Source organism: Pseudooceanicola onchidii (genome assembly GCF_004959925.1).
GTDB lineage: Bacteria > Pseudomonadota > Alphaproteobacteria > Rhodobacterales > Rhodobacteraceae > Pseudooceanicola > Pseudooceanicola onchidii.
Map to the genome: position 1 here is coordinate 1 of NZ_SPUW01000004.1, position 55,646 is coordinate 55,646.

The 55,646-nt window shown below is 66.2% G+C and carries 56 protein-coding genes, 1 pseudogene and 1 riboswitch (1 of these 58 running past the window's edge); of the genes and pseudogenes, 30 read left to right on the forward strand and 27 right to left on the reverse strand.

Annotation, left to right across the window (positions count from 1 at the left end; translation table 11 throughout):
• The 7 genes and pseudogenes from E4S58_RS16760 to E4S58_RS16790 all read left to right on the forward strand — a co-directional run.
• A pseudogene (locus E4S58_RS16760) lies at positions 1–300 on the forward strand (plasmid partitioning protein RepA); the annotation flags it as partial.
• A 1-nt stretch (position 301) separates the two neighbouring features.
• Positions 302–1,261: a plasmid partitioning protein RepB gene (repB, locus tag E4S58_RS16765; RefSeq protein ID WP_136637624.1), complete on the forward strand. Its 960-nt coding sequence runs from the start codon at positions 302–304 to the stop codon at positions 1,259–1,261.
• Positions 1,262–1,449: 188 nt separating this feature from the next.
• Positions 1,450–2,607 carry a plasmid replication protein RepC gene (repC, locus tag E4S58_RS16770; RefSeq protein WP_136637625.1) on the forward strand — a complete coding sequence of 386 codons (1,158 nt, stop codon included), beginning with the start codon at positions 1,450–1,452 and terminating at the stop codon, positions 2,605–2,607.
• 92 nt (positions 2,608–2,699) lie between these two features.
• Positions 2,700–3,932 carry a M24 family metallopeptidase gene (locus E4S58_RS16775; RefSeq protein ID WP_136637626.1) on the forward strand — a complete coding sequence of 411 codons (1,233 nt, stop codon included), beginning with the start codon at positions 2,700–2,702 and terminating at the stop codon, positions 3,930–3,932.
• A 222-nt stretch (positions 3,933–4,154) separates the two neighbouring features.
• On the forward strand, positions 4,155–5,168 hold the full coding sequence (gene dctP, locus E4S58_RS16780) for a TRAP transporter substrate-binding protein DctP (protein WP_240789594.1): 1,014 nt from the start codon (positions 4,155–4,157) through the stop codon (positions 5,166–5,168).
• Between the two features lie 10 nt (positions 5,169–5,178).
• Positions 5,179–5,736, forward strand: a complete 558-nt coding sequence (locus E4S58_RS16785) for a TRAP transporter small permease (RefSeq protein WP_169052713.1) — start codon at positions 5,179–5,181, stop codon at positions 5,734–5,736.
• Between the two features lie 3 nt (positions 5,737–5,739).
• Positions 5,740–7,029 carry a TRAP transporter large permease gene (locus E4S58_RS16790; RefSeq protein ID WP_136637627.1) on the forward strand — a complete coding sequence of 430 codons (1,290 nt, stop codon included), beginning with the start codon at positions 5,740–5,742 and terminating at the stop codon, positions 7,027–7,029.
• A 98-nt stretch (positions 7,030–7,127) separates the two neighbouring features.
• On the opposite strand, the gene E4S58_RS16795 is transcribed toward E4S58_RS16790, so the two are convergent.
• From E4S58_RS16795 to E4S58_RS16855, 13 genes are all read right to left on the reverse strand, one after another.
• Positions 7,128–7,493: a PRC-barrel domain-containing protein gene (locus tag E4S58_RS16795; RefSeq protein WP_240789595.1), complete on the reverse strand. Its 366-nt coding sequence runs from the start codon at positions 7,491–7,493 to the stop codon at positions 7,128–7,130.
• A 146-nt stretch (positions 7,494–7,639) separates the two neighbouring features.
• Complete coding sequence (gene nrdF, locus E4S58_RS16800; RefSeq protein ID WP_136637628.1) at positions 7,640–8,617, reverse strand: class 1b ribonucleoside-diphosphate reductase subunit beta; 978 nt, start codon at positions 8,615–8,617, stop codon at positions 7,640–7,642.
• Between the two features lie 84 nt (positions 8,618–8,701).
• Positions 8,702–10,834: a class 1b ribonucleoside-diphosphate reductase subunit alpha gene (gene nrdE / locus E4S58_RS16805; protein WP_136637629.1), complete on the reverse strand. Its 2,133-nt coding sequence runs from the start codon at positions 10,832–10,834 to the stop codon at positions 8,702–8,704.
• On the reverse strand, positions 10,816–11,232 hold the full coding sequence (gene nrdI / locus E4S58_RS16810) for a class Ib ribonucleoside-diphosphate reductase assembly flavoprotein NrdI (RefSeq protein WP_136637630.1): 417 nt from the start codon (positions 11,230–11,232) through the stop codon (positions 10,816–10,818). Before nrdI ends, nrdE begins: the two co-directional genes overlap by 19 nt.
• 5 nt (positions 11,233–11,237) lie before the next feature.
• Positions 11,238–11,459 (reverse strand): glutaredoxin-like protein NrdH, encoded by a 222-nt coding sequence (gene nrdH / locus E4S58_RS16815; RefSeq protein WP_136637631.1) that lies wholly within the window; start codon positions 11,457–11,459, stop codon positions 11,238–11,240.
• Between the two features lie 91 nt (positions 11,460–11,550).
• Positions 11,551–11,746, reverse strand: a riboswitch (cobalamin riboswitch).
• A gap of 114 nt (positions 11,747–11,860) precedes the next feature.
• Positions 11,861–12,388 carry a 2,4'-dihydroxyacetophenone dioxygenase family protein gene (locus tag E4S58_RS16820; protein WP_136637632.1) on the reverse strand — a complete coding sequence of 176 codons (528 nt, stop codon included), beginning with the start codon at positions 12,386–12,388 and terminating at the stop codon, positions 11,861–11,863.
• Between the two features lie 11 nt (positions 12,389–12,399).
• A complete protein-coding gene (locus E4S58_RS16825; RefSeq protein WP_136637633.1) occupies positions 12,400–13,104 on the reverse strand; it encodes an SDR family NAD(P)-dependent oxidoreductase in 705 nt (234 codons plus the stop codon).
• The gene (locus E4S58_RS16830; protein ID WP_136637634.1) at positions 13,101–14,021 is read right to left on the reverse strand and encodes a sugar kinase; all 921 of its coding nucleotides are present in this window, start codon (positions 14,019–14,021) and stop codon (positions 13,101–13,103) included. Before E4S58_RS16830 ends, E4S58_RS16825 begins: the two co-directional genes overlap by 4 nt.
• Positions 14,022–14,032: 11 nt before the next feature.
• On the reverse strand, positions 14,033–14,683 hold the full coding sequence (locus tag E4S58_RS16835; RefSeq protein ID WP_205965413.1) for an RraA family protein: 651 nt from the start codon (positions 14,681–14,683) through the stop codon (positions 14,033–14,035).
• 17 nt (positions 14,684–14,700) lie between these two features.
• Positions 14,701–15,681, reverse strand: a complete 981-nt coding sequence (locus E4S58_RS16840) for a C-terminal binding protein (protein ID WP_136637636.1) — start codon at positions 15,679–15,681, stop codon at positions 14,701–14,703.
• An 18-nt stretch (positions 15,682–15,699) separates the two neighbouring features.
• The gene (locus tag E4S58_RS16845) at positions 15,700–16,707 is read right to left on the reverse strand and encodes a DctP family TRAP transporter solute-binding subunit (RefSeq protein ID WP_136637637.1); all 1,008 of its coding nucleotides are present in this window, start codon (positions 16,705–16,707) and stop codon (positions 15,700–15,702) included.
• Between the two features lie 28 nt (positions 16,708–16,735).
• Complete coding sequence (locus E4S58_RS16850; protein ID WP_136637638.1) at positions 16,736–18,022, reverse strand: TRAP transporter large permease; 1,287 nt, start codon at positions 18,020–18,022, stop codon at positions 16,736–16,738.
• Between the two features lie 2 nt (positions 18,023–18,024).
• Positions 18,025–18,552 carry a TRAP transporter small permease gene (locus E4S58_RS16855; RefSeq protein WP_169052714.1) on the reverse strand — a complete coding sequence of 176 codons (528 nt, stop codon included), beginning with the start codon at positions 18,550–18,552 and terminating at the stop codon, positions 18,025–18,027.
• A 121-nt stretch (positions 18,553–18,673) separates the two neighbouring features.
• Between E4S58_RS16855 and E4S58_RS16860 the strand changes: the two genes are divergently transcribed.
• Positions 18,674–19,330 (forward strand): GntR family transcriptional regulator, encoded by a 657-nt coding sequence (locus E4S58_RS16860; protein ID WP_169052715.1) that lies wholly within the window; start codon positions 18,674–18,676, stop codon positions 19,328–19,330.
• Between the two features lie 3 nt (positions 19,331–19,333).
• Here the strand turns inward: E4S58_RS16860 and E4S58_RS16865 are convergent, their stop codons facing one another.
• From E4S58_RS16865 to E4S58_RS16890, 6 genes are read right to left on the reverse strand one after another with little or no spacing between them, the layout of a single operon-like run.
• Positions 19,334–19,828 (reverse strand): phosphatase domain-containing protein, encoded by a 495-nt coding sequence (locus E4S58_RS16865; protein WP_240789596.1) that lies wholly within the window; start codon positions 19,826–19,828, stop codon positions 19,334–19,336.
• The gene (locus E4S58_RS16870; protein WP_136637641.1) at positions 19,801–20,379 is read right to left on the reverse strand and encodes a histidine phosphatase family protein; all 579 of its coding nucleotides are present in this window, start codon (positions 20,377–20,379) and stop codon (positions 19,801–19,803) included. The genes E4S58_RS16865 and E4S58_RS16870 overlap by 28 nt, the downstream gene beginning before the upstream one ends.
• On the reverse strand, positions 20,376–21,461 hold the full coding sequence (locus E4S58_RS16875) for an MBL fold metallo-hydrolase (protein ID WP_205965414.1): 1,086 nt from the start codon (positions 21,459–21,461) through the stop codon (positions 20,376–20,378). Before E4S58_RS16875 ends, E4S58_RS16870 begins: the two co-directional genes overlap by 4 nt.
• A complete protein-coding gene (locus E4S58_RS16880; RefSeq protein WP_136637642.1) occupies positions 21,454–22,536 on the reverse strand; it encodes an ABC transporter ATP-binding protein in 1,083 nt (360 codons plus the stop codon). Before E4S58_RS16880 ends, E4S58_RS16875 begins: the two co-directional genes overlap by 8 nt.
• Positions 22,524–24,230, reverse strand: coding sequence for an ABC transporter permease (locus E4S58_RS16885; protein ID WP_136637643.1), 1,707 nt, complete (start codon positions 24,228–24,230; stop codon positions 22,524–22,526). The genes E4S58_RS16880 and E4S58_RS16885 overlap by 13 nt, the downstream gene beginning before the upstream one ends.
• On the reverse strand, positions 24,227–25,198 hold the full coding sequence (locus E4S58_RS16890) for an ABC transporter substrate-binding protein (protein ID WP_136637644.1): 972 nt from the start codon (positions 25,196–25,198) through the stop codon (positions 24,227–24,229). Before E4S58_RS16890 ends, E4S58_RS16885 begins: the two co-directional genes overlap by 4 nt.
• A gap of 220 nt (positions 25,199–25,418) precedes the next feature.
• Here E4S58_RS16890 and E4S58_RS16895 point away from each other — a divergent pair, with 220 nt between their 5' ends.
• On the forward strand, positions 25,419–26,186 hold the full coding sequence (locus E4S58_RS16895; protein ID WP_136637645.1) for a DeoR/GlpR family DNA-binding transcription regulator: 768 nt from the start codon (positions 25,419–25,421) through the stop codon (positions 26,184–26,186).
• Here E4S58_RS16895 and E4S58_RS16900 read toward each other — a convergent pair whose 3' ends face one another.
• Positions 26,187–26,633, reverse strand: a complete 447-nt coding sequence (locus E4S58_RS16900; RefSeq protein WP_136637646.1) for a GAF domain-containing protein — start codon at positions 26,631–26,633, stop codon at positions 26,187–26,189.
• A 19-nt stretch (positions 26,634–26,652) separates the two neighbouring features.
• On the reverse strand, positions 26,653–28,314 hold the full coding sequence (locus E4S58_RS16905) for a gamma-glutamyltransferase family protein (protein ID WP_136637647.1): 1,662 nt from the start codon (positions 28,312–28,314) through the stop codon (positions 26,653–26,655).
• Positions 28,315–28,418: 104 nt separating this feature from the next.
• Here E4S58_RS16905 and E4S58_RS16910 point away from each other — a divergent pair, with 104 nt between their 5' ends.
• From E4S58_RS16910 to E4S58_RS16935, 6 genes are read left to right on the forward strand one after another with little or no spacing between them, the layout of a single operon-like run.
• On the forward strand, positions 28,419–29,201 hold the full coding sequence (locus tag E4S58_RS16910) for a GntR family transcriptional regulator (protein ID WP_240789597.1): 783 nt from the start codon (positions 28,419–28,421) through the stop codon (positions 29,199–29,201).
• A gap of 40 nt (positions 29,202–29,241) precedes the next feature.
• Entirely contained in the window at positions 29,242–30,180 is a 939-nt protein-coding gene (locus tag E4S58_RS16915) for a tripartite tricarboxylate transporter substrate binding protein (RefSeq protein WP_136637649.1), read from the forward strand.
• On the forward strand, positions 30,177–30,815 hold the full coding sequence (locus E4S58_RS16920; protein ID WP_136637650.1) for a hypothetical protein: 639 nt from the start codon (positions 30,177–30,179) through the stop codon (positions 30,813–30,815). The genes E4S58_RS16915 and E4S58_RS16920 overlap by 4 nt, the downstream gene beginning before the upstream one ends.
• 9 nt (positions 30,816–30,824) lie before the next feature.
• Positions 30,825–32,411 (forward strand): tripartite tricarboxylate transporter permease, encoded by a 1,587-nt coding sequence (locus tag E4S58_RS16925; protein WP_136637651.1) that lies wholly within the window; start codon positions 30,825–30,827, stop codon positions 32,409–32,411.
• Between the two features lie 30 nt (positions 32,412–32,441).
• The gene (locus tag E4S58_RS16930) at positions 32,442–34,235 is read left to right on the forward strand and encodes a gamma-glutamyltransferase family protein (protein WP_136637652.1); all 1,794 of its coding nucleotides are present in this window, start codon (positions 32,442–32,444) and stop codon (positions 34,233–34,235) included.
• Between the two features lies 1 nt (position 34,236).
• Entirely contained in the window at positions 34,237–35,064 is an 828-nt protein-coding gene (locus E4S58_RS16935; protein WP_136637653.1) for a sulfite exporter TauE/SafE family protein, read from the forward strand.
• A gap of 4 nt (positions 35,065–35,068) precedes the next feature.
• Here E4S58_RS16935 and E4S58_RS16940 read toward each other — a convergent pair whose 3' ends face one another.
• The 5 genes from E4S58_RS16940 to E4S58_RS16960 are packed head-to-tail and all read right to left on the reverse strand — an operon-like array spanning position 35,069 to position 39,084.
• Positions 35,069–35,881 (reverse strand): N-acyl homoserine lactonase family protein, encoded by an 813-nt coding sequence (locus E4S58_RS16940; RefSeq protein ID WP_136637654.1) that lies wholly within the window; start codon positions 35,879–35,881, stop codon positions 35,069–35,071.
• Positions 35,878–37,119 carry an alpha/beta fold hydrolase gene (locus E4S58_RS16945; RefSeq protein ID WP_136637655.1) on the reverse strand — a complete coding sequence of 414 codons (1,242 nt, stop codon included), beginning with the start codon at positions 37,117–37,119 and terminating at the stop codon, positions 35,878–35,880. Before E4S58_RS16945 ends, E4S58_RS16940 begins: the two co-directional genes overlap by 4 nt.
• Positions 37,116–37,997: an NAD(P)-dependent oxidoreductase gene (locus tag E4S58_RS16950; RefSeq protein ID WP_136637656.1), complete on the reverse strand. Its 882-nt coding sequence runs from the start codon at positions 37,995–37,997 to the stop codon at positions 37,116–37,118. Before E4S58_RS16950 ends, E4S58_RS16945 begins: the two co-directional genes overlap by 4 nt.
• A 1-nt stretch (position 37,998) precedes the next feature.
• The gene (locus E4S58_RS16955; RefSeq protein ID WP_136637657.1) at positions 37,999–38,379 is read right to left on the reverse strand and encodes a carboxymuconolactone decarboxylase family protein; all 381 of its coding nucleotides are present in this window, start codon (positions 38,377–38,379) and stop codon (positions 37,999–38,001) included.
• An 18-nt stretch (positions 38,380–38,397) separates the two neighbouring features.
• A complete protein-coding gene (locus E4S58_RS16960; protein ID WP_136637658.1) occupies positions 38,398–39,084 on the reverse strand; it encodes a GntR family transcriptional regulator in 687 nt (228 codons plus the stop codon).
• Positions 39,085–39,202: 118 nt separating this feature from the next.
• Here E4S58_RS16960 and E4S58_RS16965 point away from each other — a divergent pair, with 118 nt between their 5' ends.
• From E4S58_RS16965 to mnhG, 11 genes are all read left to right on the forward strand, one after another.
• On the forward strand, positions 39,203–40,435 hold the full coding sequence (locus tag E4S58_RS16965; RefSeq protein WP_136637659.1) for an ABC transporter substrate-binding protein: 1,233 nt from the start codon (positions 39,203–39,205) through the stop codon (positions 40,433–40,435).
• Between the two features lie 70 nt (positions 40,436–40,505).
• On the forward strand, positions 40,506–41,396 hold the full coding sequence (locus tag E4S58_RS16970; RefSeq protein ID WP_136637660.1) for a branched-chain amino acid ABC transporter permease: 891 nt from the start codon (positions 40,506–40,508) through the stop codon (positions 41,394–41,396).
• Positions 41,393–42,397 carry a branched-chain amino acid ABC transporter permease gene (locus E4S58_RS16975; RefSeq protein ID WP_136637661.1) on the forward strand — a complete coding sequence of 335 codons (1,005 nt, stop codon included), beginning with the start codon at positions 41,393–41,395 and terminating at the stop codon, positions 42,395–42,397. Before E4S58_RS16970 ends, E4S58_RS16975 begins: the two co-directional genes overlap by 4 nt.
• On the forward strand, positions 42,378–43,133 hold the full coding sequence (locus tag E4S58_RS16980) for an ABC transporter ATP-binding protein (RefSeq protein WP_136637662.1): 756 nt from the start codon (positions 42,378–42,380) through the stop codon (positions 43,131–43,133). Before E4S58_RS16975 ends, E4S58_RS16980 begins: the two co-directional genes overlap by 20 nt.
• Positions 43,133–43,870, forward strand: a complete 738-nt coding sequence (locus tag E4S58_RS16985; protein WP_136637663.1) for an ABC transporter ATP-binding protein — start codon at positions 43,133–43,135, stop codon at positions 43,868–43,870. Before E4S58_RS16980 ends, E4S58_RS16985 begins: the two co-directional genes overlap by 1 nt.
• A 294-nt stretch (positions 43,871–44,164) precedes the next feature.
• Entirely contained in the window at positions 44,165–47,044 is a 2,880-nt protein-coding gene (locus tag E4S58_RS16990) for a monovalent cation/H+ antiporter subunit A (protein ID WP_136637664.1), read from the forward strand.
• Position 47,045: 1 nt separating this feature from the next.
• Entirely contained in the window at positions 47,046–47,396 is a 351-nt protein-coding gene (locus E4S58_RS16995; protein WP_136637665.1) for a Na+/H+ antiporter subunit C, read from the forward strand.
• On the forward strand, positions 47,393–48,946 hold the full coding sequence (locus E4S58_RS17000) for a monovalent cation/H+ antiporter subunit D (protein WP_136637666.1): 1,554 nt from the start codon (positions 47,393–47,395) through the stop codon (positions 48,944–48,946). The genes E4S58_RS16995 and E4S58_RS17000 overlap by 4 nt, the downstream gene beginning before the upstream one ends.
• A 4-nt stretch (positions 48,947–48,950) precedes the next feature.
• Complete coding sequence (locus E4S58_RS17005) at positions 48,951–49,448, forward strand: Na+/H+ antiporter subunit E (protein ID WP_136637763.1); 498 nt, start codon at positions 48,951–48,953, stop codon at positions 49,446–49,448.
• Complete coding sequence (locus E4S58_RS17010; RefSeq protein ID WP_136637667.1) at positions 49,445–49,732, forward strand: K+/H+ antiporter subunit F; 288 nt, start codon at positions 49,445–49,447, stop codon at positions 49,730–49,732. The genes E4S58_RS17005 and E4S58_RS17010 overlap by 4 nt, the downstream gene beginning before the upstream one ends.
• Positions 49,729–50,091, forward strand: coding sequence for a monovalent cation/H(+) antiporter subunit G (gene mnhG, locus E4S58_RS17015; RefSeq protein WP_136637668.1), 363 nt, complete (start codon positions 49,729–49,731; stop codon positions 50,089–50,091). The genes E4S58_RS17010 and mnhG overlap by 4 nt, the downstream gene beginning before the upstream one ends.
• Before the next feature lie 56 nt (positions 50,092–50,147).
• On the opposite strand, the gene E4S58_RS17020 is transcribed toward mnhG, so the two are convergent.
• Positions 50,148–51,809, reverse strand: coding sequence for an alpha/beta hydrolase fold domain-containing protein (locus E4S58_RS17020; protein ID WP_136637669.1), 1,662 nt, complete (start codon positions 51,807–51,809; stop codon positions 50,148–50,150).
• Between the two features lie 161 nt (positions 51,810–51,970).
• Between E4S58_RS17020 and E4S58_RS17025 the strand changes: the two genes are divergently transcribed.
• From E4S58_RS17025 to E4S58_RS17040, 4 genes are all read left to right on the forward strand, one after another.
• Complete coding sequence (locus E4S58_RS17025; protein ID WP_240789598.1) at positions 51,971–52,849, forward strand: shikimate dehydrogenase; 879 nt, start codon at positions 51,971–51,973, stop codon at positions 52,847–52,849.
• A 30-nt stretch (positions 52,850–52,879) separates the two neighbouring features.
• Complete coding sequence (dctP, locus tag E4S58_RS17030) at positions 52,880–53,863, forward strand: TRAP transporter substrate-binding protein DctP (RefSeq protein WP_240789599.1); 984 nt, start codon at positions 52,880–52,882, stop codon at positions 53,861–53,863.
• A gap of 84 nt (positions 53,864–53,947) precedes the next feature.
• Positions 53,948–54,463, forward strand: coding sequence for a TRAP transporter small permease (locus tag E4S58_RS17035; protein ID WP_136637671.1), 516 nt, complete (start codon positions 53,948–53,950; stop codon positions 54,461–54,463).
• On the forward strand, positions 54,456–55,646 hold the 5' portion of the coding sequence (locus E4S58_RS17040; protein ID WP_136637672.1) for a TRAP transporter large permease. It continues 105 nt past the right edge of the window; only the first 1,191 of its 1,296 coding nucleotides appear in the window; the start codon lies at positions 54,456–54,458; its stop codon lies off the right edge, out of view. The genes E4S58_RS17035 and E4S58_RS17040 overlap by 8 nt, the downstream gene beginning before the upstream one ends.

The following is a 55,646-nucleotide window of genomic DNA, read 5'->3' on the forward strand; positions in this document are numbered from 1 at the left end:
CACAACGCCGGGGCGACGATGGATTACGATTTCCTGCGGTTCCTCATCAACCGGATGGAGCCGAACGACGGCCCGCAGCAACAGGTGGTCGCCTTCCTGCGCAACCTCTTCGGCAGGGAGGTCATGGTGAACGCCATGCTCAAATCCACCGCGATTTCGGACGCGGGCCTGACGCACCAGACGATCTATGAGGTCGAGCGCAGCCAGTTCAACCGCAACACCTATGACCGCGCGGTCGATTCACTCAATGGTGTGAATGATGAGATTGAATCCCTGATCCAGTCAGCATGGGGACGCTAAGATGGCACGCAAAGGTATCCTGACGCCGAACATCACGCCCAGAACCGACACCCCTGCCCCGCGACGGCAAGGCCCGGCGGCGGCCGTGGGCGCCCTGCAAAGCAGCCTGTCGAAACTGCAGGAAAATGCGGTGCAGGACATCGATCCGTCGCTGATCGACATGGCCGGCATGGAAGACCGGCTGGGGTTCTACAACGAGGAACAGAAGCGCCTGAAGGAAAGCCTGAAGGCCTATGGTCAGCAGGTCCCGGTGCTGCTGCGTCCGCATCCGACGGCACGGGGACGGTATGAAATCGTCTATGGCCGCCGCCGGCTGGCCGCCCTGCGCGATCTGGGCATGCCGGTGCGCGCCATGGTGCGGCAGCTGGACGATCACGCGCTGGTCATGGCGCAGGGTCAGGAAAACACCGAACGCACCGACCTGAGCTTTATCGAAAAGGCCAGTTTTGCCGCGCAGCTGGATGCCGCGGGCTATGACCGGCAGACAATCGCGGCGGCGCTGGCGATGGACATGCCGATGGTCAGCCGAATGCTCAAGGTCGGCACGGCGTTCGACTTGGCCTTCCTACGCCAGATCGGCCGCGCCCCTTCCGTCGGGCGGGACCGCTGGATGACGCTGGTGGAGAAATTCAAGAACGAAGGCGCGCGGAACCGGGCCACGGCCTTCATGAACCGGCCCGAATTCGCCGTTCTGGGAACCGACGACCGGTTCGACGCCGTGTTGCGCATCGCCGAAAAACAACCCGACGCCAAGGCCCCTGCCCCGAAGGTGCCCGCGCGTAAGGCTTCGATCACCACGCCGGACGGCACGCCGCTGGCCACGCTCAGCGCCAGTGACAAGGGCGTCAATCTGGCGGTCCGGACCGAAGGGTTCGACCGCTGGATCGAAGAGAATGCCGATGATCTGCTGAACGAATGGTTTGCCCGCTGGCAATCCGCGCAGGCCACGGACCAGGACTAAGACCCGCAACCAGATCCCCGCAACCAGACCAAGGAGGCACAGACAGGGACCCCCAAATAAGAAAAGCCCCCCAAGCAATATGGAAGGCCTTTCTCGTCGTTAGCACCTACGGGATATCTTTCTTCCGCGACTCCGTCAACTCTGTCGTCCGGACAGGGGGCAACTTTTTGCGTCCTGCGTGAACTTTCATGACCGCACAAACCACCCGTTTTCAGGGCCAGCCGGTATCGGCTGCGCCCGACAATGGACCTATGTCCTTCGACAAGTGGGCCCTGGTCGACGACCTGAGGCTGGCCGCCCCCGATTTGGGGCTGTCGCATCGGTCCGTCGCCGTCCTGCGCGCGATGCTGACTTTCCTGCCCGATCGGACCCTCACCGCCCTGCCCGGTCGCGCGATTGTCTTTGCCTCGAACACGACGCTGTCGGCGCGTCTGGGCGGCATGCCTGAAAGCACCCTGCGCCGACATCTGGCCGCACTGGTCGCCTGCGGTGTTGTCAGCCGGTGCGACAGCCCGAACCGCAAACGCTATGCCCGGAGGCTGGGGTCCGGTCTGGGCTGCGCCTTTGGATTCGACATGGCTCCGCTGGCGATGATCGCCCGCGATATCGGCACCCTTGCCCGCGCCGCCGAACGCCGGGCCGAGGAACATGCCGTGTTGCGCAGCGCCGCCCTTGTCGCGCGTCAGGATCTGTTCCAGGCGATGAGTGCGCAGGGCATCGACCCCGAGGGACCGAACCCGCAGTCCCCGCTGATCGGACGCGCCCGGCTGATGCTGCGGCGCAAGGACAACGTGGACGATCTGCGGCAGCTGATCGAGGATCTGGAAAACGCCCGGAAGACCCTTGCCGACACCACCGAAACGGGCGGCAGTGACACCGGAAATGAGCGGCACCAACATAAAGGGATACATAAAGATTCTGAGACACCCCGGCCTGTGGACAACGCGCAGACCCAGGAGATGCCTGATCAGCTGATGCCCTTCCGGCAGTATCACCTGTTGTTCCCCGATATGGCCCGCAACTGGCACGAGGTCACCGCCCATGCCCGTCAGCTGGTGCCGATGATGGGGATCGACATGCAGGTCTATGACGAGGCCAGCGCTGCCATGGGGCCACGGCTTGCCCCTCTGGCCATCTTCTGCCTGTTGGAACGGTTCGAGACGCTGAGAAACCCGGGCGGCTACCTGCGGCGCCTGACCCAGACGGCGCGTCTTGGACAGCTGGACTATGCGCGATTGCTGAGGACGACCGAGGTCGCACGCCCGGAATTGTCAGCTGACAATTTTTCGAATGGCGGGATGCCTCGACCGTCCGCCAACCGACCACCGGCAGAAATTGTCAGCTGACAATTTTCCCCGAACCAGTGGATCACACCACTGGTTGACAGCCCGCGCAATCAGGCGCCAAAAGCCGCCACCGGGATAAAGGACGACGTGACATGGCCCATCTGAACCGCAAGGCAGCGCAGCGCATGATGCAGGCCGAAGGGATGGATGCGCTTTTGATCCTGTCGGCCGAAGGCTTCGCCCATGCCACCGGGGCCGCGCCCGGGGTCGCCACCATGTGGCGGCGTGAAGGGGCGGTGGCCGTCCTGGTTCCGGCCGATCCGGACCAGCCCGAAACCGTCGTCATCAGCGATCTCTTCGCCGCCAACCTGCGGCGCGACAGCCATATCCGGGATATCCGCGAAAGCCCCATCTGGGTCGAGGCGATGACGATCGAGGCACCGGACCTCGATGGTGACCTGTCGGTGCTTGGCGATCTGTGGGACGGACCCCGCAGGCCGGTCGGCAACCGCAGACCCGAAACCTTCGATCCCGCGATCACCTATGGCCACCTGCGCGATGCGCTGGCCGAGAAGGGGTTGCGCGCGGGGCGGGTCGGGGTCGAATTGTCAGCCGTCGCCGCCAATGGGATCGACGCCCTGACCGCCGCCCTCGCGCCCACCACGCTGACCGACGGCACCCATGTCGCGCGGCAGCTGCGCGCGATGAAATCGCCCGAGGAGATCGCCCTGTTGCGCAGCGCGGTCGAGGTCGCGGAGGTCGGGATCAGTGCCGTGCGCGACGCCATTTCGGTCGGCGTGGCCCGCAGCGATCTTGCGGCCGTCTGGTCCGCCACCGTGGCGAAGGCCGGGGCAGGGCGGCCGATGACGGGGCAGTGGGAATACATCTCGGTCGGGGCGGATCCCTGGGGCGGGGATGCGATCGCCGCGCCGGGTGATCTGGTCAAAGTCGATGTCGGCTGCCTGATGCGCGGCTATACCTCGGACAGCGGGCGCACGTTCGTCGTGGGTCAGCCGCGCCGCCTTCAGGCCGAGATGCACGCGGCGCTCATGACCGGGTTCCGCGCAGGGTTCGACCTGCTGCACCCCGGCACGCCCCTGTCCGAGGTGCACCGCGCCACCCAGTCGGCGATCCGGGGCAGGGGGCTTGGGGGCTACAGCCGGGGGCATTTCGGGCACAGCCTGGGCACGGGACCGGGGTCCGAGGAATGGCCCTTCATCTCGGCCGATGCCGACACGCGGATCGAAAGCGGCATGGTCCTGGCCTTCGAGACGCCGATCTACGTGACCGGCGTGGGCGGCATGATCATCGAGGACCAGGTCGAGATCACCGACAACGGTCCGGTGTCGATGAACCGGCTGACACATGACCTTGTTGCCTGTTAACGACCTGAATACCCATAATTATCATTGAAAATCAGGCAATTAAGGGAATTTCGGCGCGTCAGTCCCACATCCCACGTCCGTATTTGTGCATATTCGAATGTGCGCCCAAGTGGTACACAGCAGGGGCCTTCGACGGCTTGACCGCACGAGGGCAAAGCAAAATAAGGGTGCCGACATATGCGCGGATGGCCTCATGCCTCTGGCTCAATAGGAGACAAGACCTTGAAAACACTTCTGAACAAAACTGCCCTGACCCTCGTGGCCGGCGCCCTGTTTGCAGGTCCTGCCCTGGCCGAGGAATGGCGCTTCAACAACTTCCTGCCCGAGACCCGCCCCGAGTCCGCGCAGCTGGACCAGTTCGCCGAAGACGTGAACACCGCGCTGGCCGACAAGGATTTCTCGATCCAGATGTATCACGGCGGGTCGCTTGGCCTGCCCAACACCGACCTGCTGCGTGTGGTCCCGACCGGCGCGGTCGAGATGAGCCTGATGTGGTCGAACTATCTGGGCCGTGACGCGCCGGAACTCGGCTCGGTCTTCGTGCAGGGCGCGATCAGCACCGTGGACGAGCTCAAGGCCGTGCTGCCCGTCGCGCAAGAGATCTACACCGAAGCCTACAACGACTGGGACATTACCACCGTCGGGTTCGTGGCAATCCCCACCCTGTCGGTGTCGGTCTTCTGCCGCGACAAGCCGATCAACACGCTGGAAGACCTGCGCGACGTGAAGCTGCGCGTCTGGGCCCGCGAACAGGTTGAGACCTTCACCAAGCTGGGCGTCGCGGCACAGATCGTCCCGCAGGAAGAAGTCTATGTCGCCCTTCGCACCGGCGTGGTCGACTGCGCGCTGTACCCGGCGCTTTATGCCCACACCATTTCCCTGCAGGAGGTGACGAAATACGCGTCGTTCCTCTACCCCATGGCCTCGGCGCCCTACACGATCGCCGTGCAGGACGACCGTTGGGAAAACACCGACCCCGAGATCCGCGATGCGATCACCGCGGCGGCGGATGCGCTGTGGGAACGCACCAACCAGTATGACGCCGACCTCGAGAACGAACTGGCCGCGCGTGAGAAGCTGGTCGAACAGGGCATCACCTGGGGCGAGGACTTCCCGCAGGCCGACCGCGAACAGTTCGTCGCGGCCGTGTCCGAAACCTGGGCCATGCTGGCGGAAGAAGCCGGTGGCGAGGCGCTGGACTATCGCGCCCGCATGCTGAAGGCCCTGGGCCGCTAAGACCCGGGTCATGCGGATCCGTCACACCTTTGCGCAGGGGCTGGATCACCTGGCCCTTGCGCTGGCGCTCTGCGCCTCGGCCTGCATGGTGGCCATCGTCGGGCTGGTGACAACCAGCGTGATCCTGCGCCGCTTTGCCGGGACGCCGCTGCACATCACCGAAGACGTGGTCGGCCTGCTGCTGACGGCGATGCTGTTCCTGGGCCTGCCGTTGGTCACGATCCGGGCGCAGCACGTGCGCGTGTCGATCGTGGCGACTGCGCTGGACCCGCGCTTTGGTCGCTTGGTCCATGTCGCGGCGATGCTGGTCGGGATCGTCTTCTTCGGCTGGATCTTCCTCAAGGCGCTGCCTTGGCTTGAATTCGCGTGGAAGCGCAACCTCAAGACCGAAACGGCGCGGCTGCTGCTGTATCCCTGGATGGCGGCGCTGCCCCTGTCCGTGGGCCTGACCTGGGTGATCTTTGCCGGCCGTCTGACCGGCCTGCTGGACCGTGAACACCACAGCGCCCCCGAAGAGGGCACGACCATCGCGCCCACCCCCTCCGACCCGAACGACAGGGACAGCTGATCGATGTTCTGGACCACTTTGATCGGCATCCTGGTGACCTCGGCCGCCACGGGCGTGGCGCTTGGCGCGGCGCTTGGGCTGACCGGGCTCGTGCTGTTGCAGGTCTTCTCCAACGGCGCCACCGGGCTGGCCGTGGACGCGATCTGGAACGTGTTCAATTCCTTCACGCTCAGCGCGGTGCCGCTGTTCATCCTGCTGGGCGAGATCCTGCTGCGCAGCGGGGTCAGCAACCGCGCCTACGCAGCCTTCGCGCCGGTCTTCAGCAAGGTGCCGGGCGGGCTGCTCCACACCAATATCGCGGTCTGCACGATCTTCGGCGCGGTCAGCGGATCAAGCCTGTCGACCGCCGCCGCCGTCGGGTCGGTCGCCTACCCCGAGATGACGCGCCGCGGCTATGACCGTGACGTGATCGTCGGCTCTCTTGCGGGGGGCGGCACGCTTGGCCTGCTGATCCCGCCCAGCCTGTCGTTCCTGATCTTCGGGGCGCTGACCGAAACCTCGATCGGGCGGCTCTTCATCGCGGGGATCATCCCGGGTCTGCTGATCGGCGCGGCCTTCATGGTCTACATCATGATCAAGGCGCTGCGGCACCCGCATGTCGCCCCGCGCGAAGACGTCCACGTGCCGCTGATCGCGATCCTGCGCGGCATGGGGCAGGTCTGGCCGCTGCTGCTGCTGATCGTTGCCGTTATCGGGTCGATCATCGGCGGCATCGCCACCCCGACCGAAGCCGCCGCCCTGGGCGTGGTCATCGCCACGGTGATTTCCTTCATCTGGGGCGATCTGACCCTGGCGTCGCTGTGCGCGGCGATCTTCCACGCCACGCTGCTCTTCGCCTCGATCGGGTTCGTGGTCATGGGCGCGACGATCCTGGCGCAGTCGGTCAGCATCCTGGGCGTGGCGCAGCAGGTGCTGAACGTCGTCGCCGACAGCGGGCTGAACCGCTATACGATCCTGCTGCTGGTGGTGCTGATCTACCTGGTGATGGGCTGTTTCTTCGACGGGCTGTCGCTGATGATCATGACCCTGCCGGTGGTCTTTCCGCTGCTGGTCGGGCTGGGCTATGACCCGATCTGGATCGGCGTCATGATCACCATCGTGATCGAGATCGGGCAGGTCACGCCGCCCGTCGGCCTGAACCTCTCGGTGCTGGCCAGCCTCACCAACAACGAGGTCAGCCTGGGCCGGGTGGCGCGCGCGACGGTGCCCTACTGGGTCATCCACCTGCTGGCCATCGCGGTGCTGGCGGCCTTTCCGGGCATCGCGCTGTTTTTGCCGGACCTGCTGTTCTAAGTGGACCCCACGGGACCGGCGGGGCAGGGCAGGGGGGTATCCCCCGACCGCACGCAAAAGGCCCCGGCGCATGACCGGGGCCCCTGCAATTTCAGATCTCAGATCCAGTAGGTCGGCACGCCGTAATACTGGTGGGTGCGTTCTTCCCAGTTGCGATCCGACGCCCACGTCTCGGTCCGCTTGGGCGCACCCTTGACGTCGGCTTCGGTGATGTCGGTGACATAGCCGTCCTTTTGGGTGTCATACCGCAGCTTCTGCCAGGGGATCGGGTGATGGTCTTCCCCCAGCCCCAGGAAGCCGCCAAAGCCCATCACGGCATAGGCGACGTTGCCGGACGGCTTGTCGATCATCAGGTGGTCGATATGGCCGATGTGGGCGCCGTCGACGCCGTAGACATCGGACCCTTCGACGCGGGACGACGAAATCAGGTTGGTCTTGCTTGATGCAGTCATGGTCGCAGTCATGGCCCTCTCCTCAGGGTTATCGCACTACCTGAAGGAAACGCCGCGCCCACGTCCGCTGTTCCGCTGGCGCGGCACCCTGCGGCGCAAATCTGCCGGTCCCGGACGGGCAGGGGAGGGGAGGGGGGCGAGGTCGCCCCCCCGGGGGATCAGAAATCCCAGTCGTCGTCTTCGGTCGCGACGGTCTTGCCGATCACGTAGCTCGACCCCGAGCCCGAGAAGAAGTCGTGGTTCTCGTCCGATCCGGGCGACAGCGCGGCCATGATCGCGGGGTTCACCCGGCAGGCTTCCTCGGGGAAGAGCGATTCAAACCCGAGGTTCTGCAGCGCCTTGTTGGCGTTGTAGTGCAGGAAGGCCTTCACGTCCTCGGTCAGGCCAAGCGGATCATAAAGCTGCTCGGTATACCGCGCCTCGATGTCGTAGAGGTCGAAGATCAGCGCAAAGGCGAAATCCTTCAGCTCGGTCCGCTCGGCCTCGGGCAGGCGTTCAAGCGCGCGCTGGAACTTGTAACCGATGTAATAGCCGTGGATCGCCTCGTCCCGGATGATCAGCCGGATCAGGTCGGCGGTGTTGGTCAGGCGCGCGCGCGACGACCAGTGCATCGGCAGGTAGAAGCCGGAATAGAACAGGAAGCTTTCCAGGAAGACGCTGGCGATCTTCTTGCGCAGCGGGTTCGACGTGGCATCGTACTCATCCAGGATCAGCCGCGACTTGGCTTGCAGATGCTCGTTCTCGGCCGACCAGCGGAAGGCCTCGTCGACCTGGGCGGTCTGGCACAGCGTCGAGAAGACCGAGGAATAGGACCGCGCGTGCACCGCCTCCATGAAGGCGATGTTGGTCAGCACGGCCTCTTCATGCGGCGTCACCGCGTCGGGCATAAGGGCAGGGGCGCCGACGGTGTTCTGGATCGTGTCCAGCAGGGTCAGGCCGGTGAAGACGCGGATGGTCAGGGTCTGTTCGGCCTCGGTCAGCTGCGACCAGCTTTGGATGTCGTTGGACAGCGGCACCTTTTCCGGCAGCCAGAAGTTGGCCGTCAGACGGTTCCAGATCTCAAGGTCCTTGTCGTCCTGCAGCCGGTTCCAGTTGATGGCGCGGGGGACGGGCCGGGTGAAGGGGGTATCTTTCATCGTATCGGTCCTTCGGGTGAGCGGTGCGTGTGAACACGCACCCTACGGGTTGGTGTAGGGTGCGTGCTTGCACGCACCGTCACGTCACAGCGTGCAGGACACGCAGCCTTCGACTTCGGTGCCTTCCAGCGCGGCCTGGCGCAGGCGGATGTAGTAGATCGTCTTGATCCCCTTCTTCCAGGCATAGATCTGCGCCCGGTTGATATCGCGGGTCGAGGCCTCGGCCGGGAAGAACAGCGTCAGCGACAGGCCCTGGTCGACATGTTCGGTGGCCGCCGCATAGGTGTCGATGATCGCCTCGGGCCCGATGTCATAGGCGTCGCGGTAGAATTCCAGGTTCTCGCCGGTCATGTAGGGCGCGGGATAGTAGACCCGGCCGATCTTGCCTTCCTTGCGGATCTCGATCTTCGCCGTGATCGGGTGGATCGAGGAGGTCGCATAGTTGATATAGCTGATCGACCCGGTCGGCGGCACCGCCTGAAGGTTGCGGTTGTAAAGCCCGTGTTCCATCACGTCGGCCTTCAGCGCGGCCCAGTCCTTCTTGGTCGGCAGGTCGATGCCGAACCGTTTGAACAGCGCCTTCACCTCACCCAGTTCGGGGCGCCAGCTGCGGCTGGTGTACTTGTCGAAAAACGCGCCCGAGGCATAGGTCGAGCTTTCGAACCCCTTGAAGGTCTGCCCCTTTTCCCGCGCCAGCCTGCACGAGGCCGTCAGCGCGTGGAACAGGACGGCGGCGAAATAGACGCTGGTGAACTCGACCCCCTCGGGGCTGCCATAGTGGATGCGTTCGCGTGCCAGGAAGCCATGCAGGTTCATCTGGCCCAGGCCGATCGCATGGCTTTCGTCGTTGCCCTTGCGGATCGACGGGACCGAGTCGATCGCCGACATCTCGGACACGGCATTCAGCGCGCGGATCGCTGTCGCGACCGAGGCGCCCAGATCGCCGCCGTCCATCGCCCGGGCGATGTTCATCGACCCGAGGTTGCACGAAATGTCGGTGCCCATCTGCGCATAGGACAGGTCGTCGTTGAATTCGGACGCCTCGTTCACCTGCAGGATTTCGGAACACAGGTTCGACATGGTGATGCGGCCCGCGATCGGGTTCGCCTTGTTCACCGTGTCTTCGAACATGATGTAGGGATAGCCTGATTCAAACTGGATCTCGGCCAGCGTCTGGAAGAACGCACGGGCGTTGATCTTGGTCTTGCGGATCTTGGGGTTGTCGACCATCTCGGCGTATTTCTCGGTGACCGAGATTTCCGAGAAGGCGCAGCCATAGACCTTTTCCACGTCATGCGGCGAAAAGAGGTACATGTCCTCGTTCTTCTTCGCCAGCTCGAAGGTCACGTCGGGGATCACCACGCCGAGGCTCAGTGTCTTGATGCGGATCTTCTCGTCCGCGTTCTCGCGCTTGGTGTCGAGGAACCGCAGGATGTCGGGGTGATGCGCGTTCAGATAGACCGCGCCGGCGCCCTGACGTGCGCCCAGCTGGTTGGCATAGGAAAAGCTGTCTTCCAGCAGCTTCATCACCGGGATCACGCCGGACGACTGGTTCTCGATCCCCTTGATGGGGGCGCCGTGTTCGCGGATGTTGGTCAGCATCAGGGCCACGCCGCCGCCCCGCTTGCTGAGTTGCAGGGCCGAATTGATGCCGCGCCCGATGCTCTCCATGTTGTCTTCCAGTCGCAGCAGGAAGCAGGACACGAATTCACCCCGCGCGGTCTTGCCCGCGTTCAGGAAGGTCGGCGTGGCGGGCTGGAAGCGGCCCGACAGGATCTCCTCCATCAGCTGCATCGCCAGGGTTTCATCACCCCGCGCCAGCGCCAGCGCGTTCATCACCACGCGGTCTTCATAGCGTTCAAGGTAGCGTTTCCCGTCGCGGGTCTTCAGCGTGTACGAGGTGTAGTACTTGAACGCGCCCAGGAAGGTCGGAAAGCGGAATTTCCTGGCAAAGGCCGCGTCCCAGATCTTGCGCAGGTAGTCCTTGGAATACTGCTCAAGCACCGCAGCTTCGTAATAGCCCTCGTCGACCAGATAGCCGAGCTTTTCCTCGAGCGAATGGAAGAAGACCGTGTTCTGGTTGACGTGCTGCAGGAAGTACTGCCGCGCGGCCATCCGGTCGGCTTCGAACTGGATGTTGCCGTCCTCGTCATAGAGGTTCAGCATCGCGTTCAGCGCGTGATAGTCGAGGCCCTGCGTCAGGCTGGCGTCAAGCATTCTGTCCCCCAGAATTTGGTCAGCCCGTCGCGGACGCGGGCGATATCGGTGTCGGTCCCGGCCAGTTCGAAACGATACAGCACGGGCACGTTGCATTTGCGCGCGACGACCTGGCCGGCCATCGCGAAGGTTTCCCCGAAGTTGCGGTTGCCGGCGGCGATCACGCCGCGCAGCAGGCGGCGGTTCGCCTCGACATTCAGGAATCGGATCACGGGCTTTGCCACAGCGCCCCGCCCTTGGCCATCCGCATATGTCGGGCAGATCAGCACGAAGGGCGCGGTCATCCGGGGCGGTTCGGCATCGCCGCGCAGCGGCAGCCTGACAGAGGGAAGGCCCAGCCGGTCCACGAAGCGCGCGGTATTGCCCGACCCGCTTGAGAAATAGGCAAGGCCGCCCATCCCGATCAGCTCAGGCGGCTGATCATGTCGGGGCGGAACCCGGCCCAGTGATCGTCGCCGGCCACGACGACGGGCGCCTGGCGGTAGCCCAGGCCGGTGACCAGTTCCATGGCGGCGGCATCTTCGGTCAGGTCGATGATGTCATAGTCGATGCCACGCGCGGTCAGGGCGCGGGTGGTCGCGGTGCACTGCACGCAGGCGGGCTTGGAATAGACGGTGATGCTCATGGTGGTCCCTTTGCCAATTTTTTGCCTCTGGGCGAAGGGGACACGAAGACCGGCCGGAAGGCCTGTCCGCGCGTCCGGGCCCTCCGCCGCGGTCGTCGTTCATGCCTTGGCAGGTCTCCTGACTTGCGGCTCGGACGTTGTCGATCCGCCTTCCCGGTGTGCCTGTGACACCAGTGGATCCGGACCGGAACTTGCCGCTTACAGTTGCGGGGGCAGTGCCGGATTTACACCGACTTCCCTCTTAGCGCACGAGTCACCTCGCGAGCACCAAAGCAACTGCATATTGGGGTTGGTGGCCTTGGGCTGTCAATATATCGCCACAGGTTTTCCGTGGATAAGTCGGGATTGCACGGATCGGGCCACACCTGCGGCGGGTGCGGCGTGGCCCTTGGCCCGTGGGGTCAGCGGATGAACTGGTCGACGAAATCCGCCCCCAGGCCGACCTTTTCGTAATGCGCGCGGCACATGTCGATCTTGGTGAAGACGTCTTCGAACCCCATGGTCTTGCCCCAGGGATCGACATAGAGCATCACGCCGTTGACCTGGAACATGGTGATCATCTCGTCCACGTCCTCGGGCACGACAAGGGTATGCGTCTCGCCCGGCGCCTCGAAGACATAGCCGCCCTCTTCGGCCATCCAGTCGTGTTCCAGGTAATGCCAGCGCCCCTTGATGACATAGCCATGCACCGCCTGCGGATGCCGGTGGCGCGACAGCACGCCCGATTTGCGCACGCGCAGCAGGTTCATCCAGTAACCCTGGCTGCGGTTCAGGCACAGCGGGCGGAAGGCGACGTTTTCGGCCTGGGGCACCCAGATCCGTTCGTCCTCGGGGATCGCCTTGGGGATGACGATCTCTTCCTGTGCGTCCTTGGGAAAGGGCAGCTGGTAGGGGGTGCGCGCGTCGGCGTCGGCGGTTTCAACGGGCATGGGGGTTCCTTTCACATTGCGGCATAGCCGCCATCCACGGGATAGACGCTGCCGGTGACGAAGGACGCGCGGTCCGACAGCAGCCAGGCGGCAAGTTCGCCAACCTCGGTCGGCTCGCCCCACCTGGCCAGCGGCGTGCGGGTGACGATCGGGTCGTTGCGGGCGGGATCCTCGCGCAGGGCCTGCGTCATCTCGGTCGCGATCCAGCCGGGCGCGATGGCGTTGACGCGGATGCCGTCCGCCGCCCACTTGCCCGAGAGCGCCTTGGTCAGCTGTGCCACCCCGCCCTTTGAGGCCGAATAGCCCGGCACCAGCGGCCCGCCAAAGAAGCTGAGCATCGAGGCCGTGTTGACGATCGCCCCGCCGCCCGCGGCCAGAAGGTCGTGCGCCGCAAGGCAGGTGCGCATGGTTCCGGTCAGGTTGACGTCGATGACCTTCTCGAAGACCTCGATCTCGTATTCGCGCCCGCGCATCAGGATGCCCGCGCAGTTGACCAGACCCTGCAGGCTGTCGAGCCCGTCGAAAAAGGCGCCCACCTGCGCGGTGTCGGTCACGTCCAGCACGGCGGTGGCGACCTCGGGCCGGGTGGCGCGGAAGGCGGCGACCTCGTCTTCGCTGACTCCGGTGGCGGTGACCCGCCAGCCGTCGCGCTGTAGGGTGGCCGCGATGCCCGCCCCGATGCCGCGTGTGCCGCCGATGATGACTGCGTGATTCATGCGGTGTCCTTGCTTAGAAAATCCTCGACCGCCGCGCGACGCGGCATCGGGGCGACGGCCCCGTAGCCCTGCGTCGACAGGGCGGCGGCGGCGTTGGCATAGCGTGCGGCGGCAAAGGGATCGTCCCCGTCCACAAGCCGCGCCAGGAAAGCCCCGTCAAAGGTGTCGCCCGCAGCGGTGGCATCCACCGCCGTCACCTGGCGCCCCCGGATGCGGCGGCGATCGTCGGGCGTGGCGACCAGCGTGCCCTCGGCCCCGAGGGTCAGCGCGACGATCCCGGCCCCGAGGTGCAGGTAGAAATCCGCGATGGCGTCGGGATCGTCCAGGCCGGTCAGCTGCTGCGCATCCTCGTATCCCGGCAGGGCGATGTCGCACTGGGCCATGGCCGCGTGGATCACCGCCCGCGCCCGGTCCAGCGGCCAAAGCTTGAGCCGCAGGTTGGTGTCGTAAGACACCCGGCCGCCCGCCGCCCGAACGACGGCGATCGCGTCAAAGACCGCGTCCGCCGCGCGGTCGGAAATCGCCTGGCTGATGCCCGAGACATGCAGCACCCCGGCCTGCTGCAACGCGACGCGGGGCAGGTCGTCGGGCCCCATGCGGCTGCTGGCGGACCCGGCGCGGAAATAGCTGAACTGGTGGCCATCCGCGCCGTGGGTGACAAAGTAGACCCCGGTGTGCGCGTCGGTCACCTGTCGCACGGTCGATGTGTCGATGCCTTCGTCAGCCCAAAGCGCCATGAAGCTGTCGCCGAAGGCATCGGCGCCGATATGGGTGACATAGCCGACGCTGGCGCCCTGCCGGGCAGCAGCGATGGCGCAGTTCGACGTGTCGCCGCCGTGGCCGGGCAGGTACCGCCCGTCGGGCTGCTGGTTGAACTCCAGCATCGGTTCGCCCAGGCAGAGGATCTTGGCAGACATCGCGGGCGCCCTCAGATCCGGCCGTACTTTGCCAGACCTTCCTTCAGCGATCCGCTGTCGATGATCAGCTTGGCCTGTTCGGCTTCGCGTTCGTCGATCTCGATCGCCATCTTCAGCACCTCTTCGGCATGGGCGATCGGCACGCAGACCACCCCGTCGATGTCGCCGACGATCAGGTCACCGGGGTGCACGATCACGCCACCCATGTCGACCTCGACATTCGCGGCCAGCGTCTTGGCATGGCCGACGGTGGTGCCGGGGCAGACGGTGCGGGAATAGACCGGGAAGTCATAGTCGCGGCGGATTTCGACGATGTCGCGGACACCGGCGTCCAGCACGGCAGCCTCGTGCTTGTTGGCGACGGCCCCGGCGGTCATCAGGCCGCCCCAGACGGCGACATCGATGCTCTGGTTGGTCGAGATCACGATGACCGACCCGGGATCGGATGCGTCGATCACGTCAAGCGCGTGCTGCGGCGGAAGGGCTTCGTCCGTCGGGCCTTCCAGCACGGTGACGGCAGGGCCGACGATCTTGGTCTCGTTGATCCGGGGGCGGATCTGGTGGTTGAGGAAGCCGGGCTTGCCCGCCACCTTGTCCACCGCATCGGCGACCGAGGCGATGGCGGTTCCACGGAATCCGGCGATCAGGTCTTCAAGTGTCATGGTCATGTCCTTTGAGTTCAGGGTTCGGGGGACCAGCGGTTCACCCAGTTGACGGGGGGCTGGCCTGACAGCACGCGGGCGATCTCCTCGGCCGCCTTGCGCTGCAAGAGCGCGACCGACCGTTCGGAATACCAGGCGTTGTGATCCGACAAGAGCGTGTTCGGCGCGGCCATCAGCGGGTTGCCGGGGCGGATCGGTTCGACCTCGAAGACGTCGATGCCGGCGCCGAACAGGCGGCCCTCGGTCAGGGCTGCGGCCAGGGCGGCTTCGTCCACCAGCCCCCCGCGCGAGACGTTGATGACGATGGTCGTGGGTTTGACGCGGGCCAGCCGGTCGGCGTTCAGGATGTGGCGGGTGTCGGGTGTCAGCGGCGCGTGCAGGCTGATGACATCGGCGGTGGCGCAGAGCGTGTCCATATCGGTCAGCTTGACCCCGGCGGCGCATGCGGCGTCTTCCGACATGAAGGGGTCATGGACCAGCACGCGGGCAAAGCCGAAGGCGCGGAACTTGGCCAGCGTGACCAGCCCGATCCGGCCGCAGCCGATCAGCCCCAGCACCGCGCCGTCACGATCGGGGATGGGCGCGGCCTGTCCGATGCCCCAGTGCCCGGCGCGCACTTCGGCGTCGCGGGTGACGACGCGGCGCTGCACCGACAGATAAAGCGCAAGGGCGTGATCGCTGACCTCATGCTCGGCACCATAGTCGGGGACGTTCGCGACATAGACGCCCCGGTCCCGGGCTGCATCCAGGTCGATATTGTCGGTGCCGACGCCATAGCGCACGACGACCCGAAGGTCCGGACAGGCCGCAAGTTCGGCCTGCCCGATGGTCCGTTCGCGGACCAGGATCCCCTGCGGGTTCAGATCCCGCAGGGCAGGGACCGCATCCACGCCCTCGCCAACCGCCACGATCCGTGCGCCCGCCGCGCCCAGAACGGAGGTTTCCGTGTCATAGGTCGCGTAACCGGGTTCCAGAACGGCGATGGTCGGCGTGGTCATGATACGGTCCCGCATGGATCAGAACTGGTCGCGATAGGCCTGAACGGCAGCGTCCAGCTTGTTCGGCCAGTCCTCGCCGATCTCGCCCACGACAAATTCCTTCACCGCCGGCTGCGCCTTTTCGCGGAACATCGCCTTCTGTTCGGGGCTGACGGCCACGACGGTCATGCCCTTTTCTTCAAGGATGGTGGTCGCATTGGCATCCTGTGCGGCGGTCATGCCGCGGTGGATGGTCTTGGCGATGTCCGAACACTGGGTGACGGCGACCTGTTCGGCCTTGGTCAACCCCTGGTAGAAGTCGTCGGACATCAGGTAGGCGTGCCAGCTGAAGACGTGCCCATCCAGCGACACGTACTTCTGGTTCTGGTAGAGCGAGGCGTTGACGATATTGGTCACGCCGTTTTCCTGACCGTCGACCACGCCCTGCTGCAGCGCGCCGGGCAGTTCGGGCCACGGCACCGGGGTCGCCGAGGCGCCAAGGCTTTCCACCAGCGTCACCCAGACCGGCGCGGTCATGACCCGCATCTTCAGGCCTTCCATGTCCTTGGGTTCGGCAATGGGGCGGATGTTGTTGGTAAAGTTGCGCACGCCGTTGTCGGCCGCGCCGAACATCCGGATGCCCGTCTTGTCCAGCATGTCGGCGGCCAGGTCGTCGCCAAAGTCGCCGTCCATCACCGACCAGGCCATCGCCTGATCGTCGAAGAGGTAGGGCAGGGCGAGCACCGAGAAGGGCTTGTACATGGCCGAGATCGGTCCGTCATGCACGACGGCCATCTGGATGGTGCCCAACTGCAGGCCCTCCATCACCTCGTTGTCGCCGGCCAGCTGGCCCGCGGGGAAGATCTGCACATCGATCGACCCGGCGGTCTTGCCCTCGACACAGCTTTCAAAGGCCAGCGCCGCGGCGTGTTTCGGGGAACTGAGGTCGGCCGACTGGAAGTGCGCGTATTTCAGATCCTTGGCGACGGCGGCCTGCCCGGCCACGGTCAGGGCGATTGTCGCAGTCGCGGTAAGCAGTTTTGACATGGTTTTCATTGGTTTCCTCCCTTGCATGTCAGTTTGAGAACCCGAAGAACGTCGGGACAAAGGTGCTGATGCCTGGCACCAGGATGACCAGAAGCAGCACGATGAGCTCGGCCGCGAGAAGCGGCAGAACGGCACGGGACAGCGCGTCGAGGCGCAGCTGGCCGACGCTGGCGATCACGAAAAGCACCGGGCCGACCGGGGGCGTGACCATGCCGATGGTCAGGTTCAGCACCAGCATCATGCCGAACTGAAGCGGGTCGATCCCCGCGCCATAGGCGATCGGGCCCAGCACCGGCGTCAGGATGATCAGCGCGGGCAGGGTGTCGATGAAGAACCCGCAGACCAGCGCGAAGGCGGCCAGGATGAACAGCACGCCCAGCCGCGTGTCGGTGACCGAGGCGACCATCCGGGCCAGGTCCTGCGGGATCTGCAGATAGGTCAGCAGCCAGGCAAAGATCGACGCCATCGCGATGATCAGGAAGACCGACGAAGTGATGATCGCGGCGCGGGTGAAGGCAACGTAGAGGCCGCGCAGGGAATAGGCGCGCAGCACCAGCCCCAGCAGCAGCGCATAGGCCGAGGCGACCGCGCCGGCCTCGGTCGGGGTGAAGACGCCGAAGATGATGCCGCCCAGGATGATCGCGGGCATGACCAGCGCGGGCAGGGCGGCAAGCGCGCTGCGCGACAGTTCAGCCCTGCCCGCGCGGGTGTCACGGCCGCGATAGCCATGCCGCGTCGACACGATGTGGTTGGCCAGTGCCAGGGCAAGCCCCAGCAGCACCCCCGGCACGATCCCGGCCAGGAACAGCCCCGCCACGGTCACGCCATTGGTCGAGATCGCGAAGATCACGGCCAGGATCGACGGCGGGATGATCGGCCCGATCGTCGCCGTCGCGGCCGACAGCGCGCCCGCGTAATGCTTGTCATAGCCCGCCTCGCGCATCATCCGCATGACGATGGCCGACGGCCCCGCCGCATCGGCCAGCGCCGATCCGGAAATGCCCGCGAACAGCATCGACACCAGCACGTTCACATGCCCCAGCCCGCCGCGCAGGTGGCCGACCAGCGCGTTGGCAAAGTTCAGCAGCGCCCGGGTCAGCCCGCAGGCGGTCATCAGTTCCGACGCCAGGATGAAGAAGGGCACGGCCATCAGCGGAAAGCTGTCGATGCCCGCGAACATGCGCTGCGTGGCGACCAGCGGGTTCAGGCTGCCTTCGATGAAGATCGCCGCGATGCCCGCCACGCCCATGGTGAAGGCCACGGGCACGCCCAGGATCAGGGTCGCGAAGAACAGAAGGATCAGGGTCTTCGCCATGGTCACGCGGTCTTGTCGGGGGTCGGGACGGGGGTGTCATCGGGCGCGGCATCGGCGAGGAACTCGAACTCCTCGCGGACGAAGCGCGCGGCGAAGAGCACGAGGTGCAGCAGGAACAGCCCGCAGCCGATCGGGATCGACAGGTAGGCGACCCCGCGCGGCATGCCGGTTGACATGGTTTCCTTGTTCCAGCCGAACTGCACGAATTCCACGCCCAGCCAGAACATCGTGGCCATGAAGACGAACATGATGACCACGGCCAGCCACCGAAGCGCCCGGCCAAAGGCGGGCGATCCGAGCGAATGCAGCGTGGTGATGGCCACCAGCCGCCCTTCGCGCAGCGCCAGCCCGGCCCCTGCGAAGGCACCCAGGATCATCAGGTGGCGTGCGGCCTCTTCGACCCAGGCGAAGGACTGCCCGAAGCCATAGCGGCCGACCACGTTGACAAAGACGATGGCAAAGACGGCGGCCAGGACCAGCGCGACCAGCACGCGGTTCAGGACAACCAGTATGGCTTCTGCACGGGCCAATCGCTCCTCCCCTAGCGGTATCTCGATGCAGAATCGAAACTGGCATACTGTATGCCAGTGTGTCAATCATTGTATATTGTATGCCAGTTTGCTATTCCGATCAGGCCGCCGAGGAGTTGAGATGAAAGCGCTTATCAGACCGAAATCATTGACGGAAACAGTGGCCGAGGCGCTGCGGGACTGGGTCATCTCGGGCGATATGGAGCTGGGAAGCCAGCTGTCGGAGGCCAGAATCGCGCAGGATTTGTCGGTTAGCCGCACCCCGGTCCGAGAGGCGATCAACCGGCTTGAGATGGAGGGGCTGCTGACGGTCGAACCGCAGCGCGGCACCTTCGTCTTCTCGCTCGCTCCGGAGGAACTGGCCAAGCTTTGCGATGCCCGGCTGAGCCTTGAATCGGCGGCGCTGAGCTTTGCGATGCAGGCCGATGCGCCACGTCTGGCCGACCGGCTGTCGGCCTGTGTCGACCAGATGTCACGCGCCCGGGCGGCGGATGACGTGCCGCTCTACTTGCGGCTCGATTCCGAATTCCACCAGATCCTGATGGAATGCTCGGACAACCGGTTTCTGACCGACGCCTACCAGACCATCGCGCAAAAGATGGCCGCCCTGCGCAACAGGCTGGGGCGGCATCCCGACCACATGGCCAAATCCTATCGCGAACACCAGGAGCTGTGCGAGGTCATCGCGCGCGGCGACGAGGCAACGGCCCAGTCCATCCTGCGCGCCCATATCGGGCGCAAGGAAGGATCCTATTGGGAAATGGCGATCAAGGACTGACGGTCAGAAGTCGCCCGGGGCGCATTGCAGGCAGGTCAGCCCGGCGGCGCGCCAGAAATCCACGACGGACCGGCGGTCGTCGACGACCAGCCACGGGGCATAGCCGTCGGCGCGGATCCGGGCCAGCGCGCTGCGCTTGACCTCGGGGTCGGGGTCGCGGTCTTCCTCGGGGCGGCGCAGGTAAAGCGCGTCGTGGGCGATGCCCATGGTCTCAAGCCAGTCGAGGGTGCGGTGCCGCCAGCCCTCGGGTCGCCCCGAACACAGAACGATCGCATCGCCCTGCGCCTTCAACCGCGACAGCAGCCGCGCCACGGGTTCGATCACCGGCGCCACGGCCATGGCATCGTGAAAGTCGTCCCACTTCTTGGTTTCGCCATGCACCAGGTGACCCAGGCGGTCGGCGTCGAATTCGGCCAGGGTTCCGTCGATGTCGAAAATCACGCAGTCCATCGGGTGGGCCCTGTCTTTGGTCATGTCGTGGTCGCTGTCTTTGGCCATGTATCGGGGTCTCCTGTCGGGTCGGCCTCGTGCCAGCCCCCGGGGACGGGCACGAAGAGGATCGGGGTGGTGTTGCGCGGGGACGGGCCGAAGGGGTCGTGGCCCAGCAGGTGGCGGGTCGCGCGGATCACGCCGGAATGGGCGACGAAGACCGGCAGCCGGTCTTGGTCGGTTTGCGTCAGCCCGTGGCTCAGCGCCCGGGCGACGCGGTCGATCATGTCGGGCCAGCCTTCGCCGCCTTTGGGAGTGCTGGCACGGGGCGGAAGATCGGCAACCGGCAGGCCTTCGAAATCGCCCCAGTCGCGTTCGCGCAGATCCGCCAGCGTCACGGCGGGTCGTCCGGGGAAGGCCAGGCGCGCGGTATCCTGCGCGCGATCCTGCGGTGACACGAACAGCGTGACCTTGGGCCAGGGGCGGTTGGCCAGGGCGGCAGCGCCCGCGCGGCCTGCATCGGTCAGCTGTGCTTCGGTCCGCCCGGCGATCCGCCCGTCGCGGTTGGCGTCGGTTTCGCCGTGCCGGATCAGCACGAAGCGGCGAGGGGGCAGGGTCATAGCGGCAGCCTTTCGTTCAGCAGCAGGCGCGCCCGGAACCGCGATTCCAGCAGGTAGTCCTCGGGGCGGTCACAGAAGAGCGGCGCGAAATGCCGCGCGCCAAGCCGGTCGATCATGGCGATCTGGTCGCGCAGCGGCGGGTGCACGTTCCAGCGCAGGTACTGGCCGCCGTGCGCGGCGATGGCGCGGGCGTGGGCGGTCATGTGGCCGGTGAAGATCACGGTGGCCGCCCGGCCCAGGCGCCCGGTGTCGCGCCAGCCCTGCACCAGTCGCCAGGCCATTCCGGCGTCGGCATTGGGCGTGTCGCAGATCAGGAACCGCGCCGCGGGATCAAAGGGGGCGTCGATCAGCGGCCGCAGGGCCGCGGCCCCGTCGGCAATGCCCCCGCTGCGCAGCATCACGTCCAGCGCGGCGCGGCAGGTGTCGTCCAGCGTCACCGATCCGCGCGGTGCCAGGTGCAGCGCGAGTTCCCCGGCGCGGCCCGAAGGGGGGACGGGAAACAGGTGCTGTTCGGCAGTGCTGGCATCCAGTGCGGCGTCCAGCGCGGCGCGCCGGTCGGCCTGCGGGACATCGCCCAGATGGTAGGAGCAGTCGATCAGCGCGACCTCGGCCCGGGGTGGCGGATCGAAGGCGAACCAGTGCGATTCCTCGGACCAGTCGCCCGAGAAGAACAGCCCCCCGCCAAGCGCCAGGTGCAGCCAGACCCCGCCGTGGGCATGGCCATTGCGCCCGGTCGTCACGACCGTCCCGCTGATCCGCGTGGTGCCATGGTCGGGCAGGGGATGCAGATCGGCCCCGGGGGGCAGGGCGCGCGCGGTGGTGGCGGTGCAGTGGATCGGCAGGCCCGCGTTGATCGCAAAGCCCGCGCCGCCGATATGATCGATGTGGTCATGGGTGATCAGCACCCGGTCCGCGCCCGCAAGCCAGGCGGGATCGAAGGGCGACGACGCCTCGGGGCCCGCGCCGACATCAAGCAGCCAAAGCTCTTGCCCGGTCCAGACGCGGATGCAGGCGGGGCCCTTTTCGCCCAGGCCCGACAGGACCTCGACCCAGGGGGTGTGCAGCTGTCCGGCGTCAGGCATGGGCGGGCTCGCGCGCGGGGGCGGCGGGGCTGGCGGGATCGTGGAAGGCCCAGGGGGCGGTGATCCGCAGGCCGACGTGATCGCCGGGCGCGGCGCGCTGCGGCGACATCGCGACAAGGTCTTCGCCCCCGGTGTCCAGCCGCAGCCGGAACCGCCCGCCGAGGTAGGTGCAGCTGAGCACGCTGGCCCGCACCCCACCTTCAGACAGCAGGGTGATATCCTCGGGCCGGATGCTGAGATGGCTGATCGCGCCGGTCCGGGCGCGGGCGGTCAGGGTCTGGCCCATGGCCACGACCGGAAGATCGCGCCCGGCCAGCGGCCCGGCAGCCTGCGCCGATACCACCGCGCCGTCGCCAAGGAACCCGGCGACAAAGCAGTCGGCAGGTTCGGAATACAGCACCTCGGGCGCGGCGAACTGGCGGATGCGGCCCGCTTCCATCACCGCGATCCGATCGGCCAGCGCCAGGGCTTCGCCCTGGTCGTGGGTGACATACAGCATCGTCGCCCCGGTGCGCTGATGGAAATTCGCAAAGGCGTCCTGCATCGAGGCGCGCAGCGCCAGGTCGAGGTTGGCCAGCGGTTCGTCCAGCAGCACGGCCCGGGGTTCGGCGACAAGACAGCGCGCCAGCGCCACCCGCTGCCTTTGCCCGCCCGACAGCTGCGACGGCGCGCGGTCGGCAAAGTCGGTCAGCCCGGTCAGCGCCAGCGCCTCGGCGACGCGGGCGCGCCGGTCGGCCGGTTTCAGGCCCCGGACCTGCAGCGGATAGGCGACGTTGCCTGCCACGCTCATGTGCGGCCACAACGCATAGGACTGGAAGACGATGCCGACACCCCGGTCCTCGGGCGGCACGAACCGGCCCGGTCCGGCCACCATGTCGGCGCCCATGTGCAGCGTGCCGGCGGTCGGTTCCTCGAACCCCGCCGTCAGGCGCAGCAACGTGGTCTTGCCGCAGCCCGACGGCCCCAGCAGCGCCACGAATTCGCCTTCGCCGACGCGGGCGTCGATGGCATCCAGCGCCGGGGCGGCGGTGCCGTCAAAGCGTTTGGTCAGCCCGGAATAGATCAGCTCTGCCATGGCACGACTCCTTTCGGCAGGCGGCGCGCGGCCAGTTGCACGCAGCCCATGAGACAGACGATGAGGACGACGATCGACATGGCGAGGGCCGAGGCCATCACCGTCTCTCCGCTGTCTTCGAGGTTGTAGATGACGACGCCCAGGGTTTCGGTCCCCGAGGACCACAGCAGCGCCGACACCGTCAGTTCGTTGACCGCCGTCAGGAACACCAGGATCGCCCCCGCCGCTGCCGCCGGGGCCGCCAGCGGCAGCACGATGGTGCGCAGGCGACGACCCAGGCGGGCCCCGGCGGCGGCGGCGGCTTCCTCCATTGCCGGATCAAGCTGGCTGACCGAGGCCTGGACGGGCCGCAGCATCACCACCAGGAACCGGGCCAGGTAGGCGGCCAGGATGATCCAGATCGTGCCGTAGAGCGTCAGGTCGGTGAAGGGCAGGTCGATGAAGGCGAGGATGCAGGCGATCGACAGCACCACGCCGGGCAGGGCATAGGGCAGGTCGACCAGCGCATCGACGCTGCGGGTCAGCCGCGACGGACGCCGCGCCATCAGCCAGGCCAGCGGCAGGCTGACGGCCATCAGGATCGCCGCCGCTGCGGTGGCCAGCATCAGCGAGTTCACATAGGCCCGGCGGGTGACGGGCTGGACGAACAGCGCCTCGACCCAGGCCTTGAAGGTCAGCGTGTCCAAGGTCAGCGGCACCCCGTAGGCCGGGATCAGCGAGGTGAACAGCAGGGCGGTCAGCGGCAGAACTAGGATCGCCGCGATGAAGGCCCACAGCGCGATTTCCACGGGAAGCCGGCCGCCTTTCAGCACGATCGACAGGGGTTGGCCCGACAGGCCGACCAGCCCGTAGGACCGCCGCGCCAGCAGCCAACGGCCCAGCAGAACGCCCAGGATCGCGACCACGCCGATGATCAGCGCCAGCACCGCGACCTCGGGCAGGACCGAAGGGCCGAGTCCGACAAGCCGCTGGTAGATCAGCGTCGGCAGGGTGGAATAGCGGGCGGGAATGCCCAGCATCGCCGGAATGCCGAAATTGCCAAGCGCGGTGACAAAGGCCATCGCGGCCCCCGCGCCAAGGGCCGGCAGGCTAAGCGGCAGCACGATCTGCGCCCAGACCTTCAGGCCACGCGCGCCGGACATCCGGGCGGCCTCGACCAGGTCGGCGGGGATCTGGCGCAGGCCCGCGCGCAGGGTCAGGAAGACGATCGAGGCATGCTGGATGCCGAGAAGAAGAATGATGCCGCCGGGCGAATGCAGCGGCTGCGGCGATCCAAGCGGCGGCGCGATCCCCAGCATCCTGAGCAACACGGACGACGGCCCCATGACCTGCATCCAGGCCAGCGCGGTGATCTGCGGCGGGATCATCATCGGCACCATCAGGCAGAAGACCAGCGCCGCCTTGCCGCGCACGTCGGTCAGCGCGACGAGAAAGGCGAAGGCCGCCCCGATGAGGATCGAGATCAGCGTGCCGCCCGCGGCGGTGACCAGCGAATGGATCAGCGCGGTGCGGGTGCTGTCACGGGTCAGGACGGTGGCCAGGTGATCGCCGGTCAGCCCGGATCCGACGCCCACGCCTTCCAGCAGCAGGCGTACCACCGGGCCAAGCGCGATCAGCACCACCGGCACCAGCAGTAGCGACAGCAGCCGGCCTTCCGACCGGCTGCTGTTCCTGTGCGTGAGAGAGGCGATCATTCGACGCCGAAGGTCTTGGCGAAGCGGTCTTTGTTGGCCTCGGTGTCGGCCAGTGCCTTGGCCGGATCGAAGGCCATCAGGGTGATATCGCCGCGCTGCGGGAAACCTTCGGGGCTGGCGACGCCGTTGCGGGCGGGGATGTAGCCCTGCGTCACGATCAGTTCCTGGCCCTGCTGCGACAGCAGGAAGTCGACGAACTTCTGCGCGGTCGCGTTGCCTTCGGCCTTCTTCATGATGGCGACGGGTTCGGTCACGTAGGACACGCCTTCCTCGGGGAAGACGAACTCGACCGGAGAGCCTTCGGCCTTGGCACGCAGGGCCATGAAGTCGACCAGCACGCCATAGGGTTTTTCACCCGCCGCGACCGCCTTGAAGGTGCCGCCGTTGCCGCCCTGGGCCAGCGTCTCGTTGTCGGCCAGCGCCTGGTAGTAGTCCCAGCCAAGGGTCTCGTCACCGGTCAGCGTGGCCAGGTGGATCAGCGCGGCGCCGGAATACAGCGGCGACGGCATGGCGACCATGCCCTTCATCTCGGGCTTGGCCAGGTCTTTCCACGAGGTCGGAACCTCGGCCGCGCCGGTGTTGTAGACGATGCCGGTGGTGATCAGCTTGGTCGAATAATAGTAGCCGTCCGCGCTGTAGAGCGCCGGGTCATAGGCCTCGGCTTCGGGGGATTTGTAGGCGGCCAGCTGACCGTCCTGGGCCAGCGCCTCGAGCGTCACGGTATCGGCGATCAGCAGCACGTCGGGCTGCGGGTCACCGGCGGTGATTTCGGTCTGCAGGCGGGCCATCAGGTTGGTGGTGCCGTCACGCACCCATTCGACCTCGACACCCGGGTTGGCGGCCATGAAGGCATCCACGGTCGACTGGGCGTCGGCATTGGGCTGCGAGGTATAGAGCGTCAGGCTTTCGGCCTGTGCGGCCAGCGGCAGGGCCAGCGCGAAGGACAGAGAGAGGAGGGGACGAAGCATGGGGAACTCCTGAAGGATTCACTTTCGTTCGAAAACGAACGGCTTCGTGCCATTCGTCGACGCCCTGTTACGGATGCCGCGTAACAGCGGTGTGACGGATTTGCGTAACTCTCATGAACCCATAAATATATGGCGATCTTGGGGTTTTGACGCTGGACAGGACGGGCAACGCCGATCCATCCTTGGGGCAATCACAGACGCCAATCGGTTTTCGAACGAAATGACCATTGATGAAGGCGCCCGCCGCCGCGACCAGATCGTCAACCTGCTGTCCGCCTACGGAGAGCTGTCGGCCAAGGCCATGGCCGACATGCTGGCCGTGACGGTCCAGACCGTGCGCGCCGACCTGCGCGCCCTGGATGACGCCGCGCTGGTACGTCGCCGTCATGGCAGTGCGCGGCTGGCGGTGCCAGCGGAAAACATCGGCTACCTGCCCCGCATGACCGTGTCGCGCAGCGAAAAGGACCGGATCGGCGCGGCGGTGGCGGGCCTGCTGCCCGAGGGCGCCTCGGTCGCGCTTGGCACCGGCACCACGGTCGAGGCGGTGGCGCGGGCGCTGGCCGGTCATGCCCGGCTTTCGGTCGCCACCAACAACCTGCACGCGGTGCTGGCCCTGCGCGCGGCCCCCGGCATCACCGTATCACTGGCGGGCGGTCAGGTGCGGATGCGCGACCTGGACCTGATCGGCGCCGAGGCCAGTGAATTCTACGACGGGCTGCGGATGCAGTTCGCGGTCTTCAGTGTCGGCGGTGTCTCGGCCGAAGGCGATCTGCTGGACTTCAACATGGATGAAATCCGCGCGCGCCGCGCGATTTCGGGCTGTGCGACGCACCGTATCCTGGTGATCGACCATGCCAAGATCGGGCGCGATGCGGGCTTTGCCATGGGCCACCTGGGCGATCTTGATACCGTCGTCTGCGGCAGCGCGATCCCGGATGATCTGGCCCGCGCCTGCGCGGCGGCCAACACCCGCATCGTCCTGGCCTGATCAGAGCGTGCCGCGTTTCGCCAGTGCGGCGGCAAGGGTCAGGCCGGTGGCGACTTCGTCGACGGAAAAGGGCGGGCCGCTGCGCAGGTAGTTGATCGTGCCAAGCGTCCGGCCCTGCGCCACCACGGGCAGGTTCAGCACCGCCAGCAGACCCAGATCGAGGATCTTTTCGTGATCGTCGAAGGCCCAGGCGATGTCGATCGGGCCGTAGCCGCAGTTGTGCTCCTGCGCGATCAGCACCTTGTCGCCCCAGGGCGTAGACCGCTTGGGTTTGCGGCCGCTGACCGGATAGGCGGCGGTGTTCGTGGAATAAAGCCGTTCGACCTCCATCGTGTCGGGGTGGAACCGCATGGCAGTGAAAAGGCCGTTGTCGATCGTGTCGTTACAGATCGCATAGGCATCGTCCAGCGGGACAGAGGGGTCGGACAGGGGAAGCAGGTCGGTCATGTGGGGGTTCCGGTTGGGGTCAGGACTGGCCGGTGGCCGCAGTGCCCGCACGGCGGGGATCGGCGACGGCGGTGGCGCCGGTGTCGTCGCGCATGGCCAGGCAGATGCCGCCGGCCATCCAGGTCATCTCGGGCCAGGGTTCCAGGTCATGGCCGCGCGCGCGCAGATCCGCGACCTGCGCCGGGTCGAGGTCGGATTCAAACAGCACCCGGTTGGGGTGCACGCTGTGCGGCGCAAAGCTGCCCGGGAAGGCATAGGTGGCAACGCGGGGCGCACGCACGGCCTCGTCTGCGGTCATCCCGCCGTCCAGCAGATGCAGCAGCACCTGGATCATCGCCTGCACCTGCACGTCGCCGCCCGGGGTGCCAAGCGCCAGCCAGGGCTTGCCGTCCTTCAGCGCCAGGATCGGGTTGGGCGTCAGCCGGGGCCGCTTGCCCGGGGCCAGCGCGTTCAGGTGGCCGGGGATGCTGCGCGACTGCGACCCGCGCGACGACACCGACAGCCCGGTGCCGGGGATCACGACCGTGTCGTAGCTGGGATCGCTTGGCGTGGCGGAAAAGATGTTGCCCGCGCCGTCGATCACGCTGACATGGGTGGTATCGGCACAGCCGACGCGGAAGGGCGCGGCGCTGTCGTCATCGGGCCCGGTGGCGGGGCCGGGGGCGGGCAGGGGGTCCGAGGTGTCACCGATGCTGGCCAGCCGGTCGGCCAGGAACCCGGGATCCAGCAGCGCCTCGGGCCGGATCTGCATGTAGTCGGGGTCGGTGACATGGGCCTCGCGGTCGGCAAAGACACGCTTCAGCACCTCGAGCAGGAAGTGCAGGTTCAACCGGCCGTCGCGCCGCGCGGCGTCACGCCCGGCGGCTTCGATCATCGCCAGTGTCTCGGCCATCGAGATCCCCTGGCACCAGGCGCCGCAGCAATGCACCTGCGCGCCCCGGAACGAAATCGGCAGCGAGGGTTCGCTGCGCACCGCATAGCCCGCCAGGTCGGCGGCGGTCAGCAACCCGCCGTTTTCGGCGTGAAAGGCGGTGATCTTCTGCGCCACCGGCCCTTCGTAAAAGGCGGCACGCGCTGCAGCCAGCCCGGCGCGGCGGTCACCGGGGCAGGCGGCTTCGGCGTCGATCATCTGCGTCAGCGTCCAGGCGAGGTCGGCCTGCACGAAGATGTCGCCCGCGCGGGGTGGGGTGCCACCGGGCAGGAAGATCGCGGAGGTCGAGGGGAAGCGGGCGTATTTCTCGTGCCGCGAGGCAATGAAATCGGCCAGCAGGGGATAGACCTCGAACCCGTCGCGGGCGGCGGCCAGGGCCTCTTGCGTGACCTCGGCGAAGGTCATCGTGCCGTGATCGGACAGCGCCTTGATCCAGCTGGCAGGCGCGGCGGGGATCACCGTGCGCAGGATGCCTTCGGGCACGTGATCGCCATGGTCGCGATGCATCCGGTCGACATCCGCCGCGGCGGGCCAGCCGCCCACGCCGTCCTGCGTGGTCACCGCGCCGGTCGCCGCGTCATACATGATGATGGGCGCGACGCCTGCCACGGACACGAGGTCGGGCTGCACCACGCCCAGGGTCAGTCCTGCGGCCACCCCGGCATCCACCGCATTGCCCCCCGCCCGAAGGATCCGTTCGGCGGCCTGCGTTCCCAGAGGGTGCCCGGTGGCAACTGCCCAAGTCTTCATCTTTCGGTTCCGCTGCCCGTTCTTGTTGATATATTTCCGATGTTAGATCGTTAACTACGTAGTTGACAAGTCGAAAGCTGAGATATTAGCGTTGTTATATGAGCATGACGCCCAACAAACTGTCACTTGAGCCGCTGCTGGCCCATTGGGAAGCCGCCGAGGACCGGCCGGTGAAGTATCAGCGCCTGACCGAGGCCTTCGCGGCCTGCATCCGGTCCGGCGCCTATGCGCCCGGCGGCCACCTGCCGAAAGAGACCGAGATCTGCGCCGCCCTGCCCGTGGGCCTGTCGACGGTGCAGAAGGCGCTGGCGCAGATGGTCGAAGAGGGGCTGGTGGTGCGGCGGCGCAAGCTGGGCAGCTTCATCGCCGAGGCCAGCAACCAGGTGCCCGAGGTCCACATCTACCGCTTTACCGATCCGGCCACGGGTGAAGAGATGATGCCCTTCACCCGCGTGCTGCGGGTCAGCCGGGTCCAGACGGCATCCTTCGGTCCGCTTCTGGCCGATTTCGACGCGGACGAGGTGATGCGGATCGACCGGCTTGTCTGGGTGACGGGCGAATCCCCGGCCTTCAGCAGCTTCTTCATCCGGTGCGAACACACCGAGGACATGCCCGACGAACGCACTGAAACGCTGCACGGCGCCTCGTATCACCGGATCCTGTGGGAACGCTATGGCATCCGCATCGCCCGGGTCCGCCACGCCGCCTGCGCCGATCTTCTGTCGCGCACCGCCTGCGATGCGCTCGACCTGGCGGCGCCGCATGTCGGGATGCTGTGGGATGCCTATGAATTTGACCGCGATGATCGGCTTCAGATCGTGCAGCGGTTCGAACTGCCGCGTGGGCACAGGCCCATGCAACTGGTGGAACGCAAGTCGGTCCTGTGACGGACCATCCCCTACAAACAACAACAGTGGAGATACTGAGATGAAAAAGACCCTGATGATGACCGCGGCCCTGTCGCTTCTGGCCGCGCCCGCCTTTGCCGAATGGAACCCCGACGGGCCGATCCGCCTGTGGATCGGCTATGGCGCCGGCGGTGGCACCGACGTTCAGGGCCGGACCCTGGCGAAAGAGATCGAGGCCCTGCGCGGCTGGAAGGTCCTGCCCGAGAACAAGGCAGGCGAAGACGGCACCGTGATGTCCGCCCAGCTGAAGGGCGAAGCCGCCGATGGCCAGACCCTGGGCTTCGCGATCACCACAACCTACGACTTCGCGCCGATGAACAGCGACAACCTGTCACCCGAGGACTTCACCTACATCACCACGACCGCCGGGTCGCAGATGGCGGTGCTGGCCCGTGCCGAAAGCGGCTGGCAGTCGCTGGAAGACCTGAAGGCTGCGGCCGATGCGGGCGAACAGATCGTCTGGGCCAACTGGGGCACGCAGGTCGAAGCGGGCGCCGAAATCGTGGCCCGCGCGCTTGGCATCACCGTCAACCACCTGCGGACCAAGGGCGGCAAGGGCGCGCTGAACGCGCTGGTGTCGATGGACGCGAATGTCGGTTGGGGCGGTGGCGTGCAGAAGCCGCTGGTCGAAGCCGGCGTGCTGAACATCCTGGCCTCGGCCGAAACCACCCCGGTGGCGCTGGCGCCTGAAAAGCCGACGCTCAAGGATGCGGGTGTCGATCTGAACCTCGGCTACCAGTACATCATCACCGCCCCCGCGGGCCTGCCCGATGAGATCCGGGACGAGATCGCCGGCGTCGTCGCCGAGATCCTGAACAATCCCGAAAGCGAAACCCGCCAGTTCATCGAAAAGCAGTACCCGCCGGCGCCGATCGTCACCCAGGGAGCAGCGCTGCGCGAGCAGATCCTGACCACCTATGACGCCAACGTCGACATGATGAAGGCCCTCGCGGAATGACCAGCCGTCCCGCGGAAGATCAGGCCGACACAGGACAGGCCACACCGGGCCAGGGAGGCAGCTGGAACCTCTGGCTTGGCCTCGGCACGCTTGCCTTCGTTGTGCTCTGTCTGCTGGTCTGGTTTCCGCGGGACATCGGCAGTGGCTTTCTGCAAAAGAACCTCACCGGGCGCACCGTGCCCGGGGATGCCTTCTTTCCGGTGCTGCTGGTCGGGCTGATGGTGCCGCTGGCGGTGCTTCTGGTGCTGTCGCAACTGCGCCCGCGCGCCGGATCGACGGGCGAACCCGTGGGCCATATCGGCCTGTCGAACCTTGGCTTTCTGGGCCAGATCATCCTGCTGACCGGCGTGTCGCTGATGGCGATGAACTGGGCCGGCACCGGGCTGGTCGCGCTGACCAATGCCATCGGCCTGACCGCGTTCAGCGGCTACCGCGCGGCCTCGGCCACCTTTCCCTTCGACGTGTCGGGGTTCTTCGCGGGCGGCGTGCTGCTGACCTGCGGGTTCATCCGCATCACCTGTCACCGGCTTGGCCTGCGCCATATCCTGGTCGCCATGGCCGTTGTGGCGGGACTTATCCTTCTATTCGACGGCCTGCTGAACGACATCCAGCTGCCCCCGAACGCCGACCTCTGAGGCCCCCGTATGGATCTGCTGTTTCAATATATCGGCCTTGGCGTGTCGTCGGTCTTCCAGGGCCCCGAGGGTGGGCTGTGGCTTTTGCCCGTGGGCATGGTGCTGATCGGCGTGCTGGTGGGCATCATCATCGGCGCGGTGCCGGGGATGTCCGGGCCCTTCGCCATGGCGATCGCGCTGCCCATCCTCGTGTCGATCTTCGGCTATGGGAACGAGGCGCTCTATCCCGTGCTGGGCTGCCTGCTGGGCATCATGAAGGGCGCGACCGTGGGCGGGGCCGTGCCCGCGATCCTGTTTCGCACCCCCGGCACGCCGGATGCCTTTCTGACCACGCTTGACGGCTATCCGATGGCGCAGAAGGGGCTGGGCCGCAAGGCGATCCAGACGGCGCATTTCTCCTCCGTGCTGGGCGACAACTTTTCCGACCTCGTGCTGTTCATCGCGGCGCCGGCCATCGCGCTGGCGGTCGAACGCATCCTTGGCCTGCCCGAGAAATCGGCGCTGATCATCCTGTCGCTGTGCTTCATGGCGGCCGTGGTGGGGCAGGCGCCGCTCAAGGGGCTTCTGGGCGGGTTGCTGGGCATGTTCGTGTCGCTGATCGGGTCGTCGATGTCGGGCAACGGCCCGCGCCTGACCTTCGGCATGCCCGAACTGGGCAACGGGTTGCCGCTGACCTCGGCGGTGCTGGGGGTGCTGGTGATCTCCGAAGTGCTCGTGTCGATCGAGGATATGCGCAACGACCGGTCCGGCCGGACCGAGGGGCCGACCAAGCGCCCCGAGATGGGGCCGCGCCTGACCTGGGGCGAACGGGCGCGGATGCTGCCCGGCATCCTGCGCGGCGCGTCCATCGGGACGGTGATCGGCGCGCTGCCGGGGATCGGCACGACCACCGCCGCGACGCTCAGCTATGACAGCGCGCGGCGTGCCTCGAGGCACCCCGAACAGTTCGGCAAGGGCACGCCCGAAGGGGTCGTCGCCACCGAATCCGCCAATTCCGCCGTGTCGGGCGCCAACCTGATCCCGGTGATGAGCCTGGGTATCCCGGGCAATTCGGCGGCGGTCTTCATCATCCTCGCGGTGGAAACCATCGGCGATTTCGCCTTCGGTCCGCAGGTCTTCCAGTTCACCCCGATCCGCGAGATCGAGGGTTTCGACACCATCATGAACGCGGGCCTCGTCACGGCCTTCGGCATGTTCACGATGATGGTCATCGCGAACTTCTGGAACTGGACGCTTGGCGGCATGCTAATGGGTCTGCTGGGCCATCTGGTCAAGATCCCCAAGTCGATCATCCTGCCGGTGATCCTGACCGTGTCGCTGACCGCGGCCTATACGCAGGACGGCGGCTATCTGGGCCTGCTGACGGCGGCGGTCTTTTCGCTGATCGGCTATGGGCTGCGGCGGCTCGACGTGTCGATCCTGCCCTTCGTCATCGGCTTCCTGCTGGCACCGACGCTGGAAGGGCTGGTGCGCGGCGCCTTCACCGCCTCGGGCGGCGATCCGTTCTTCCTGCTGAAATCGCCCATTGCCCTTGGCATGCTGGCGCTGTCGGCCTTCCTTCTGATCCGCATGGTGCGTCAGGCCCGCCGGGCCTGATCCCACCCCCCAATTCCGAAAGGATCCGCCATGAGTGGCTTTACAACCCGTCCCGAAATCCGTGGAAGCTTTGGCATGGTGACCAGCACGCACTGGATCGCCTCGGCCGTGGGGTTCGGCATCCTGGAACAGGGCGGCAACGCCTTTGATGCGGCCGTCGCGGCGGGTCTGGTGCTTCAGGTGGTCGAACCGCATCTGAACGGGCCGGCGGGCGATCTGCCGGTGATCTTCCACGACGCGACCACGGACCGGACGCAGGTGCTTTGCGCCCAGGGTACCGCCCCCGCCGCCGCCACGATCGAGGTGTTCGAACAGCTGGGGCTTGAGCTTATCCCCGGCTCGGGCCTGCTACCCGGCGTGGTGCCCGGGGCGTTTGACGGCTGGATGCAGTTGCTGCGCGATCACGGCACGATGGAACTGGGCCAGGTCATGACCCCCGCCATCACCTATGCCCGCGATGGCCACCCGATGCTGGCAGGAGTCTCCAAGGCGATCGAGGGCGTGGCGCCTTTCATGGCCGAGGAATGGCCGACCTCTGCCGCCGTCTGGACCCCGGGCGGAGAGGTGCCGACCCCCGGTGAGCTGTTCCGCAACCCCGATCTGGCCGCGACCTACCAGCGGCTGGTTGACGAGGCGACGGGGGACACCCGCGAGGGCCGGATCGACGCCGCCCGCGATCTGTGGCGGCGCGGCTTCGTGGTCGACGCGATCGAAGACTACCTTGCCACCGCCGAGGTCGCGGATGTCACCGGGTCGCGCAACCGCGCCCTGCTGACCCGCGCCGACATCGAAGGCTGGGAGGCGCACTACGAAGCGCCAGTCGAGATCGACTATCACGGGTACACCATCTGCAAGACCGGCCCCTGGGGGCAGGGGCCCGTGCTGCTGCAGGGGCTGCGGATCCTGGAAAACTTCGACCTGGCGGCGATGGACCCCATGGGCGCGGATTTCGTGCACCTGGTGGTCGAGGCGATGAAGCTGGCCTATGCCGACCGCGAGGCCTATTACGGCGATCCCGATTTCACCGACATCCCGCTGGAGACGCTGCTGTCGCGCGACTATGCCCGCGACCGCGCGGCGCTGATCGACATGAAGACGGCGTCGACCGACCAGCGGCCGGGCCGCATCCCCGGTTTCGAACACTGGGCCGACGCCGCCATTGCCCGCGCCGCGCGCGACTTCAAGGCCGGCACCGGCGCCAGCGTGGGTGAACCGACCATGGCGCATCTGACCGAACGCAAGGGCGACACGGTGCACCTGGATATCATCGACCAGTGGGGCAACATGGTCAGCGCCACGCCCTCGGGCGGGTGGCTGCAAAGCGCCCCGGTCGTGCCGGGCCTTGGCTTTCCGCTGAACACCCGGGCGCAGATGTTCTGGCTTGAGGACGGGCTGCCCTCGTCTCTGGCCCCGGGCCGTCGCCCGCGCACCACGCTGACGCCCTCGCTGGTCAAGAAGGACGGCAAGCCCTGGCTGGTCATGGGCACGCCGGGCGGCGATCAGCAGGATCAGTGGCAGCTGATCTGGTTCCTGCGTCTGGTCCACCACGGGCTGGACATCCAGGAAGGCATCGACGCCCCGCTGTTCCATTCGCAGCACTTCCAGGGGTCGTTCTATCCGCGCAAGGCCAACCCCGGCGCGATGATGATCGAACCCGCGATCGGCGACGACGTCATCGCCGACCTGCGCGGCCGCGGCCATACCGTCACGGTGTCGGCGCCCTGGTCCGTCGGTCGCCTGACCGCCGCGATCCGGGACGAGGACGGCCTGCTGCGCGCCGGCGCCACGCCGCGCCTGATGCAAGCCTACGCCGTGGGGCGCTGAGATGGACCAGGGCACCCTTCTGACCCTGATCGCCATCGCGGTCAGCGCGGGCATCGCGGGCGGCATCCTGGCCGGTCTTCTGGGCGTCGGTGGCGGCATCGTCATCGTGCCCGCGCTCTATTTCGCGCTGTCGTTCACCGACATGGCGCCGGGGCTGATCATGCAGGTGTCGGTCGGGACGTCGCTGGCCACGATCATCTTCACCTCGCTGTCCTCGGCCAGCGGGCACTATCGCAAGGGGGCGGTGGATTTCGCGCTGCTCCGGCTCTGGGCGCCATCGATCCTGGTCGGCGTGCTGATCGGGTCCGCCGCCGGGGGGCTGATCGACGGGCGCATCATGATGGGCGTCTTCGCGGTGATCGCCGCCATCGTGGCGCTGAACATGATCTTTTCGCGCCAGTCCGACGGAACCGCGCCGCGCAGTTTCTCGAAACCCGTCTGGGCGGGCTTTGGCGTCTTTGCGGGCACGGTGTCGTCGATGATGGGCATCGGCGGCGGCACGGTCTGCGTGCCGCTGCTGAACTTCCTGGGCTATGACATCCGCAAGGCCGTCGGCACCTCGGCCGCGATCGGGCTGGTGATCGGCCTGCCGGCCACGGTGGTCTACGTGCTGACCGGGCTGGGTGTCGACGGGCTGCCGCCGTTTTCCCTGGGCTACGTCAACCTGGTGGCGGCGGCGGTCATCATCCCGCTGACCACGGTCTTCGCGCGCGTCGGCGTCCTGATCGCCCATGCCATTCCGCAACGCGTGCTGCGCCTGTTCTTCGGGCTGTTCCTTGCGGTGACCTCGGTCCGGATGGCGCTGGATCTGCTGCGGTCCCTGGGCTGATCGCTCAGGCCGCAGGGGCTTTCGGCCGGGTCAGGTCAAATATCATCGGATCGGCGGGCAGGGGGTCGTACCGCTCGGCCACCGCCGGATCATGGCCGGGGATCAGGCGGGACCGGTCCCCCGCCAGGCGGGTGACGCGGTCGTGCCCGTCCAGGGTCCGCGCGACGTCGGCCACGATCGGGAAGGGGCGGCCCCGGTCGATGTTGCCATAGAAATGTGCCGCGTCCGACGCCAGGCATAGCCAGCCCGCACGGGTGCGCACCGTGACCGCCTGCAGCCCGAGCGAATGGCCGGGCACATGGTGTAGCCGCACGCCATCCGTCAGCTCGGCATCGCCATCGACGAAATCGACGCGACCGCCATAGTTCAGCGCCACCATCAGCTGCACGTCCGACAGTTCGAACGGGACCCGCATCAGGTCGTGGCGCATGTGCCGCCCGATGGCAAAGCGCATCTCTTCGTCCTGCAGGACGAACCGCGCGTTTGGCAGCTTGTCCATGTTGCCGGCATGGTCGTAATGCAGATGCGTGATGACGACCGTATCCACGTCGCCGGGCGCGATCCCAAGTGCGGCAAGCGCCTCGATCGGGCAGCGGATCAGCTCGCGTTTGCGGGCCGCGGCGCGGGCGGCGTTGAAGCCGGTGTCGACCAGGATGACCTCCTCGCCCCGGCGCAGGACCCAGACGTAATAGAAGATCGGCTCCGATCCGTCGTGGGGATCGGCCCCCATGTAGAAATCCGATACGGGCCGGATCGAGCGGGCGTATTGGACGGCATAGGCCTCCCAGGTGTCGGGGGATGTCGCGGGGTTGGTCATGGCGTCTCCAGTCTGGCGAGCGCGGGCAGGACATGATCGCGGAACCGGTCGGGGTCTTCGATCATCGGAAAGTGGCCCAGCCCCTCCATCTCGGTAAAGGTCACCTTGGCCGGGTCCAGCAAGCGGGCCAGGCTGCGCGTGTTCTCGGGCGAGGCCGAATAGTCGTAGCTGCCAGTGAGCAGTTCGATCTTCACCGCGCCGTCCCGGATGGCGGGCGCCAGGGCCGCGCCGTCGTATTCCTCGGAATAGTAGTGCAGATCGCCCATGTAGACCCCGGGTCGGGCCTGGGCATAGATCGCGCAGGCCTCGTCACGTTGGCGCTGTGGACAGGCGGGGCCCAGCATCGCGCGGACATAGGCCGGGTTGTGCAGGCCATTTGCCACGCGGGCATCGGTCAGCAAATCGCTTTTCCGGCCCGGCGACCGCAACGGCGCCTCAAGCGCGATGACCCCGCGCAGCAGGTCGGGCCGGTGCGCCGCCATCGCCATGGCGATCGCCGCGCCCATGGAACAGCCGACAAGGATGACAGGCCCGCCCACCACCGACTCAATAAAGGCCGAAACCCAGCCCAGGTAGGCGGCCTCGGTCAGCAGGTAGTCTGCCGTCGTCTCGCAATCGTCCTGGCCCGAGGACAGCCCGTGCCAGGGCATGTCGAAGGCCAGAAGCCGGTGCTTGGCCTGCAGCTCGGTGTCCGCAACCTGGTGCTGGAACTGCCGGGCATCCGCGCCGGCGGTGTGCAGGAAGACAACCGGGGTGCCCTCTCCGGCCTCAAGCCAGTGCAGCGTGGCCCGGTGACCGCCGGGTCCGGTGATCTGGCGGCGTTGGCCGACGACCGTCGCCGGATCGTGCGGAAAGCCAAAGCCGCCGAATGGTGTCGCATCGGGCCGGGCCAGTTCGATCAGCCGTTCCAGCGCGGCCAGCGATTGGGCCATCAGAACCGGATCGCCGGAGATCACCGGCCCGTCGGACTTGCGCAGCAGGGCGCCGAAGGAATGATACCCCGGCGGGGGCAGGGGGGACAGAACGCGATCCCAAACCTCTGCCCCTGCACTCAGGGTGATGTCGCCCTTGGCACCGGGGCACAGCTGCGGGTCGGGCCCCAGCTGAAGCGCCGCGCCCGAGCCCGGGTTCGTGCCGGGCTCCGCGACCGAGATCGTGCAGTCAAGCCCGCGCGCCGAAAACCGGAAGACCGGGTCGGTCGCCGCGCGGGACAGCCATTCGTGCAGGCGACCCGTCATGATCCCTGCAGGCCGTCGAGATAGCGGAAGATCTCGGTATGATCCGCGCCGGGCTCAAGATCCTGCTGGGCGCGGGACCAGACCGCCGAGATCGCCTCGACCCCCGGCAGGGGGCGGCCGGTCGTGCCGGCCAGTGCCGCCGCCAGCCCGACATCCTTGGCCATCAGCCCAAGCGCAAAGCCCGCGTCGCGGAACTTCTCGGACAGGATGAACTGCACCACCTTGTTCTCGGTCGAATTGTTGCGCCCGGTCGAGGCATTGATGATCTCGGTCATCCGTTCGGGATCCAGCCCGAAGTCGCGCGCCACGATCACCGCCTCGCAGGCCGCCAAAAGACCCGCCGCCGAGACATAGTTGTTCAGCGCCTTGGTCGCGTGACCGGCGGCCAGCGGACCGGCGCGGAACACCTTGCCCATGGCGCCCAGCATCGGGTCGACCCTGTCCATCGCCGCCGCGTCGTCGCCGCCCAGCATGATCGCCAGCGTGCCGCTGATCGCCTTGCGCACGCCGCCCGACACGGGCGCATCCAGCAGGGTGATGTTGCGCTCGGCCAGGCTCGCGCCGATCTTGCGCGTCTCGACCGGGTCGGACGAGCTCATGTCGACGATCACCGCGCCGGGCTTCAGCGTCGCCGCCAGCCCGCCGTCATCAAGACAGACCGCGCGCACGATGGCCGAATTGGGCAGCATCAGCAGGACGGTCTCGCATCCGGCCATGTCGCCAAGCGTGGTGGCCACCTGCAGGCCGTCGCGGTCGGCGACGGCGCGGGCGGCGTCAGGCTGGGCGTCGTAGACCAGCGGTGCAAAACCCTTTTCGGCCAGGCAATGCACCATGGGGGCGCCCATGGTGCCGGTGCCGACAAATCCGATCGTGGCCACGTCAGATCGCCTCCATGTCTTCCAGAACGCCCCGCGCGATGCGGAAACTGTCGACCATGGCGGGCACGCCGCAATAGATGCCGACCTGCAGCAGGATTTCCTTGATCTCGTCCGGGGTCAGCCCGTTGTTGATCGCACCGCGCACATGGGCGGCCAGTTCGTGCTGGCGGTTCAGGGACGCGATCATCGCGATGTTGATGGTCGACCGGGTCTTGCGGTCCAGCCCTTCGCGGCCCCAGACCTCGCCCCAGCAATAGGTCGTCACCAGTTCCTGCAGGTCCTTGGTGAAATCGACCATGCCGTCCACCGCCTTGTCGACATAGGCATCGCCCAGGGTCGCGCGTCGAATTTCCATGCCTTTGTCGTAGGTCGCCTTGTCCATGTGATTGGATCCTTTCGCTTAAAGTTCAGAAGTCTTTTCCAGTTCCGCGAACCTGCGGATGACCACGGCCGCAGCGGCCGCGACGTGGGCCTCGGCCAGCAGACGCGCCGAGGCGCCGTCGCCGTCGCGGATCGCGTCGATGATCGCGCCGATTTCCTTCAGCGTCTCGGGAAACCGCCCCGAGGCCGACAGGGTGAAGCGCCGAAGCTGGACGATGCGGTTGTTCAGCTGCGTGAACATCTGTTCCAGCACGTCGTTGTCTGCGCCGGTCAGCAGGCAGCGGTAGAAATCGTTCTTGGCCTCGATCAGGTCGTCGGCGTCCTCGCGGCCCAGCATGTCCTTCAGCCGGTCGAAGATGGCGAAAAGCTCCTGCCGCTGATCTTCGCTGGCGTGGCGGGTGAATTCCTCGCAGGCGAGCCCTTCCAGCGACCCGCGCACGCGGTAGAGATCGGCCGCCGCCTTCTGATCAAGCAGCGTCACCGTCGGCCCCTTGTGTGGCACCACCGTCACCAGCCCTTCGACCGCAAGCACCTGGATCGCCTCGCGGACAAGGCTGCGGCTGACCCCGAACATTTCGGTCATGGCGCGTTCGGACAGGCGCTCTCCGCCTTTCAGGTCACCGGCCAGGATCGCGCTGCGCATGCTCGTGACCAGCCGGGAGCTCAGCGTGACGTTGTCGCGGTTCAGCGCGTATTTCGATGACATTCTCCGTCCTCCGTCTTTCTTCAATCATATTGTCAGACAATCTGTCAATCAGGTTGACATGTGATCCGCCCCCACCTTACGCTCTGGCCAAATCGAAATCGACTGGATGGAGGAGATCATGTCGAAATCATTTGGAACTGAGGCTCAGCGTGCGACGGGTCTGAGCCGTCGTGCCGTGCTGGCGACGGGGGCTGCGGCCCTGGCGACCCCGGCGCTGACCGGGCGCGTCTTTGCGCAGGATGCGGTGAATGTCGGTGTGATCATGCCGCTGTCGGGGCCGAACGCGCAGTTCGGGATCAACTCGCGCAACGGCATCCAGCTGGTCGCGGACGAGATCAACGCAAACGGCGGCATCAAGTCCATGGGCGGCGCGCCGATCAACCTCGTCATCGCCGACGCGACCTCGAACCCGACACAGGCCGCGACCGTGGCGCAGCGGATGATGTCGCAGGACAACGTCGTGTCGGTGCTGGGGGCCTTTGCCTCTTCGCTCACCCTCGCGATTTCCGAGGTGACCGAACGCCGGGGCGTGCCGCTGCTGACCATGTCCTTTTCGGACCAGATCACCGACCGCGGTTTCCGCAACGTGTTCCAGATCGTTTCGGTCGGCAGCCAGATCGGCGCCGCCACCTTCGATTACACCCGCGCGCTGGCCGAACAGGCGGGCACCACGCTTGAGCGGATCGCGATCATGTACGAGGACACGGCCTATGGCACCTCGCAGTCCGCGGGCCTGCGGTCGGCCGCTGCTGCCGCCGGGATCGAGGTCGTCATGGACGAAGCCTATCCCCTTGGCATCACCGACGTCAGCCCGCTGATCAACCAGCTGCGGCGGTCCGATGCACAGGTCGTCTTCCCGGTGTCCTACCTGAACGATTCGCTGCTGATCGTGCGGGCGATGCGCCAGCAGGGGATCACCATCCCGACCGTGGGCGGCGCCGCCGGTTACATCATCCCCGACTTCCGCGACGGTCTGGGCGAGTTGGCCGACAACGTTCTGTCGATCTCGCCCGCCGCCTATGACCAGGCGCCCGAATACACCGAACGCTTCCGCGAGAAGTTCGGCTATTTCATGGTGCACGAGGCGCAGGAACACGCGGCCTGCATGGGCTGCCTGCACGCCGCGCTGGAATCGGCCGGCAAGGCTGACCCCGACGCCATCCGCGAGCACTTGCAGAACGATGTCTTCGATCAAGGCTGGGCCACGGTAATGACCGGCGGCAAGGTCGAATTCGACGACAAGGGGCGCAACCCCCATGCCTCGCCGCTGATGGTCCAGTGGCAGAACGGCGAACTGGCCACGGTCTATCCCAAGGAACTGGCCAAGGCCGAGGTCGTCTGGAACAGCTGATCGCTGCCCGATCCCGTCCCGAAGCGGCACGACCGCTTCGGGCAATCCTTTCTGAGGCCGGATACTTCGAATGCAAAATCTTCTGACGCTCCTGCAGACGACGATCGACGGCATCCTGATCGGCGGCGTCTATGCCGTGATCTCGATTGGGCTTAGCCTTGTCTTCGGTGTGATGCACATCGTCAATTTCGCCCATGCCGAATTTCTGATGATCGGCATGTTCATCGCCTGGTTTGCCTGGAATTACGCCGGGATCGACCCGATGCTGGGCGCCTTCATCGCGCTGGCCGTGACCTTTGTCCTGGGCATGCTGATGCAGCGCACGATGATCAAGCCGATCCTGCACGCGCCGCAGGTGTCGCAGATCTTCCTGACCGTCGGCCTGCTGTTCGCGCTGGAAAACGGCGCACTGCTGCTGTTCGGGGCGGATTATCGGTCGGTCTCGACGGGCTACCAGACGCAGGCGCTGACCCTGCTGTCGACCGAGGCCGGGCGGCTTTTCGTGCCGCTGGACAAGCTTTACGCCTTCCTCATGGCGCTGCTGAGCGGCGGGGCGCTGTGGTACTTCCTGAGCCGGACAAGATGGGGCCGCGCCATGCGCGCCACGGCGCAGGATCCGATGGCCGCGCGCCTGATGGGGATCGACACCGACAAGATGTACATGATCGCCTTCGGGCTGGGGGTCGGCACCACGGCCTTCGGCGGCGCGGTCATCCTGCCCTATATCACCGCCTCGCCCACGGTCGGGTCGCAGTTCGTCGTCCTGATGTTCACGGCCGTGGTCCTGGGCGGTCTCGGTTCGGTCGCCGGCGCTGTGGTCGGTGGCATCATGGTCGGGCTGATCCAGTCGTTTTCGGCCCTGTTCCTGCCCATTCAGCTGATGAACCTCACGCTTTTCGTCATCTTCATCCTGGTCCTGGCCTTCCGGCCCGAAGGCCTGACCGCCCGGAGGCGCGCATGACCCGTCAGCGACTTCTTCCCGTCCTTCTGTTCGCCGGGGTCATCATCCTGGCGCTGATCCCGCTCGGGCTTGATCCGCGCGGCTACGAGATGCGGATCCTGTGCATCACGCTGCTTTTCGCATCGCTTGGCCAGGCCTGGAACATCGTCGGCGGGCTGGCCAACCAGATCTCGCTTGGTCACGCGGCCTACTTCGGGATCGGGGCCTATACTTCGACCATCCTGCTCAAGCTGTTTTCGCTGTCACCCTGGCTGGGCGGCGTGATCGGCATGATCCTGGCCGTGGCCTTTGCCCTGCTCCTCAGCCTGCCGACCGCGCGGCTCAAGGGGCATTACTATGCGCTGGCGACCCTCGCGGCCGGTGAGGCCATCCGCGTCATCGCCAACAGCTGGGCCGATGTCACCGGCGGACCTGTCGGGATTTCGGTCCCCTACCTGCCCGACGGCAGCCTGTGGATGATGCAGTTCTCGACCGTGCTGCCCAACTATTACCTGTTCCTGGCCGCGCTGGTGGTGATCTGCCTGGTGTTCTGGAAGATCAAGTCCGGCGCCCTGGGCTACCGTCTGCGCGCCATCAAGGAAAACGAACAGGCGGCCGAGGTCATCGGCGTGGACACCTACCGCTCCAAGCTGATCGCCGCCTGCGTTTCGGCCGCGATCACCGCCTTCCTCGGCACGCTTTATGCGCAGTTCCAGTTCTTCTTCGATCCGGACACGGTGTTCGGCGTGGCGACGATTTCGGTCAAGATGGCCCTGATCGCGATCCTTGGCGGGGTGGGGCGCCTGTCCGGGCCTCTGGTCGGCGCGGCCTTCATCATCCCGATGGAGGAGATGGCCAACAGCTATTTCGGCAGCTCGGCCGCCGGGCTGTCGCAGTTCGCCTACGGCGCGATCCTTGTGCTGGTCATCCTGCTCAACCCGCATGGGCTGACGGCGCTGTTCGCGCAGCTTCGGGACCGTTTCACCGGGAAAGGGGGCTCGCATGACCGCTCCGTTGCTTGAGGTCAGGGGCGTCACGCGCCGCTTCGGCGGGCTGATCGCGGTGAACGACGTGACCTTCGACGTCCACGCCGGAGAGATCGTGGGCCTGATCGGCCCGAACGGCGCCGGCAAGACGACGCTGTTCAACCTGCTGACCGGGGTCTATCCGCCGTCTTCGGGCGACATCCGGCTGGAAGGCGAGGCGAGCGGCGGCTTGAAGCCGCACAAGATCGCCCGGCGCGGGATGACCAAGACCTTCCAGAACGTCGCCCTGTTCATGGAATCCTCGGTGCTCGACAACGTGGTGACCGGGGGGCTGCTGAACAACGCGCTGCCCGAGGCCCGCGACAAGGCCCGCCAGATCCTGGACCGGGTCGGCCTGTCGGCCATCGCCGATGTCCGCGCGGGCGACCTGTCGTTCCCGGAACGCGCCCGGGTCGAAGTCGCGCGTGCCCTGTGCACCGAACCCAAGCTGCTGCTTCTGGACGAGGTCATGGCCGCCCTGACCCCCGCCGAGATGGAAGAGGTCATCGACCTCGTGCGGTCCCTGCGCGACGATGGCACCACCTTCATCGTCGTCGAACACCACATGAAGGCGGTGATGAAGCTGTGCGAACGCCTTCTGGTTCTCAACTTCGGAGAGCTGATCGCTGATGGCACGCCGACCGAAATCTCTCGCAATGACCGGGTGATCGAAGCCTATCTTGGCGCGAACTTCGCCAAGAAGCAGGCATCCCAGCCCGTGGAGACCGCATGATGACCCCCGATCCCCAGACCGCGCCCGCCCCGCTTCTTGCTGTCGAGGGCCTCTCGGCCTCCTACGGCGGGGCCTGGGTGCTGCGCGACGTGTCGCTTGTCATGCAGGAGGGTGAATTCCTGTCGGTGATCGGCGCCAACACGGCCGGGAAAAGCACCCTGCTCAAGGCGATTTCGGGCCTGATGCCCAAGGTCGAGGGCCGCATCACCTTTCGCGGCACCGACCTGACCGCCACGCCGTCGCATCGCATCCCGTCGCTTGGTATCGCGCATGTCCCCGAGGGGCGGCATGTCTTTCCCGACATGACGGTCGAGGAAAACCTGATCGCCGGCGCCTTTGCACGTGGCACGGATGCCGCGATCGGCGACACGCTGGCGCATGTCTTCGACCTGTTCCCGCGCCTGAAGGAACGGCGGCGTCAGCTGGCCGGAACCCTGTCGGGCGGCGAACAGCAGATGGTCGCCGTCGGGCGTGGCATGATGCTGGACCCGAAGCTCTTGATCCTGGATGAACCCAGCCTTGGCCTGGCCCCCATGGTGGTCGAGGAAATGCACGACCGCTTTCACGAGATCCACGAAAGCGGGGTGTCGGTCCTGCTGGTCGAACAGAACGTGTCGCTGGCGCTGGAAAGCGCCGAACGCGCCTATGTCATGTCCTCGGGCGAGATCGAATTCGAAGGCGTGGCCAAGGATCTGGCGAACGACGACCGCATCCGGAAGGCCTATCTGGGGATCTAGCGCGGTCCGGGTCGCGCGGGGCGGGGCGCGCATCACGCGCGTCTCGCGGTTTTGTGAAGGTACGTGAGCACCTCATCGGATCGCTGTACCGCGCGGTCCCCGACCCCCGGCCCCCAAATTTCATTGCGAAAACGCCCTGCGCGCTGTTGGCGGCACAAGGTCGCGGCCCTTGCCGGACCCGACGTCACCCCATACGGTTGGTTTGATTTTTCAGGCTGAAGACACGACCTTGAGAGGAATACCTTCAGGTCGCATCGAAGCCTGGGTCAACGGGACAAGAACAGGGCTGCCAACGTGTCACTATTTCTTATCGTCGCTCTGCCGTTTCTGGGCGCCCTTCTGCCTGGCGTGATGAACCCGGCCGGGCGGTCGGCCACCGCCGGCGTGACCTTCACCATCACCCTTGCCGCCTTTGTCGGCCTGCTGACCAACCTGCCCGCCGTGCTGAACGGAGAAGTGGTGACCAACGGCATAAACTGGATGCCCGTGCTTGGGCTGAACGTGACCCTGATGCTGGACGGGCTGGGCTTCTTCTTTGCGCTGCTGATCCTCGGGATCGGGCTTCTGATCATCGCCTATGCCCGGCAGTACCTGTCCCGCGATGACAACATGGGCGAATTCTTCACCTACCTGCTGCTGTTCCAGGGTGCGATGGTGGGGATCGTGCTGTCCGACAACATCCTGCTTTTGCTGGTGTTCTGGGAACTTACCTCGCTGTCGTCCTTCCTGCTGATCGGCTATTGGAAGCATCTGCCCGAAGGCCGCCAGGGCGCGCGCATGGCGCTGACCGTGACCGGGATGGGCGGCCTTGCCATGATCGGGGGGATGCTGATCCTGGGCCAGATCGCGGGCAGCTATGACCTGAGCGACATCCTGCAGAACCGCGACCTGATCCAGGCCAGCCCGCTTTACGTGCCCGCGCTGATCCTGATCCTGCTGGGCTGTTTCACCAAGTCGGCGCAGTTCCCTTTCCACTTCTGGCTGCCGCACGCCATGGCCGCACCGACGCCGGTGTCGGCCTACCTGCATTCGGCGACCATGGTGAAGGCGGGGATCTTCCTGATGGCGCGGCTCTGGCCGGTGCTGTCTGGCACGCCGGAATGGGTGATGATCGTCACCACGGCAGGGCTGATCACCATGGTGCTGGGCGCGGTGATCGCGCTCTTCAAGCATGACCTGAAATCGCTCCTGGCCTTTTCGACGGTGTCGCACCTGGGCCTGATCACCATGCTGCTGGGCACCGGCACCTCGTTCGGGGCCATGGCGGCGGTGTTTCACATCCTGAACCACGCGACCTTCAAAGCGGCGCTCTTCATGTCGGCGGGCATCGTCGATCACGAGGCCCACACCCGCGACATCCGGCGCCTGGGCGGGCTGCGGCACCTGATGCCGATCACCTTCGCCATCGCCTCGCTTGCGGCGCTGTCGATGGCGGGCATCCCGCTGCTGAACGGCTTCCTGTCGAAAGAGATGATGCTTGAGGAAGCGCACCACACCGTCCTTTTCGGCAGCCATTGGCTGGTACCGGTGATGGCGACCGTCGGATCGCTGTTCTCGGCCGCCTATTGCTTCCGGTTCATCGGGCATACCTTCCTGGGCCCGGTGCGCGACGACTATCCCCACACCCCCCACGATCCGGGCGCGGGCATGTGGCTGCCGCCCGCGATCCTGGTGACGCTGGTCGTCCTGATCGGTGTCGCGCCTTTCGTTGCGGAACCCTTCGTCAAGCTGGTCACGGCCTCTCTGCTTGGCTCGGCCGGAGAGGTGCCGGATGCGCACATCAAGATCTGGCACGGTCTGGTGCCCGCGCTTTACATGTCGATCGTTGCCGTGGCGGGCGGCCTGCTGATGATGCTGGTCTTCGCGCCCCTGTCGCGGCTGTGGGAATCCACGCCGCGCCCCGAGGCCAAGGTGATCTTCGAGGCGATCATCAACGGCGCGGTCCGCGCCGCGCGCGTCGTGATGCACAGCCTGCACAACGGGTCGTTCACACGCTATGCCATGATCGCCGTCGTGACCGTTCTGGCGGCGGGCTATCACGCCTGGATCACCGGCGCCGTCGGCGTGCCCACGCGCGAGATGCAGGCGCCCGGGGCGGTGGCCATCGCGGGCTGGGCCATGCTGGTGGCCGCGACGCTCGGCATCGTCTTCTTCCACCGCAACCGCCTGCTGGCGCTGATCCTGATGGGGATCGTCGGGCTGATGGTGTCGATCGCCTTTGTCTTCTTCAGCGCGCCTGACCTCGCCATGACCCAGTTCACGGTCGAGGCCGTCACGATCATCCTGCTGCTGCTGGCGCTGAACTTCCTGCCGAACCGCACGCCGGTGGAAAGCACCACGCTGCGGCGGTTCCGCGATGCCACGGTCGCGATTGCCGGCGGGCTCGGATCGGCCGCGCTGGCCTGGCACTACCTGCTGCGCGACGCGGTGGCGACGCCGATTTCCGAATTTCACCTGGCCAATTCCTACAAGGGCGGGGGCGGCACCAACGTCGTCAACGTGATCCTTGTCGACTTCCGGGGCTTCGACACCTTCGGCGAGATCATCGTCCTGTCGATCGCCGCCCTGCTGATCTATGCGCTGACCGAGACGCTGCTGGACGGGCCGGTGCGGCGGCGGCTGCTGAACCGCACGCCGGACCAGCCGCAGTCGGGCACCCGCCATCCGATGATGATGGTGGTGCTGACCCGGGTCATCATGCCCGTGGTCATGATGGTCGGCTTCTACATCTTCCTGCGGGGCCACAACGAACCGGGCGGAGGCTTCATCGCGGGCCTGATCGTGTCGATCGGCGTGGTGATGCAGTACATGGCCAGCGGGTTCAGCTGGACGGCGGCGCGGCTGAAGTATCCCTATCACGGGGTGATCGGCGCGGGCGTGCTGGTGGCGGGGTTCACCGGCATGGGGTCATGGTTCCTTGAAAAGCCCTTCCTGACCTCGGACTTCACCTATGTCCGCATCCCACCCTTCGAGAAATTCGAACTGGCCACCGCCGCGCTGTTCGATCTTGGCGTCTTCCTGGCCGTGGTCGGCGCGGTGATGCTGTCGCTGGAAAGCTTCTCGCGGTTGGCGCGGCGCGCCGACATGCCCGACAGCGACCACCCGATGGATATCGACCCGTCGCGCGAAAAGCCGTCGCCCGACCTGCGTACCCCCGAACCGGAGGCCCACTGACATGGAAGTTCTTGTTGCCTCTGCCATCGGCGTGCTGACCGCTGCCGGGATCTATCTTGTCCTGCGGCTGCGCACCTTTCCGGTGATCCTGGGGATGTCGCTGCTGACCTATGCGGTGAACGTCTTCCTGTTTGCCTCGGGCCGGCTGACCATCGGCGCGCCACCGATCCTGCGCGATGGCGTGACCACCTATACCGATCCGTTGCCGCAGGCGCTGGTGTTGACGGCCATCGTGATTTCCTTCGGCATGACGGCCGTGGTGGTGATGATCGGCCTGGGCGCCTTCCTCGGGTCCGATGACGACCATGTCGACGATCAGCCCCAGGGCGCGGACGCGGAGCAGCAGTCATGAGCCACTGGATCATTCTTCCGATCGTCCTGCCCGCCCTTATGGCCCCCTTCATCGTGCTGGCCGCGCGGTTCCACATCGGCATCCAGCGGGTGTTTTCTGTCGTGGGTGTGCTGCTGCTGATCGCGCTGGCCGCAGGGCTGGCGTGGCATGTCGCGGACGGCACGGTCATCTACTATCGCCTCAGCGACTGGGCCGCGCCCTTCGGCATCGTGCTGGTCGGCGACCGGCTGTCGACCATGATGGTGCTGCTGACGGTGGTGCTGGCGCTCTTCGTGCTGCTCTATGCCATCGGGTCCGGCTGGGACAGTCGCGGGGATCATTTCCACGCGCTGTTCCAGTTCCAGCTGATGGGGATCCTCGGCGCCTTTCTGACCGGCGACCTCTTCAACCTTTTCGTCTTCTTCGAGGTCCTGCTGATCGCCTCTTACGGGCTGATGATCCACGCGGGCGGCAACGACAGGCTGAAGGCGGGGACGCAGTACGTCCTTTACAACCTGATCGGGTCGACCCTGTTCCTGTTCGCACTTGGCGCGATCTATGCGGAAACCGGCACGCTGAACATGGCCGACCTGGGCCGCCGCGTGGCCGAGATCGGGCCCGAGGAAACCGTGGGCATCCGGGTGGCCGCCGTGCTGCTGCTGCTGGTCTTCGCGATCAAGGCCGCGCTGGTGCCGCTGCACTTCTGGCTGCCGTCCAGCTATGCCGAGGCCCCCGCCCCGGTTGCGGCCCTGTTCGCGATCATGACCAAGGTGGGCGCCTATGCGATCATCCGGGTCTACACGATGATCTTCCCGCCCGACCTCGATGTCACGTCCAACCTGCTTGAGACATGGTTCCTGCCCGCCGCCCTGATTTCCTGCGCGATCGGTGCGATCGGGGTTCTGGCGGCGCGCAAGATGGACCGGCTGGTGGCCTTCGCCGTCGTCGGCTCCATGGGGATGGTGATGATCGCGATTTCGCTTTTCACGCCGCAGGGCATCGGCGCGGCGCTGTACTACATCATCCATTCGACGCTGGCGGCGGCGGTGCTGTTCCTGGTGTCGGACCTGATCCGCACCGGACGCGGCAACGTGGATGTCACGGCGCAGATCCCCATGGCCGGCACCTTCCTGACGGCAGGGATGTTCTTTGCCGGCGCCATTGCCATGGCGGGCCTGCCGCCGCTGTCGGGGTTCCTGGGCAAGCTGCTGATCCTGCAGGCATCGGTCAGCGCGGACCTGGTGGTCTGGGTCTGGGCGGTGGTGCTGATATCCAGCCTGATCAGCGTCGTGGGCTTTGCCCGCGCGGGCAGCACGGTCTTCTGGAAATCCCACGGCACGCTGCCCGATCTGGACACGGACGAGAACAAGGAGGTCGCGACGCCTCCGACGATCCTGTCCTACGTGGCGATCGGCGGGCTTTTTGCGCTGCTGGTGCTGCACACGGTCTTTGCGGGGCAGGTGCATGGCTATACCACCGACATCGCCCGCGACCTCTTTGCACCGCAGGCCTACAATTCGATCGTGCTGGACACCCCCGGCAAGCTGAGCAAACCAAGTGAGGGCCACTGACATGCTGATGCGCGCCTATCGCTGGCTGCTGCCGCACCCCTACCTGACCGCGATCCTCGCCATCGTGTGGATCATGCTGCAGAACAAGGCCACCGCCGGTATGGCGGTCTTCGGGCTGATCCTCGGGATCATCATCCCGCGCCTGACCTCGATCTGGTGGCCCGACACGCCCAAGTTCCGGATCCTGCGCATGGTGCCCTATACCCTGCTGGTCGTCTGGGACATCGTCGTCGCCAATATCCAGGTCGCCTGGATCGTGCTGACGGTGCCGAACTCCAAGCTCAAGCCCGCCTGGATCGTCGTGCCGCTGGATCTCAAGTACCCCGAGGCGATCTCGACCCTCGCGGGGACCATCACGCTGACGCCCGGCACCGTCACGGCTGACGTGTCGGACCAGGGCAACTGCCTGCTGGTGCACGTGCTGCACACCCACGATCCGGACGCCGTGCGCGATGACATCAAGACCCGCTATGAAAGCCGACTGCTGAGGATCTTCTCATGACCCATGCCGCAGGACTTCTCGACATCGCGCTCAGCATCGCGCTGGTGACGCTGGCGCTTGGCCAGATCATGTCCATGGTCCGGCTGATGATCGGCCCGACCACCGGCGACCGGATCCTGGCGCTGGACACCATGGTGATCAACGCGCTTGGCCTGGTGGTGGTGCTGGGCATCCAGCAGGGCGTGAAGGTCTATTTCGAAGTGACGCTGCTGATCGCGATGCTGGGCTTCGTGTCCACGGTCGCCCTGGCGCGCTTCATCCTTCGGGGGGACATCATCGAATGACGATCGAAACCATCGCAACCTATGCCGCCGCTGCCAGCCTGCTGATCGGGGCCTTCTTCATCATCGTCGGGGTGATCGGGCTGTTGAAATTCAACGAACCGATGACGCGCCTGCATGCGCCGACCAAGGTGGGCACCATCGGCATCGGCATGCTGCTGATCGCCTCGATGCTGGTGTCCTTCGGTCAGGGCGAAGGGTCGGTGCACGAACTTCTGATCGTGGCCTTCCTGTTCACGACCGCCCCGGTGTCGGCGAACTTCTTTGCCAAGGTGATCATCCACCGGGGCAACTGCGGGCCGCTGCCGACCCCGCCGGGAGACCAGGCCTGGTCGACCCTGGCCAAGCCCAAGAAGGACTGACCCGCCCGGCGTGGTGCGACCGGACCTGCGCGGCCCGGTCGCGGGACGGAACTGGCCTAATCCGAGGCGAGCGCCTTGGTCAGCCAGTCGCACATCGCCCGCAGCTTGGCCTCGGCATCGGCGCAATATTCCATCGACCGCATGTAGCCGTGGATCAGCCCCTCGCCCTGGTCCAGCGTGACCGCGACACCGGCCGCCGTCAGGGCGTCGGCATAGGCCCGGCCGCTGTCGCGCAGCGGGTCGTATTGCGCCACGCCGATGAAGGCGGGCGGCAGGTCGGCGTGCGACGCCGCCACCAGCGGCGCGACATACGGGTCCGAATGCAGCCGGTCCGTGTCCGGGGAATACCAGGCGTTGGTCTGCGCCATGCCCGCGACCTTCAGCAGCGGGCCTTCGGCATTCTCGATGCAGGACGGGCGGCTGCGGTCGAAATCGCAGGCCGGATAGATCAGCATCTGCGCCTTGACGGGCAGCCCGGTCTCGCGGGCCCAGATGGCGATGGCGGCCGCAAGGTTGCCGCCCGCGCTGTCCCCCCCGACCGTGATCCGCGCCGGGTCGATGCCAAGGGTGTCGGCGGTGTCATGCGCCCATTTCAGCACGCCGCAGCACTGGTTGAAGGCGGCGGGGTAGGGGTGTTCGGGGGCCAGAGCATAGTCGACCGAGATCACGCAGGCCCCGGTCCAGTCGGCGATCCGGGCGGTGATGTCCCAGTGTGTCTCTGGGCTGCCCTGCATCCAGCCGCCGCCGTGCATGTAGATCATCGCGGGCTGCGGATCCTGGCCCTCCTTGCGGAACAGGCGCACCCGGACGGGGCCGCCCTCGGTCTCGATCCAGTGCTCTTCATCGGTGTCGACGCCGACCGGGGTGGGCAGGCGCATGTCGCGGGCGATGGATTCGAACCGCAGCCGCCGGTCGGCGCCCGTGGCATTCGGCGGCAGGCCCGCCCATTTGCCGTCCCATACCTCGAGAAAGCGGTGGATATCGGGGTTGATCATGCGGGTTTCCTCCTCAGCCGTCTGATGTCTTTGCGGGGCGGCACCGTCGCGCAGCACGAAGCGGACGATCATGTCGCCGACATGCCGCCGCAGCATCTGCTGGCCCATGTCCTGAAACAGCGCGTCGCCGAAGATGCTTGAGAAGGTGCCGCGGTTGGACACGTTGAAATAGCACAGCGCCGAGATGTGCCAGTGCAGTTCAAGCGCGGTCAGGCCGCGCCGGAACAGGCCCTGCTGGCAGCCCCGGCGATAGATGTCTTCCAGGTGGCGGATCGCCGAGGAGTTCTGCGCCGCAATCTGGTGAGAGCGCGACATGTGGCGCGCATCATGCACGTTCTCGATCATGACGAGCCGGATGAAGTCGCTGTTGCGGCGGTGGTGGTCAAAGGTGAATTCGGCCAGCTGGCGCAGCGCTTCGACCGGGGCAACCTCGGCCAGGTCCAGCGCATCCTCGGAATGGCGCATCCGGGCATAGGCGTCTTCCAGCACGGCCTGGTACAGACCTTCCTTGTCCCCGAAGTAGTAATAGATCATCCGCTTCGAGGTCGCCGTCCGTTTGGCGATGTCATCGACCCGCGCCCCCGAGAACCCGGCCTCGGCAAAGACGCGGCGCGCGGTCGCAAGGATATCGGCGCGCACCGCGTCGGGATCCTGCTTCCACCCCTTGCGGGACCCGTCGGCGCCTGCGTCGTCGGTTCCCGTCACATCGATCTTCTCACCCATGCCTCGCCCTCTCTCCTGCCGGGCGGGGGTGTCCCGTTCCGGCGCGACGCGGACCATTCCAGCTTTTTGCACCTGCAGCAATTGAACCGTTTGGTTACTTGATCTTGACAGAATTAACCACACAGTACAATGATCATGACGACCGCAGTGGGGAGGCATGCGTGGCGACAGTTCTGGACAGCGTTTTTGCCCCGAAATCCGGGGAAGACGGGGCGATCCTGATCGGCCTCCTGGGCCAGGGCATTCAGGCGTCGCGGACACCGGGCATGCACATGGCCGAGGGCGAAGCGCTTGGGATTCCTTACGAATACCGACTGATCGACACCGAGTCTCTGGACGGTCCGCTGGATCTGGACGGGTTGCTGACCCGCCTGGCCGCGGCGGGCTATGACGGCCTGAACGTGACCTTCCCCTACAAGCAGGCGGTGATTCCGCATCTCACCGACATCGCGGCCAGCGCCGCGGCGGTCGGGGCGGTGAACACGGTCCTGCTGCGGGGAAATGTACGGATCGGTGAAAATACCGACTACTGGGGATTCCGCGAAAGCCTGCGCCTTGGCCTGCCCGACGTGCGCAAGGACCGGGTCCTGCTGATCGGGGCCGGCGGGGCAGGGGGGGCGGTGGCCCAGGCCCTGCTGGACGAAGGGACGCGACAGCTGATGATCCACGACACCGACGCCGCCAGAGTGCAGGCGCTGGTGGCCCGTCTGGGCGTGCGCGCTTCGGTCGTGACCGACCTGGCGGCAGCGGCGGGGCAGGCGGACAGCATCATGAACGCCACGCCGATCGGCATGGCCAAGCTGCCGGGGATGCCGATCGACGCCGCCCTGATCACGCCGCGCCACTGGGTCGGCGACATCATCTATTTCCCGCTCGAGACGGCCCTGCTGAAACACGCCCGCGCCCTTGGCTGCGCTGTCCTGCCCGGATCGGGCATGGCGCTGTACCAGGCTGTCCGCGCGTTCAACCTGTTTTCCGGCCAGACCCCGGACCCAAAGCGCATGTGGTCCGCGTTCGAGGCCGCCGAGACGATGACCTGACTTCGCATTCACTGGGAGGAGACCATGCGGATGACTATCGGAACGAAACTCAAGGGCGCCGTCGCGGCGCTGGCACTGGGGCTGGGGGCGACCAGCCTCATGGCGCAGGATGTGGTCGAACTGACCTATTCCGACACCGTTCAGGAAACCGATCGCCGGTCGCGCATCCTGCGGGAAACCTTTTCGACCTGCCTGGGCGATGGCTTCAACTTCACACCCTATTTCGGCGCGACCTTGTTCAAGCAGGGGACCGAACTGACCGCGATGCAGCGCGGCAACCTCGACATGGGGGCGCTGGCGATCTTCGATTTCTACAACCAGGTGCCCGAGGCGGCGATCCTGGGCACGGCCTATCTGTTCCGCGACGTCGACCACATGCGCAAGGTCTATGACAGCGAAGAGCTCAAGCCGCTGCTGACCAGCATCGAGGACAAGACCGGCATCAAGATCCTGGCCTGGCCCTACATCGGCACCCGACACGTCAACATCCGGGGCGACAAGGAAATCATGACGCCCGCCGACCTGGCGGGGATCAAGCTGCGGATGCCCGGCGGCGAAGGCTGGCAGTTCGTCGGTGAGGCGCTTGGCGCCAACCCGACGCCCTTGGCCTTCACCGAGGTCTACACCGCGCTGCAGACCGGCGCGATCGACGGGCAGGACAACCCGCTGCCCGCCGACAAGCAGATGAAGTTCTACGAGGTCACGGACCAGATCATCCTGACCGGCCACCTGATCGCGGCCAACGTCTTTTCGGTGTCGAAATCCAAGTGGGATAGCCTGACCGCCGACCAGCAGGCCAAGCTGCAAAGCTGTTCGAAGGAATTCGAAACCGCCCTGTCCGACGACACCATCGCGCAGGAGGCCGAACTGGTCGCCTTCATGGAGGGCGAGGGCCTGAAGGTCTACGAGCCGAACAAGGAAGCCTTCCGCAACCACGTGTTGGAGTACTTTCAGAACTCCAAATACTCCGAGGTCTGGCCCGAGGGGCTGATCGACAAGATCAACGGGCTGTGACGGCGGACGACCCACACCGGACAAGACCGGACACATGACATCGGGCCCGGCGCCACAGCCGGGTCCCCTTTCGCGGAGGAGCGCATGATCGCGTCAACATTCACATGGCTGCACAGACGGGCCGAGAACCTGCTGGCGCTGGTTCTGGCGGCCCTGTTCGCCAGTTTCCTGATCCAGATCGTCTTCCGCTATCTGCTGAACCTGCCCCTGGGCTGGACGGTCGAATTCGTCGCGATCGCCTGGCTGTGGGGGATCCTCTTTGGCTATGCCTTCGTCGTGGCCGAGCGGGACGTGATCCGGCTGGATATCCTCTATGCCCTGCTGCCGCCACTGGCGCGGCGGGTGCTGGATGTCGTGACCTCGCTCATCTGCATCGCGATCTTCGCCTGGACGCTGCCGAAGGTCTGGGACTACGTCACCTTCATGAAAATCGAAAAGACCGCCTACATGAAGGTCCGGTTCGATTACGTCTTCTCGATCTACATCCCCTTCGCCCTGGCCGTGATCGCGCGCTGCGCCATCACCATCTGGAACGCCGTCGTCAATCCGGCCCCGGCGGAAATCGCGGGCATCAACGCCGAGGCCCACGACTATGATTGATCCCTTCCTCGCCTCCATCCTGCTTCTGGCGTTCCTGGCCATCGGCGGCCTGTCGATCGGCCTGGCGATGATCTGCGCCTCGACCGTCTACCTGATGATGCGCGGGTTCGATCCCTCGATCGCGTCGGAAACCCTGCTGCAGGGGCTGTTCAACAGCTATACGCTGCTGGCGATCCCGCTGTTCGTCCTGGCGGCGGACATCATGAACATCGGCTCTCTCGCCGACCGCCTTCTGCGCTTTTCCGAGGCGCTGGTCGGCCGGTTCAAGGGCGGGCTGGGGCATGTGAACGTCGTCTCGTCGCTGATCTTTTCCGGCATGTCCGGATCGGCGGTGGCCGACGCGGTCGGCATGGGCAAGATCATCATCGGCATGATGACCAAGGATGGTCGCTATACCGCGTCCTATGCCGCCGCGATCACCGCCGCCTCGGCCACGATCGGGCCGATCATCCCGCCGTCGATCCCGATGGTGCTTTACGCGCTCGTCTCGGACCAGTCGGTCGGCTATCTCTTTGCGGCCGGGATGCTGCCGGGTCTGCTGATGGCGGTCGTGCTGATGGTGATGAACGTGATCATCGCCTATCGCCGCGATTTCCCGACCGACAACGCCATTCCGCTGCGCGAGATGCCGGGCGTCACCTTCCGCGCCATTCCCGCGCTGCTGCTGCCGGTGATCCTGCTGGGCGGCATCTACGGCGGCGTCATGACCCCGACCGAGGCAGCGGCGGTCGCGGCCTTCTATGCGCTGTTCGTGTCGGCGGCCTTCTACCGGTCGGTCACGGCGGGGCAGTTCTATCAGACGCTGCTGGCCTCGGCCAAATCCACCGCGACGATCGGCATCCTGATCGCCGGCGCGCTGACCTTCCAATACGTGATCACCCGCGAAAACGTGCCGGTCAGCCTGTCGAACTGGCTGGGCCAGTACGACCTTGGCCCGGTGCAGTTCCTGATCGCGATCAACCTGCTGTTCCTGGTGCTGGGCTGCATCCTGGAATCCGGGGCGATCCTGCTGATCATCGTGCCGATCTTCATCCCGACCGCGCAGGCGCTTGGCATCGACCTGGTGCACTTCGGGGTGGTCTGCGTGGTCAACGCGATGCTGGGGCTGATCACGCCGCCCTACGGGTTGTTGCTGTTCATCGTGTCGTCGATCACCAAGCAACCCCTGATGCGGATCGTGCGC

Coding starts and splice junctions, on each gene's coding strand:
- E4S58_RS16830 (WP_136637634.1), bottom strand. CDS start 14,021: ATGTCTGCCAAGATCCTCTGCCTGGGCGAACCGATGCTGGAGTTCAAC.
- E4S58_RS16850 (WP_136637638.1), bottom strand. CDS start 18,022: ATGGCGAAGACCCTGATCCTTCTGTTCTTCGCGACCCTGATCCTGGGC.
- E4S58_RS16885 (WP_136637643.1), bottom strand. CDS start 24,230: ATGATCGCCTCTCTCACGCACAGGAACAGCAGCCGGTCGGAAGGCCGG.
- E4S58_RS16995 (WP_136637665.1), top strand. CDS start 47,046: ATGGAAGTTCTTGTTGCCTCTGCCATCGGCGTGCTGACCGCTGCCGGG.
- E4S58_RS17035 (WP_136637671.1), top strand. CDS start 53,948: ATGATCGCGTCAACATTCACATGGCTGCACAGACGGGCCGAGAACCTG.
- repB (WP_136637624.1), top strand. CDS start 302: ATGGCACGCAAAGGTATCCTGACGCCGAACATCACGCCCAGAACCGAC.
- dctP (WP_240789599.1), top strand. CDS start 52,880: ATGACTATCGGAACGAAACTCAAGGGCGCCGTCGCGGCGCTGGCACTG.
- E4S58_RS16795 (WP_240789595.1), bottom strand. CDS start 7,493: ATGACTGCGACCATGACTGCATCAAGCAAGACCAACCTGATTTCGTCG.
- E4S58_RS16975 (WP_136637661.1), top strand. CDS start 41,393: ATGACCCGTCAGCGACTTCTTCCCGTCCTTCTGTTCGCCGGGGTCATC.
- nrdF (WP_136637628.1), bottom strand. CDS start 8,617: ATGAAAGATACCCCCTTCACCCGGCCCGTCCCCCGCGCCATCAACTGG.
- E4S58_RS16905 (WP_136637647.1), bottom strand. CDS start 28,314: ATGAAGACTTGGGCAGTTGCCACCGGGCACCCTCTGGGAACGCAGGCC.
- E4S58_RS16840 (WP_136637636.1), bottom strand. CDS start 15,681: ATGACCACGCCGACCATCGCCGTTCTGGAACCCGGTTACGCGACCTAT.
- E4S58_RS16955 (WP_136637657.1), bottom strand. CDS start 38,379: ATGGACAAGGCGACCTACGACAAAGGCATGGAAATTCGACGCGCGACC.
- E4S58_RS16835 (WP_205965413.1), bottom strand. CDS start 14,683: ATGACACTTGAAGACCTGATCGCCGGATTCCGTGGAACCGCCATCGCC.
- E4S58_RS16790 (WP_136637627.1), top strand. CDS start 5,740: ATGTTCTGGACCACTTTGATCGGCATCCTGGTGACCTCGGCCGCCACG.
- nrdE (WP_136637629.1), bottom strand. CDS start 10,834: ATGCTTGACGCCAGCCTGACGCAGGGCCTCGACTATCACGCGCTGAAC.
- E4S58_RS17000 (WP_136637666.1), top strand. CDS start 47,393: ATGAGCCACTGGATCATTCTTCCGATCGTCCTGCCCGCCCTTATGGCC.
- E4S58_RS16920 (WP_136637650.1), top strand. CDS start 30,177: ATGACCAGCCGTCCCGCGGAAGATCAGGCCGACACAGGACAGGCCACA.
- E4S58_RS16960 (WP_136637658.1), bottom strand. CDS start 39,084: ATGTCATCGAAATACGCGCTGAACCGCGACAACGTCACGCTGAGCTCC.
- E4S58_RS16970 (WP_136637660.1), top strand. CDS start 40,506: ATGCAAAATCTTCTGACGCTCCTGCAGACGACGATCGACGGCATCCTG.
- nrdI (WP_136637630.1), bottom strand. CDS start 11,232: ATGGGCGGCCTTGCCTATTTCTCAAGCGGGTCGGGCAATACCGCGCGC.
- mnhG (WP_136637668.1), top strand. CDS start 49,729: ATGACGATCGAAACCATCGCAACCTATGCCGCCGCTGCCAGCCTGCTG.
- E4S58_RS16900 (WP_136637646.1), bottom strand. CDS start 26,633: ATGACCGACCTGCTTCCCCTGTCCGACCCCTCTGTCCCGCTGGACGAT.
- E4S58_RS16980 (WP_136637662.1), top strand. CDS start 42,378: ATGACCGCTCCGTTGCTTGAGGTCAGGGGCGTCACGCGCCGCTTCGGC.
- E4S58_RS16880 (WP_136637642.1), bottom strand. CDS start 22,536: ATGGCAGAGCTGATCTATTCCGGGCTGACCAAACGCTTTGACGGCACC.
- nrdH (WP_136637631.1), bottom strand. CDS start 11,459: ATGAGCATCACCGTCTATTCCAAGCCCGCCTGCGTGCAGTGCACCGCG.
- E4S58_RS16930 (WP_136637652.1), top strand. CDS start 32,442: ATGAGTGGCTTTACAACCCGTCCCGAAATCCGTGGAAGCTTTGGCATG.
- E4S58_RS16895 (WP_136637645.1), top strand. CDS start 25,419: ATGACCATTGATGAAGGCGCCCGCCGCCGCGACCAGATCGTCAACCTG.
- E4S58_RS16890 (WP_136637644.1), bottom strand. CDS start 25,198: ATGCTTCGTCCCCTCCTCTCTCTGTCCTTCGCGCTGGCCCTGCCGCTG.
- E4S58_RS16845 (WP_136637637.1), bottom strand. CDS start 16,707: ATGTCAAAACTGCTTACCGCGACTGCGACAATCGCCCTGACCGTGGCC.
- E4S58_RS16825 (WP_136637633.1), bottom strand. CDS start 13,104: ATGAATCACGCAGTCATCATCGGCGGCACACGCGGCATCGGGGCGGGC.
- E4S58_RS16785 (WP_169052713.1), top strand. CDS start 5,179: ATGCGGATCCGTCACACCTTTGCGCAGGGGCTGGATCACCTGGCCCTT.
- E4S58_RS16870 (WP_136637641.1), bottom strand. CDS start 20,379: ATGACCCTGCCCCCTCGCCGCTTCGTGCTGATCCGGCACGGCGAAACC.
- E4S58_RS16875 (WP_205965414.1), bottom strand. CDS start 21,461: ATGCCTGACGCCGGACAGCTGCACACCCCCTGGGTCGAGGTCCTGTCG.
- E4S58_RS16985 (WP_136637663.1), top strand. CDS start 43,133: ATGACCCCCGATCCCCAGACCGCGCCCGCCCCGCTTCTTGCTGTCGAG.
- E4S58_RS16915 (WP_136637649.1), top strand. CDS start 29,242: ATGAAAAAGACCCTGATGATGACCGCGGCCCTGTCGCTTCTGGCCGCG.
- E4S58_RS17010 (WP_136637667.1), top strand. CDS start 49,445: ATGACCCATGCCGCAGGACTTCTCGACATCGCGCTCAGCATCGCGCTG.
- E4S58_RS16935 (WP_136637653.1), top strand. CDS start 34,237: ATGGACCAGGGCACCCTTCTGACCCTGATCGCCATCGCGGTCAGCGCG.
- E4S58_RS16925 (WP_136637651.1), top strand. CDS start 30,825: ATGGATCTGCTGTTTCAATATATCGGCCTTGGCGTGTCGTCGGTCTTC.
- E4S58_RS16820 (WP_136637632.1), bottom strand. CDS start 12,388: ATGCCCGTTGAAACCGCCGACGCCGACGCGCGCACCCCCTACCAGCTG.
- E4S58_RS16910 (WP_240789597.1), top strand. CDS start 28,419: ATGACGCCCAACAAACTGTCACTTGAGCCGCTGCTGGCCCATTGGGAA.
- E4S58_RS16940 (WP_136637654.1), bottom strand. CDS start 35,881: ATGACCAACCCCGCGACATCCCCCGACACCTGGGAGGCCTATGCCGTC.
- repC (WP_136637625.1), top strand. CDS start 1,450: ATGACCGCACAAACCACCCGTTTTCAGGGCCAGCCGGTATCGGCTGCG.
- E4S58_RS17020 (WP_136637669.1), bottom strand. CDS start 51,809: ATGGGTGAGAAGATCGATGTGACGGGAACCGACGACGCAGGCGCCGAC.
- E4S58_RS16945 (WP_136637655.1), bottom strand. CDS start 37,119: ATGACGGGTCGCCTGCACGAATGGCTGTCCCGCGCGGCGACCGACCCG.
- E4S58_RS16775 (WP_136637626.1), top strand. CDS start 2,700: ATGGCCCATCTGAACCGCAAGGCAGCGCAGCGCATGATGCAGGCCGAA.
- E4S58_RS16965 (WP_136637659.1), top strand. CDS start 39,203: ATGTCGAAATCATTTGGAACTGAGGCTCAGCGTGCGACGGGTCTGAGC.
- E4S58_RS16865 (WP_240789596.1), bottom strand. CDS start 19,828: ATGGCCAAAGACAGCGACCACGACATGACCAAAGACAGGGCCCACCCG.
- E4S58_RS16860 (WP_169052715.1), top strand. CDS start 18,674: ATGAAAGCGCTTATCAGACCGAAATCATTGACGGAAACAGTGGCCGAG.